The sequence below is a fragment of the Enterococcus salsurae genome (assembly GCF_054784955.1).
The window spans coordinates 115,343-173,013 of sequence record NZ_BAAHWY010000004.1; the positions used below are offsets into that span (position 1 = coordinate 115,343).

Genomic DNA, 57,671 nt, shown 5'->3' on the forward strand with positions numbered 1-57,671 from the left:
TAAATGAATTCGCTTACATATCAATATGTATTTTCGCTAAGTATGACAGGGATATATGGTTAAGATACTTGGTATAGCAACATTCTGTTTTGAAATCGCAAAAAATACACATCCCACATCCTAGAAAAAATCGAGCAATTCTTTTACGTATTGACTACTTTCAAACCAATAGCACCCACACTTGGTATGCGAATCATTGTCTTGGAAATATAGCTTCGGCCATTTTCACTGCAGACCGACAATACACGATTTGTGGCCAAATCAATGACTTGCGCTTTTTCAGCATTGATCTCATCTAAATAAATCTTCTCTTCATTCAAGTCACGCACACTGCAAAAGGCATAATGCACTTGCTGTGCTTTATGATAGGTAAACCACCACTGATTCTGTTTACTTTTTCTCTTGCTTCTTGTCTCGTAGATCCCTTCCCCGTACTGGTCTAACCAAGCACCAATGTCTGCTAGAATAGCTGTTTCTTCTTCTGTAAAAGTGCCTTCTGGTGTTGGTCCCACACCCAAGATCAAGTTCCCACCTTTGCTCACAACATCAATCAATGTTTCAATCAATACTTGACTAGACTTGAACGTATCTGAAGGTACATATCCCCAATCGTTACCAATAGGAATGTTGCTTTCCCATACTTTATCTGGAATCTCATCTTCATTAGGAATTTTTCTTTCTGGTGTCACATAATTTTCATGACGCCCACCCATCATCCGATCGACAATGATCAATTCTGGTTGGTTTTCTCTTGCTATTTCAGCTAATCGATCCATTTGCAGGTCTTCTTTTCCTTGACCACACCATCCACCATCTAGCCATAACAAGTCCACTTCTCCATACTGTGTGGTGATTTCATGTATTTGACGATGCACGAAGGCAACATACCTTGCCCAGATATCTGGCCGTTCTTCCGGATCGTAACTGGCTCTTCGGCCTTTTTTAGTACCATCATCTAACCAATAAAAAGGAGAATACCAATCTGCTTTTGAATAATAAGCGCCAATCCCTAGACCTGCTTTGCGAAAAGATGTAAAGACTTCTTGCAAAATATCTCTTTTGAATGGACTCAACTTCCCACCAATTTTAAATTCTGTCTCTAAGGTATTGAACAAATTAAACCCATCATGGTGTTTTGTTGTGAAAATACAATATTTGAATCCTGCGGCCTTACATACCTCAGCCCAATGGTCTGTATCGAGTTTTGCAGGATCAAACTGACTGATCAACTGCCAATAGTCCAATTGCAACTGTTGGAAATCATCTCGAAATGCACGACCTTCTCTCGCCCAGAGATCTTCTTCTGATAATTGCCAAGACTCTACGATTCCTGCTTGTGTATATAACCCATAATGAAAGATCACCCCAAACTTTAAATCCTGAAACCAGTCTAGACGCTCTTGCAACATCTGACTTTCTGGATACTGCTGCTGGTCTGCCCAACTATTTGTTTTGGCTTCTTCAATGTCACCACGAACTTCTTTCATGTGTTTTGCCTCCCCTCTGTCTACCAAAAAATTAACGAAGTTTGACCGATCAGACAATATGTAATTCTATTTTGTCCTTATGTAGAAAGCGTCATCATCGGAGCTGCACAAAAAATGTGACCCATCCTTTTGTTTCAAGCAAGTGCTGAGATATGTCATTTTAGTACATGCTATGTACTATTCGTTTTTACCTATCAGGACAACGTTGTAAGTGCTATCATCTTATAAGAACGGAGGGATTTTTATGGAAGAAAATAAACAATTGTATCGTTTTTCTTATCGTCTAGGGGATTGGTTGTTGTCCTTGATCAAACTACAATTTTTTTGTTTGTTTTTTATCATTCGCGGAGGTGTGCTATTTGGTATTTTCCCAGCAATCACTACAGTGATGCATTATTTTTTATTAACGTTTCAAAAAAAAGAAACTGGACCTGCGTTGTATCCATGGTTCAAGAATACGTATAAAAGTCATTTTTTAAAAACCAATCAGTTGGCCTTGATTCTCTGTGGGATGGTTGGTTTCCTTTGGGTTGATCTCAGAATTTCCAGTACTTTTGTACAAAATAGTTTGATCCATTTTGTTTTGACCGTATTTTTGATAATGGCTCTGTTAACCGGGGTGTATCTTTTTCCAGTCTATTTGCGATACTCCCTCAGCCATCTGCATTATTTCAAAGTAGCCTTTTTATTGATGATGATCAGCCTATCGCAAACAATGGCAATCATTTTGGGTATTTTTGTTGCATCGGTGATTGCCACATTCTTCCCTATCTTAGTTGTGACTGCCTTTATTCCCATGGTGATTTTCCCAATCAGTTGGTTTACATTCCAAGCGATTCAGCGGGGCGAGGAAAAAAAAGCGCTCTTTGAATAAGTCAGAAAGGAAAACAAGGATGCCTATTCATATAGAAACAAGCGACCCCACGTTGACTGATTTCTGGCAAATTGCAGCGCCAGAATTGCAGCTGCAGCTAGACGAATCTGGCGAAAAGATGGTCTTGATCCAACGTAGCGGCTCGCTAAAAATCGTCAAAACACCAACTAGTACCACCATTTTTTATCAAGAAAAGGCCCACTTATTCCGTGCATTGGTGTTATGGGTGACCCAACCTGAAGCAACCTATACCTTTGAAGAACAGCCACAATTCAAAGAAATCGGTCCTATGATCGATCTTTCCCGTAATGCTGTTCTAACGATCGCACAAGCCAAAAGATTTATTTTGCTGTGTGGAAAAATGGGTTTGAATACATGTTTGCTCTATATGGAGGATACCTATGAGATACCTGAATTTCCTTATTTTGGCTATCTGAGGGGGAGGTATACCCAAAAGCAGCTGCAAGAATTGGATCAATATGCTCAGGCAATTGGCATCGAATTGGTTCCGGCTATCCAAACATTGGCGCATTTGACCAATCCTCTCAAGTGGGGCTTTGCTAAAGACATGAAAGATACCAGCGACATTTTACTTGTAGACGCGCCTAAAACATATCAATTTATTGAGGCTGCTTTAACTTCGATTCAGCAGAGCTTCTCCACTGATAAGATCCATATTGGGATGGATGAAGCCCATCAATTGGGTAAAGGAACCTATTTTGAGGAACACGGGCCTGAAGATCGCTTCTCGATCATGACAAAGCATCTGCAAAAAGTAGTCGCCATTTGCAACAAACTATCACTCAAACCAATGATGTGGAGTGACATGTTCTTTCGACTTGGATCCAAAACGGGTGATTATTATGACCTCAATGTTGATTTTCCTGAAGATTTGCCGCAGCAAATACCAGAAGTCACAATGGTCTATTGGGACTACTACCACCATGACGAAGCCCGTTATCAACAGTTGTTTCGAGACCATCAGCAGTTGCAGCGGCCAGTGATTTTTGCTGGTGGAATTTGGACTTGGAATGGTCTTGCACCTAATTATGGCAAAACCATCGCTACCTCAAGGGCAGGGTTATCTGCAGCAAAAAAGGCCAATATCCAGACAATCTATGCCACATTATGGGGGGATGACGGCGGAGAAACCCCTTTGATCGCATCGCTGCTCGGTTTGCAATTGTTTGCAGAATATCAATTTCATCCTGATCCGACGATGACAGAGATTGCTGCAGCTTTTCGACGTTTCCATCAGTTGGCAGCAGAAGATTTCCTTTTATTGTCTCAATTTGATCAAACACCGGGCGTTCCGATGGATAATCCCAGTGGCGCAAACCCAAGCAAGCTCGTTTTCTATCAAGATTTATTATTTGGCCTGTATGATCAAACACTGGCTGCTGAGCCCCTTAAAGCACATTATCAACAGCTAGCAAAAGCGTTGCAGCACGTGCAAGTCTCTGCTGATACACAAAAGATGTTTCATTATTATCAGCAGCTTGCCGAAGTATTGTCAATCAAGGCAGATTTCGGGCATACGCTTCACCTTGCCTATCAAACAAATGATTTATCAGAAATACAAAGTCATCTTCACCAAGCAACTCAACTTAAAAAAGCTTTGCGGCAACTTTACGATACCTATCGATCGTTATGGTTTGAGTGGAATCAACCCTTTGGATTTGAAATCATGGACTTACGCTACGGTGCCCTGATGAATCGCATTGACACGACGATTTGGCGTTTAAGCCACTATCTAGACGGTTCGATTTCCGTACTACCTGAATTGATTGGCCGGCGGCTCCCTTATGACGAATTGTATCCATCTCCAGAAGGATTCGGTCGAAATCTTTTTCATGGTATCTACAGCCCAAGTAAAATTTCAGATGTCTAAACAGAAAGGAATGATTGCATGAACAACCGAAGGAAAAATTGGGGATTGATATTTGTTATCCTCCTCGCTGGATTATTGGCCACATTCTATCTTTCAGCACCAAAAGCTACATCTCACACGATTGAAGCCAATGGAATCACAGGTGCTGTCACAAATCAGCGTGATGCACAAATCTGTTTTGATTTGTTAGAAAAGAACTTGACTGCAGCTTCCAATAAAGATATTGAAACCTATATTGATACATTGGTCTCTAGTGCACATGAGGAAACAGCGCAAGAAATGACGACTTTCTTTGACACCTATACGTTAGCGCATACCTTGCTTTCTTTTGAGATAGTCAAGCAAGAGGCGTCCTCTATGCTGGTGGCCGCCCAACAACAAACAATCAATTTGGGTGAAAATAGCTATCGAAATCATATCACACAGGCCCATCATACATTTGTTAAAGAAGGCGCAGCGTGGAAAATCCAACAGACAGTTATGACAAATACATCATTCATTGATTGAATACACAAAAGGAGTACAACATGATGAGGAAATTCGCCAATTGGCCTACCACTTACCCTGCGCCAGACTGGTTTATTCATGACCGTTTTGGTCTATTTATCCATTTTGGTTTATTCAGTGTTGGTGCCCGCCATGAATGGTATATGACGACTGAGGAAATAGACCCAAAAACCTATCGAGAAACATATTTTGATGGTTTTGACCCTGATTTGTTCGATGCCAAAAGGTGGGCCAAAGCAGCCAAATCTGCCGGTATCACATATATGGTGTTCACAACCAAGCATCATGAAGGATTTGCCTTGTGGGATAGCCAATTCACCGATTATAAAATAACGAACACTCCGTTCAAAAGAGATTTACTTGCTGAATTGCTGCCTGCTTTTCGCCAAGAAGGAATCAAAGTCGGCTTATATCATTCGTTGATTGACTGGTATCATCCACACTTTTCATTAGATGGATTGCATCCCCAAAGAAACAATCAAGAGGCGCGTCTGAACAACGACCAACGAAACATGACCCTCTACCAAGATTTCATTGCCCATCAAGTAGAAGAATTGGTCACCCAGTACGGTAAAATCGACTATATGTGGTTTGACTTCCCTTATAGTCATCGTGACTGGGGCTGGTCTAAAGGGAAAGGTCCTCTTGATTGGGATAGTCTCCGATTGGAAACGATTTGCCGCACACATCAACCAGATATGCTCTTGAATGATCGTTTGGCACTCGGTCGCGGCATCACCACGCCAGAACAGTTTCAACCAGAAAAACCGTTTGAAAAAGACGGCTTACCTGTTCTATGGGAGGCCTGTCAAACGATGTATGGTACGTGGGGCTATGATCGTGATGCCCAAGAATGGAAATCTAGTGATATGCTGTTGAAAATGTTGATCGACACGGTTGCAAAGAATGGCAATTTCCTGCTGAATATCGGGCCAAATGCACGGGGGGAAATCGATACGCGTACCCGCGAACGACTACAGGCTATTGGGGAATGGATGCGGTTGAACAAACAGTCCATTATTGGCTGCGGCTCAAGCATCTATAGTCCACCCACGGATTGCCGCTATACTCAAAATGGGCTAAAATTATACCTCCATATTTTTTCCTATCCTTATAAACAACTTTATATTAGAGATATTGCAAAAAAAGTCCGCAGCATTCGTTTACTTACAGATGGATCAGAAATTTTTTATCGCGGATACGACCCTCAGGAAGTCATTACCTCTACTGAAGAAACCATTGGTCCTGATGACTTGTTGGTGGCGCTCCCTACAGTGAAACCAGACACCCTCATTCCTGTCCTAGAAATCACTTTGCACGAATCAGATGAAAAAAACGGCAGCTTTCCTCTATAAGAAAAGCTGCCGTTCTTCATGTTGTATGCCATGCCCTGTACAAAGGCTGATACATCGCCTTAGATTCTTCTAGTGCATACACTTTTTGATGGATCGCTGCCATTAGCCAAAACGCATCCTCGATCACCGCTTGTGCTGTTTTTGCTTCTGGGATATCAGCCCATATCGACAGCGCGATCGCTGGCGACTGGCGAAGCCACTTTTCGGCTACCCGTTGGTTATGGGCAAATGTGGTCAATTGGAATGACTCTTGGATTTTCTCAAACGTAGGATAGGTATATCCTGCAGCTTCGCCTAATACATAATAGAAAAAATTGTCGTTATGATTGATCAATTCATAGCCATTTTCCAAATAAAATGAAACTGGCGCCATGTTCGGATTCCAACGGGTCCAATAAGATACTTGGCATGCCTTTGATAGTACACATTGCTCTTCACGATTCAAGCGATAGAACCCATCATTCCACACGCGTACAGTAAACCCCAATTGGCGGACGTGGTCAATGATATCATTGACATATTCAATGAAAACTTCAATCCCACTCGCCTTTTCTCCGTACTTTTCCTTTGCTGTTTCGACTAGTAAAGGATAGGTTTCCAGTGCATCAAAATCAATAAATTCATCTGCACCGATATGAAAATAATGACTTCCAGAAAATAGCGCTGCGTACTCGTCATATAACGATTTGATAAACTGTTGTGCATCTGGATGTACAATATTCAGTGCACGTTCATCCATCGTTCCATCTTTCATAGGCAGTTGCCACTCTGGATAATGGTGCAATAGTTGCTTAAGGTGCCCTGGTGAATCCAAATCTGGAATCAATTCAATGAAATAGCGTTTCGCATAAGCAATCAATTGTTTGATCTCAGATTTTTTGAGATGTTGTTCTGATACGATTTCGGGAAATAGTTCTGATTCGATACGAAATCCTTCGTTCTCCGAAAAATGAAGTTGTAAATGCGTGCATTGAAACCAAGCCATACTTCGCACCAATTGTTTTAACCTCTTTAAAGAATAGAACTTTCGCCCTATGTCGATCATGACACAGCGTTCGCTGACTTTTGCAGTGACAGTCATTGGTTCGTTGACTTCTTTCGAAGAAGACAGCAATACATATTTGGTGATACCATGAAATAATTCTGCTTGATTTCGCCCAGAGATCCAGCCTTCCACAGGATTGATCACAAAATCTTCGTCTAACGCTGGATCCACGCGCACTACTATTGGCTGTTTCAGACTTACATAATCGATCGATGTTTCTTCTATAAGCTGCTCAATCGCGTCAACCACTTCTTTGTTCTCTTCTTGATAGATAAACCTATTCGCTGCGTTCATATCTTCTCTCCTATATCTGCATTGTTTTCGGTGGATGGATCGGCACTTTGATAAAATGTTCTATATTGCCCGGGTGTCATACCAACGATGGTTCTGAATTTTCTTGTATAGTTAGACACATCGTAGTAGCCATTTTCTTGGATGATCTCTTTGATCGGTCGATTTGTTTCCACTAAATCTTCTTTGATTTTATTCAAGCGCTGCATTTGAACATACTTGGAAAATGTCATTCCTGTTTCTTTTTTAATATAGCGACTGACATAAGAGACAGAGACATCGAACTTCTCTGCTAGATTTTCCAAGCAAAGCTGTGAGGAAGTATAGTGTTTCTGCATATAATCAATGATTGTTTCGCTCATATTTATCGCAGGTTTTGGTGTATTCGCCTGAACTTCTTCGCAAATCAAGTGTACCAAAGCCACCAGATTTTTTTCTAATTGATTCAAATGACTGAACTCAACCATTTCTTCCGCTTTTTGTAGAATCGCTTGACCAGCTAATTGTTCGCCCACTTGGGCTACGGCGTTCAATACATAAAAGCCGTACATTTTTTGGACAGATATTGAATAACCTTTAAGACGAACTTCTGAAATCAGTGTATGGATCATTTCAGTCGCCACTTTGCTGTTTCCCTGATTCAGTGCTTGGATCAGTTTTAGTTTCTTTCCTTCAGGATAACTAATCGTATTTTCTTTTGTCTCATAGGTGATATCTCGATAGTAAACGATCGATTGTTTGTTGGCTGAATGATAGTCTAATGCTGCCAAGCTTTCGATGTAGGATACATTTACAGAAGTTAATTGATGGACCACAGTCCCGATGCCGATTGGGGGAACGATATCTGTTTTCTTTGAGATCAATGCCAGCATTTCTTCCACGATTTTATCTGGTTTTGTTCTTTGCTCAAAACCGATCACCAGGGCAATCAATTCGCTGCTCAAGATTTCTGTTGCATACACAGCATAGTGGTTAGTCACCACTTGCTCAATCGAATCAATCAAAAAGGCAGATTCTTGATTTTTTTCTTTGGCGTTGATATTTTTTGCATCCATTACCATCACAAAATAATGATTTGCCGGGAACTGGACATGGACAGCTTTCAGCAACAGCGCCAACTCTTGACTTGATTCAAAGCGGTCACTGATCAATTTTCGAATCACTTGTTCTCTGGCATGAGGGGTCTGCAATTGAATCTCTTGATGCAGCGCTTGGTGTTTGGCAAAGAAATCCTCGAGCGTGGTATGCACATCTTCTATGCTTAGTGTCGATACTGCAGTTTCAGGTGTGTGCTTTCTCACCAATTTTTCGATCCGTTCAATCGGGCGATAACTTCTGCGTCCCATGATGACGACGACCACAAAACCAATAGCAAGCATGATCACAAACGTGGCAAAAAAACTATTCTGCACACGATTGACACTTTTTAGCGCGCTATCCATATTTGTAACAGACACGACTGAGATACCTAAATCACTATTTGGGAGAGATTGGATCAAATAGTTCTGTTGATTATACTTCACCTGTTTTTCAGCTAGCGCACTTTTCAACACGTCGGTATTTTCAAATTGTTCTGTCACTATATTTTTTTGCGTACTCGCGATGATCTGGCTTTGATCATTGACGAGAAAATTGGTTGAATTCCCATCGCTGGATGTGAGGTCCAGCATACTTTTCAAACTAGATTCTTTGATTTCATAGATAACTGACCCGTAGGCAGGCAAATCATCATTTTGTAAAGGCACCACATAAAAAAATCTTGATATGCGGGTCATTGCTTCTGCTTCACTAACGGTCAACAATGTTGGTGCATCCACATTTAATTGCTCGATGAGTTGGGTTGTGTGTTCTGTATTATTTTCTAATACATTGTGCAAAAACGTTTCAATTGTATAGATGCCTACAGAAGAATACAATCTGTCTTGATCGTCTTTATAATGAAGATATGTTTCTTCGACGAATTCGCTGGTCATTTTATATGCCTGTAAGCGTTCTTTCCCCTCTTTCGCATAATAAGGATGACGCATAGAGTTCAGAGTGAGCAAATAGTCACCACTCATTTTTTGCGTCAAATAATTCAATTGAATGAAATTGTTTTCTAAAGAATATTTTAATTGGATCAATTGGTTTTTTGCCATTAGCTCGACTTGTTGCTGAATGCTTTCAACTGAAGCAACATACCAAATACTAGAAATGATCAGAAATGGGAGTAAAAAAACAATCATATACGATAAGATTGCCTTACTTACACCACTTACTTTCTTTTGCCCTCTTCTTTTACCTGTATATTCCATATTGATCCTCCCGTGTCTATAGAATTCCGTACAATTGATTTGACGGAGGGTTCGGCCTTTTCCTTTGATAAAGATGATCAAAAATTATTTAAAAACGTTTTCATTATTATTATGATTCAACGGACAAAAAATAACAATACAAGATTATCATTTTGCTTTTCCTTTTATTTCGAATTTATTTAAAAAATAATAACAAGCGCCAATCAAGTTCGAGTCATTGCCAAATAAACAAGCTTCAACCTGTGGCACGATAATGTTACTAGGGATCGTAGCTGCCAGACGATTTATTTCCCTTTGCAATGCAGGGAGCAAAAAATCACTTTTGCTAATACCGCCACCGATGAGTATTTTCTCTGGATCAACCATATATTGTAATGAATAACAACCAACCGCTAATTTCTCAATAAATATATCGACCGATGCTTGTGTCTGCGTATCCCCTGCTTCAAAAAGTGCCGCTACTTGATGCCCATCTAGCGGTTTGCCGAACTTTTGACTGACTTCTTCTACAAGTACACGTGTAGAGCCTACCAAGCTCCATATTTCCCAAGGCTTCGGATTAGATGGATATAACATATAGCCAAATTCTCCCGCTACCAAATGTTTGCCTCGTACCAATTGATGATTGATCATCAAGGCGCCGCCCACTGATGTACCGAGGACGATTGTCGCAAAATCTTTGCATTTCTTCCCGTTACCTAACCATTTTTCTGCCAAGAGGGCACAGTTCCCATCATTTTCTGCGGATACTGGTATGTGAAAATAACGCGCCAATTCCTTAACGAGTGATTGACCAAATGCTTCATACAGTACAGAACCTATGCCAATTTCTTGGGTCTCTGGATCAACCAAACCGGTACTGCTAATTGCGATACCATCAAACATACGTCCATAGTGTTGCTCAATATGATCGATCAAGTGTGCGGTTAATTGTTCGTAAGCGGCAGGCATCGGAAAGTTTCCTCGCGAGATTATGGTGCCGTTTCGATCAATTACCCCTGACTTTATCATTGTGCCGCCAATATCAATTGTCAAAATATCCATGCTACCATCCCTTTATTTAAAGTACCTCTAGTATAAGGAGCCAATTTGACATATGACTATATGTAAATTCTTCGCCACTATGTGAAAAACGTCAAACATCGTCTCTTTCACTTGTTACGTAAGGAATTCTCTCCTTGATCGTCTATCGAGGAAATTTGGTTCCTTTTCGATGACCCTCTAAAAAAATAGTGTGTAAATAACACAGTAAAAGTCAAATCATTTGTATAACCCAATACTTTTCGGCATACTAAGGAAAGAATATAAGTCGAAATAGTTGACTTAAATAAAATTTGAGGTGACAACATGATTGAGTTTCAGCAAGTAGCCAAAATTTATAAAGGTGGAAAAGTAGCCGTCGAAGATGTCAATTTGTCTTTTGATAAAGGTGAATTCATCTGTTTTATTGGGACCAGCGGCAGTGGGAAAACCACTTGTATGCGGATGATCAACCGTATGACTGACCCATCAAAAGGAAAGATTTTGATCAATGGAAAAAGCGTGACTGAGATCAACCCAGTTGAACTGCGCCGCAAAATCGGCTATGTGATTCAAAGTATTGGTCTAATGCCCCATATGACGATTCGCGAAAATATTACCTTGGTACAAAAACTATTGAAAGTCAGCCAGGAAGAACGCAACAAAACCGCTGAAAAAATGATTGACTTAGTAGAATTGCCCCGCGAAATGCTTGACCGCTATCCAAATGAATTATCCGGTGGGCAACAACAGCGGATTGGTGTTGTTCGTGCCTTAGCTGCCGATCAAGATGTGATCTTGATGGACGAACCTTTCGGTGCATTGGATCCAATTACCCGTGATTCACTGCAAGATTTGGTCAAAGATTTGCAAGAACGTCTTGGTAAGACGGTTGTTTTCGTTACCCATGATATGGATGAAGCCCTCAAGTTAGCTAGCAGAATCGTCATCATGAGTGAAGGGAAAGTCATCCAATTTGATACTCCTGCCAACATTCTCCAACACCCTGCAACACCGTTCGTTGAAGAGTTGATTGGGGAGGATCGCTTACTGCAAGCAAAACCTGACACGACACCAGTCAAAGATGTCATGTTGAATACGCCAATCGCTATCACACCAGAAAAATCATTGCAAGAAGCCATCCGCTTGATGCGTGAAAAACGGGTAGATACTCTGTTGGTCACTGACAACAGCAATGTGCTGAAAGGCTATATCGATGTAGAATCTATCGACCGAAACCGTGGCAAAGTCACGAGTGTAGGAGATATCTTGAACAAGGATGTCTTTTTTGTGCGGGAAACAGCGTTGTTGCGTGATACATTGCAGCGTATCTTGAAACGGGGATTAAAATATGTGCCTGTAGTCGATGCTGATAAACATCTTGTAGGTATCTTGACCCGTGCTTCATTAGTTGACATCGTCTATGATGTGATCTGGGGCGACGAGCCTTCGATCTCCGACGCAATCGAATCAGTGAAACCTGCTGAAACAGAGGAGGTCTAGTTCATGCAAAGCTTCATAGATCAATATGGCGGTCAAATCGTCAGCAAAAGTATCGAACATTTATATATTTCATTTGCGGCATTGCTGCTAGGTATCCTTGTAGCTGTGCCTGTCGGCGTGATTTTGACCCGTTTTCCTAAAGCAGCCTCCATCGTGATCGGCATCACCAGTGCGTTGCAAACCGTTCCTTCTTTGGCCTTATTGGCCTTGATGATTCCGATCTTAGGTGTCGGTAAAGTACCAGCGATCGCGGCATTGTTCATCTATTCATTGCTGCCAATTTTGCGCAACACGTATATCGGGATGAAAAAAGTCGATTGGAATTACCGTGATGTCGCGAAAGGCATGGGGATGACCAACTTCCAATCCATCGTTAGTGTAGAATTGCCATTGGCGATCCCAACGATCATGGCGGGGATTCGTTTGTCTGCCGTCTATGTATTGGCATGGGCAACCTTGGCTTCATATATTGGTGCGGGCGGATTAGGCGACTTGATTTTCAGTGGTTTGAACAACTATCAACCACCATTGATTTTTGCCGGAACGATTCCTGTAACTATTTTTGCTTTATTGGCAGACTGGTTGCTTGGATTGCTAGAAAACAAATTAACACCGGCTGCTTTAAGGGGGGATGCTTAATGAAAATCAAAGCAAAACTAACCTTGCTCTTCTCATTGGGTGTAGTTTTCCTATCAGGGTGTTCATTCCCTGGATTGGCATCGACATCGACAGATGATACGATCGCCATCACTGGCGGTATCACATCAGAAGCACAGATTCTTGGCGCTATCGTGGCGGGCATGGTTGAACATTATACGGACAAAAATACAACAGTCATCAATAACCTAGCGACAACGACCATCAACCATCAAGCGATGATGAATGGCGATGCATCCATCTCGTCTGCACGTTATACAGGGACTGATTTAACGACGACATTAGGGTTAGAACCAGAATCAGATCCAGATGCTGCTTTTGAGAAAGTCAAATCCGAATTTGAGAAACGTTATGACCAAACGTGGTTTCCTTCTTATGGTTTTGACAATACCTACGTTTTCTTAGTTCGCAAAGATACGGCAGAAGAGTATGGATTGGAAAAAGTGAGCGACCTGAAAGATGTTGCCGACCAATTGGTGGCCGGTGTCGATACCGCTTGGATCACCCGTGTCGGTGATGGTTATGACGGATTCCAAGAAGCATACGGATTTTCTTTCCAAAATATTCTACCGATGCAGATCGGCTTAGTCTACGATGCTGTGGATAACGGCAAAATGGATATTGTTTTAGGCTATTCGACAGACGGACGAATCGGCAGTTACGATCTTGTCATGCTAGAAGATGACTTGCATTTCTTCCCGCCATATGACGCAGCACCAGTTGTTGACAACAAATTGCTGGAAGATACACCTGAAGTCGGCGATGCATTGAATAAATTATCTGGCACGATCGATACCGAAAAAATGCAAGAATTGAACTATCAAGTTGACAATGATCTATTAGAACCAACTGTTGTTGCAGAACGTTTCTTAGAAGAAAATAATTATTTTGAAGGAGAGTGATCCCATGGCTGATATGAATCTATTTCAACAATTTGTGTTCTATTTTCAAGAAAATGGCGGCTATGTGTTCACGCAGTTTCTCCGTCACTTTTTGATCTCGATTTACGGCGTACTTTTTGCAGCCATCGCAGGTATTCCGATTGGTATTTTGATTTCCAAAAAAATGCGTTTGGCTGACTGGGTGATTCGTTTTGCGAACATTATCCAAACGATTCCCTCTTTGGCGATGATTTCAATTTTGATGATTGGAATGGGACTGGGTGTCAATGTCGTCATTCTAACGATTTTCCTTTATTCTTTATTGCCGATCATCAAGAACACCTACACTGGCATGCGTCAAGTTGACCGCAATACATTAGATGTCGGTAAAGGGATGGGCATGACCAGTTGGCAACGGCTGTACATGATCGAATTGCCTTTATCTGTATCTGTGATCATGGCGGGTATCCGCAATGCCTTGGTCGTAGCGATTGGTATCACAGCCATTGGTGCCTTTGTGGGCGCTGGAGGTCTAGGTGACATCATCATCCGAGGAACAAACGCTACAGATGGTGCGTCGATCATTTTGGCAGGTGCATTGCCGACTGCATTGATGGCAATCATCACAGACTTAGGCTTGAGTTTCATTGAACGCCGCTTGGATCCTGCGAGTCGGACATCGAAATAAGTAAAACCGTTTTGTCAGAGTTTTGACAAAACGGTTTTTTTGCATCTGATCGTTGGTTTTGATCCAACCTATTTATTTCATCCCATACACTTGCACTTCATAGATTCTTGCTGCAGAATCGGCGCCTTGCGTTGGTTTATCGATACTCAACTTCACATATCGGACTTCTTTGGCTGCAAATGTGTGACTAGATTCCGCTGCCTCATTGGTCAAAATACGAGAAACGGCTTCAAAGTCTTTGCCGTCTTCACTCACCAAAATTGTATACGCACGACTATTCATATCCGGACTTTCTCCTCCAGCTTCGGCATGTGCGATATGCACTTCACTGACAGTTTGCGCACTGCCCAAATCAATCGTTAATTCATGTGGCCCATTCCCTGTGGCACACCATTTCGTGCTGGTATCCCCATCCACTGCAAAGGCAGGTGCTTCAGCATCATTGACAAATGAGCTGGCACTGACATCTGCGCCTTCAGATAAAAGTGTCAAATCATTCGGTGCATCCTCACGTATTGTGCTCAAGCCTGTCATTTCAATAGGCGTTTCACCAGACGCATTTTTGGCAGTTAAAGTAACAGTGTACGTGCCAGGTTGGTCATAGGTCACTTGCGGGTCGTTCGCACTACTTGAATCAATGTTTCCGCCTTCAAATGTCCAACTGACTTCTTCTGTGTTGCTAGAAGATGTGTTCGTGAAAGTGATCGTTTCACCCGGTGCTGCCAATGTTTTGGAAGCAGTGAAGGATGCTTTAGGCACTTGATTGTCTGGCCAAGTAATGTCAACTGTATCAGATAGCGCCCCACGATGACCGTACTGATCGACTGGCAAGACAGCAAAAGTTGTCGTATCCGTCTCTTGTCGATCCAATGCATTCAAGTAAAAATTTTCTGCAGGTGTTGCACCTAAGAATGACCGGCTGTCATCTGCGTTGATTTGATACAGTTCGTAATAGCTGGCACCATCAGTCGTTGCTTCCCAAGTAAAACGAACGCCTGCATAATTGCCCTCTTCTTCATCAAACAAGACATCTTCAACTTGCAAATTGTCGACTCCTAATTGACTGGCTTCATGGTCTCCGATCGCCAATTGGCCTAGATTCATTTCATAGACATCATTTGTTGCTTTGCTACTTATGGCTAAACCAATATCTGTTACAGTTTGATCCGCATAGTCCTTTACATCATAATTGACTGTCGTCCATTCCGTGCCTACTTCTTGGTCCCCCTCAAGAATTTCCTGACTGCCATCTTCAAATGTCAGTACCAAAGATAAAGCTGTTTTGTCCGTTGCTTTGGCTGTAGCACTGATTTTGGTCTCTGCTTCCAGTTTGACTTGCGTATGGTATAGCGCCATTTGACTGGTTGCACCTTCAGTCATTTGGCCTCTAAGTTTCAACGCATTTCCGCCATTGTAGGCATCCGCATAATTGACCGTGACTGCTAACTGATTACCGTCTTCATGATCGAAGACCCAGCGATAGGTCGGCAAAATATCTTGCAAACTTCGATTGTTCCAATTGCGGCTAGATACTTTTTCCCCATCAATGAAATAATTATAGCCATTTCCTAGATTGAAATTGGTCACAAAAGGTAGTGATGTGATCGCAGTTTGTTCTAATGCATAAGTGGAGATCCCTGGCCATTTGGTGTCTTCTGGCAAGGTACTTTCTCGAGGATCGCCGGATGTATTGACCCAGAAGGCATTTTCTTTGGCTTGGAAATCATCGGGATTACTGGATGACGTATAGGTCCAACTTGGCACATATAACCCCAATGATGTATAAGGAATGCCTTGATCATCCGTAAATAGATCCCACCGTACTGGGGTAGAATAGCCATTTTCCTGGACATCGATCCCTGCCAATAAGTTATATGGATCAATGCCGATCTCTAGCGCTTTTTCATTCGATGCCTTCAAGAGTTCTTGATCTGCCAGTCGATCACTGGTCCACCAGAAGTTCAGGAACATACTATCTGATAAAGGTTCCATCTCTGCATCCACTAAGTACGCTTTATTTTCATCTGTCAGGGCATTTTGCCAGTCCATCTTCCCATCTGTCGTCATGGAATCGTACCACATGATATCTAACTGCTCTGCTTTTTCCTTGAACTGTGCGATCAATTCTTGCATCGCTTTGGCATGAGATTCGTTCAAACCACCAACAGCTGTTGTATCTTGTGACGTACCATCGGAGGCTGCATCAAAGCTCGTCACGACTGTATCTGTTTCTTGATTGAAGAACCAGCCGTCAAAGCCATAAGCCTCAGCGACTTCAATCAATTTATCCACGATTGGGAAATTCCCTTGATCGTCTTTTTCTAAAAATGTATCCAACCATTCTAACTTGCCGCCATGTGCCGTTTGCGGGAAAAAGACCGTGCCTAAAACGGGCACACCATTTTTATGTGCAGCATCTGTCACATCAGGACTTGGCGGTACGATAATGCCTTCACCAGATGAGCCGCCCCAATAAACCAATTGATCGATATATTGCCAATAAGAGAACACATTGGCATCAAATGTATTGATGCCTCTAGGTGAATTGCCGCTCGTACTGCTATTCATGATCGACAATGCAACAATCTTGGTTTCTGCATATTGGCTGTCATTCATTTGCGGCAAGGTCTGCTTGTCCACCCGTGCAGCCAACGGTACAACACTGGTATTATATTGGGCATCAGGATCATCTGCATAAGACCAATCCAACAAGTCTTCTGGAAACCAATAAGAAGACTCCGGTTGATTATCCATCGCCTTCTCAATGGTACTTTTGGCTGTTTCTGTGTACACGATATCTGCTGTATCTGCCTCACTTTGGCTGCAACCGGCCAACTGTGCTGAAGCCGCCAACAGAATCATCGCCACCCCTGCTTTTCTCAATTTACTCGTCACACTTCTTCCTCCTTATATACTATATATTGATTCGCTTGTTATTGAAAACATGCGAAGTCATACCAACTTAAAATCATTTGGGGGAGTTCTCACATCAAAGATAACGATTCCAAATAAGAATATATAGGAACAAATTAAAGGAATGATGCAACAAATTTAAGAAATATCTACGAGACGTTTCAGATAATATCTGTTTTTTTATATAAAAAAAGAAAAGAACTAAGTTTAGCTCTTTTCTTTCAAAAGTCATTTTTTTATTTTTGAGTATTCTACATAAGAATAATTTATTCAAGCCAGTTTCCCACAGGACAGTCCTTGTGGGCTAAGTTTGCCCTGAATTTGTAAAAGCACCCGCACTTACTGCAGGTATGATTGATACGCAAGGGACAGTCTTCGCAGATCGCTATTCGGCGAGCCACTACTTCAGGCAATGCCAAATCTATTTCCAGCTCTAACTGCTCAGCAATCAACGCGTCAATGTTTTCACTGGCTGCCGCTGCTGTATCTTTGATATCGCACCCTTTGCAAGTCATTTTACAGGGATAATGAGATCGTGAGCACACTCATCGGCGGTACGGTCACCGACAGTTGCGCTTCATCGACCTGATACGCTTGAAATGCTTGGATCGTCACAGTATCCGGATGATCAAAATCATTATGGGCATTCATCGTATGTCCAACGATGTAACGCGCTTCTTTGACTTCTTTGATGGCTGATTCTAATGTGAAGGACAGTGCTTCAGTTGCCGTGATGTCAAAATTACAAATCGATACATGCACCGTGTTCTCTTTTTTAGAAATCGTATACGTGATGTGCTCACCATGGTTTCCATGGCTTTCGATTCTTTCAGCATCTTGGTGGACTTTATATAAATCGAACACATGATAACTCGGCGTTTTCACCATCTGTTCACCATCTGTCAGGATCATTGCTTGTAATACATTCACGGTTTGCGCGATATTCGCCATATGAACACGTTCCGCATGTTTATGAAAAATATTTAGTGTAATCGCAGCAACCATCGCATCGCGAATCGTGTTTTGCTGATATAAGAATCCAGGATTGGTTCCAGGTTCGGCACTAAACCAAGTCCCCCATTCATCCACAATGATGCCGACGCGCTTTTCAGGATCATATTGATCCATAATGGCACTATGGCGGGTGATCAACTCATCCATGTACGCTGCTTTTTCGCAGGTGACAACCCATTCCGCCTCATTGAAGTCCAACGAGCTGCCTTTTTTCTCCCAGCCTTGCGGATGGACATAATAATGCAAACTTAGACCATCCATCAGCCAATGGGCATTTTTCATTAATGTTTCTGTCCAATTGTAGTCATCCACATTGGCACCGCCAGCGACTTTATAAATTTTTTGATCACCATATTGACGGACATAGGTTTGATAACGTCGGTATAAATCCGCATAATACTCAGGACGCATATTCCCGCCGCAGCCCCAGTTTTCATTCCCAACGCCAAAAAATTTCATTGGCCAAGAAGCATCATGCCCGTTCTCTCTTCTAAGATCGGCCATTGGTGAAATCCCATCCATGGTGATGTATTCGACCCATTCAGACATTTCTTGCACAGTACCACTGCCGACATTCCCATTCACATAGGCATCACATTCAAGCTGCTTCACCAATTCAAAAAATTCATGCGTCCCAAAGTGGTTGTTCTCCGTCACGCCGCCCCAATGGGTATTGACCATCGTTTTGCGTGCTTCTTTTGGGCCAATCCCATCTTTCCAGTGGTACTCGTCAGCAAAACACCCGCCTGGCCAGCGCAATACAGGGATTTGAATATTTTTTAAAGCCTCCACTACATCTATTCGCATGCCATTTTTATTTGGGATTGATGAATCTTCCCCTACATAGAGTCCTTCATAGATACATCTGCCTAGATGCTCAGAAAAGTGGCCGTAGATGTATTTACTGATGGTGGTTCCTGATTTAGTGTTTAAGATTTTGATTGTCATGTTATACCCCTATTCTTCTTTAACTCCCCATATTGACTCATTATTGTCACCAAAGGTAGAAAAAGCTATTTTTTGATTATCAAAAGTAGATACTTCTTGCCTCAATACAGTGCCTTTAAATGTAGTATTTTCTACTGTTATACTGATAAACCCTTCATCATATGCCCAATTGCCAGTTATATCTCCACTAATACTCCCGTCTTTATGAAAATCAATCATTTGAGACTTGATCATTGTCTTCCCATTATCTGTTCCATGATTAATGATTTCATAGCGACCAGTGATATCTGCTTCTACTAAATCATCTGCAACATGCTCGTTGCCTAAGTATTCAAAAGGGGCTGGAACTGGCCAATCCTCTTCATTCATATACATTCTGTTCACACGAACCTCGTGCGCTTCAGTTCCATTGTTGAATCGGGTGTGATAAATCAAGTACCAATCACCATTTTCATCGATAACCGCGGAATTATGACCTGCAGCACGAAAGCCTGTTTGCTGAAACGAAAATTGATAATTACCGATCAATTTAATCCCATAGTCAGCATTTTGATCACTCTGCTCTAAGATAGGACTATTGCCTTTTGCATCCAAATAAGGTCCATCCGGTTCTTCTGACCTAAACAAACGCATATTATATCCACCTTTTGCAGATAATCCTCCATACGTAACAAAAAGATAATAAAATCCTGTTTCTTGATCATATACAATATAGGGACCTTCACCGGATTGATGATATCCCCCAGAAAGTTTTGTACCAAAATAACGATCAATTATCCGACCGTCTGAGGTTTCACTATCTTCTCCTGGGTAAATTGGCAGGCCTGAGGACTTGTCCATTTCAAGCAAAAAGATACCACCTGACCACGAACCATAAGTCATCCAGAGTTTTCCTTCCTCATCATAAAATAAAGCAGGATCAATCGCATTTGGTGCGTAATCAGTGTTATACGTAAGACCATTTTCGATTGTCCATTTTTCACTGAAACCGCTAATGCTTTTGTTTTTGATTAAATTTTCTAGGTGTGTGTTCTGATAATTTGTATTTCGCTCACTGCCATCCGTTGAGTCATTTTCTGTAAAACCAGAATAGATCACTGTGTCTGAATAACTGTACGGGCCTTCAATTGTCTTTGCTACCGCTAGTCCAATAGCTGAGCGACGCCATGTTGAACTAGCCGAGTAATAGAGCATATACGCCCCTTTATCTCCATCTGACCATATATAATCTTGATTCCAAATAACATCAGGTGCCCAAAGATTGTAGCCTCCTTCTGAGTCTGCATCGTCATAACCAGCCCATTTGAAGGTTTCAGCCAAATTTTCCTGGGTATTTCCGAAGATAATATTGTCATCCATGGATTCGTACTCTTGAGAAAATGGTACATCCCAAGTCTGAAAATCTATTGTTTTCGCTTCGGCTAAATGCGAGCCGAATACATAGAAATGTTCTTTCCCGTCTATTTGAACAGAAGTAATCGATGGATCATGAATAGATACACGATTATTTTGTATCGTTCCCCAATTTTTTTGAGAAATTGGCTGAGCGTTTCTATTTCTTTGACAACCTGCAAGTAATAAACTAAGTAAAAAAACTGAGATAATAAAACAACGCTTCGTTTTTTTTGTATAATTCATTTTTCTCCTCTTTTTTAACGTTTAACTACACCTGGTTCACCAAATTCAGGCAATCCTTCTTGGCTCCATGTAAATGGTTGATAATAAGCATGTCTATTTGGGTTTTCCAATGGGTCACTATAATCATTTTTTTCTGGTCTTGCATGATATACAATAATTTCTTGTGTTCTGTCTTCACACTCCGTAAAAGAATTATGGCCCGGACCATAAAGGGAATTATTTTCTGAGCTTGAAAATACCGGCTTCTCAAGTTTGTTCCATGAGTACCCATTGAGTAAATCACTATCTGCATCCGCCCATAGTAGTCCCATCGCGTAATTCTCATCTGTAGCACTTGCTGAATAAGTAATGATCACCTTACCATTTTTAATTAAAACTGCTGGAGCTTCATTGACTTTGAAGCCGATCTTTTCCCAATCGTAATAAGGAATACTCAAGAGTATTTGCTTGCCAGTGAGTGTCCATGGGTTTTCCATCTCTGATAAATACAGATTGGAATTCCCGGGTATATTAGGATCCGCTTGTGCCCATACATAATACAAACGATTTTTATGCTCAAAAACGGTCGCGTCCAAGCTAAAACTTTCAAATTGTGTTTTAATTTGGTCTTTCTCTTGCCATTCTCCTTCGAAAGGATCGGCGCAAGCATTCTCAATTGCAAACATACGATGGTGATGTGTATCGTCTCTAATGACAGAGTGGTCTGAAGCAGCAAAATAGATATACCATTTACCACGAATAAAATGGACTTCGGGCGCCCAAATAAGTTGGCTCAATGGTCCTTCTTCATGTGCGTGCCATACGACTTTTGTTTCACAATGAGCCAAGCCCCTCAATGTCTTCGCTCTCCTCAACTCAATTTCTTGATAGCCAGGTTTTGACCCTGTAAAGTAATAATAACCATCTGTATGTTTATAAACCCACGGATCTGCTCTTTCTAATACAATCGGTTCCAAGTAATTTTCTGTCATAAAGTCCACACCTTCTTAAAAATATCCATTTTCAGTTTTCAGCATTCTTATTGCTTTGTTTTTAGACATGTAAAGTATTGTTGCCAGTAAGTAGAATATGACACCAACAACATCATAAATCACTAAATGAATAATGATACAGGCAATCATCCACCTCATAGTGCCTTTATTTATTTGCTTATCTTTCATATTTTTGGCATTTATCCAACTGATCACACCCATTAGGATGGTCGCTAACGCTACAATCATGACCACTTTAGAAATCATCCCTACAAGACTTGACTGTAAATAATCATATTGGTTCTGCTGTTGAAAAGCTGCTATGCCTTGCTCTTCAAACCACGGATAATAACCGAACATCGTCACAAGGCCGATACAAACATCCCATCCAGCACCTATACGTAATAGATTTTTTTCTAATTTTCTATTCATTGATTTCACTATCCTTTTACCCCTGCATTTAAGTTCATCGATTCAATGAAATACTTCTGCGCAAATAGGAATAACATAACAGTTGGTATGATGGCAATCAAAGCAGAACCCATTAATTGACCAATCATACGATAGTTTCCATATATGTCTTGTAATAGAAGTAATCCTGCTGTAATTGGCATTTTACTCACATCTGTATAGACAATAACTGGCCATAAAAAATCGTTCCAAGAGCCTGTAAATGAGAATAACCCGGCCACGATTAGTACTGGCTTAATCAGTGGAACTATAATTTCTGAGAATATCGTAAATTCATCTGCCCCATCCATTCGTGCAGATTCATCAAATTCAAGCGGGATTCCTTTCATGAACTGTCTGACTAGAAAAATATTGCCCATTCCAGCCAAACCCGGGATAATCATTGCAAGAGAAGAATTTACCCAACCAAAGCTTTCAATAATCTTATAGGAGGGAATTAAATTAACCACACCAGGAAACATGGAAATTCCCATTAAAGTATAAAAAATACGATCTCGATATTTGAACCTCATTCTGCCGTACCCATAAGCTGTTACGGAAACAACTATTACAACCAATACTGTATGCGTAACTGCAATAAAAAGTGAATTCCATAACCATTGCATGATTGGTGCAGTTGATGTATTTGTCAAAATCGCAACATAGTTATCTAGTATCCAGTTCACAGGCAACAACCTAAAACCAGATGATACAATTTCTGTTTGCGACCGAAATGAAGTAGTAAAACTAAAAATCAATGGAATTACCCAGATAATACACAACGCTATTAGAAATACGTATGCGATAACCATACTAGGTAAACGTTTTTTCTGTGTATTCATTTTTTACCTCCTTATGTATTACTTCTATCTAATAGAAAATACTGAAATACAGATACGCACATAATAATCAACCCTAAAATAACAGCCATTGCCGATGCCATTCCCGCAATAGACTCTCCTTGACTAAACGCTAATGAACGAATATACATCATTAATACTGTCGTGCTTTGATTAGGACCTCCACCTGTCATCATTAATGGTTGTGCAAATACATTAAATGCACCAGCAGTCGTCATGACAATCGTGTATAACAGAGGAAAACGAATAGAAGGTAAGGTTACATTAAAGAATTTTTGGACGGATCCAGCCCCATCGATTTCGGCTGCCTCATATAAATCTTCATTGACCCCTGCTAAAGCAGATCGATAAATAATCATATTCCCACCAATTGCACCCCAAATGCTTACAACAAAAATCAAAATCCAAGCATAAGGCTGTCTGGACGCCCATGAAAAGTCAAAGCCAAAAATATTATTTATAGCACCTAAACGAGAATGAAATATAAGTGACCATATCAACGATCCAGCAGATACCGAAATAAGCCCGGGAATATATAAAATCGCTTGAAAAAAACCTTTCAATTTTACTTTCTTATGTTGTAATGCTGCTGCAATCAATAAAGGCAGGATGATTTGCAACGGCACCATAATCAGTACAAATATAAAGGTATTTTTTAGCCCATTCCAAAACTGAGTGTAAAATGTTGAAGAACTGTCGAATAATAATGTTTTATAGTTATTAAAACCTACCCATACCGGATCAGAGATCAAATTCCACTGTGTAAATGAAGCGTAGATACCATAGAGTGTTGGTATACAAACGAAAATAATAAACAATACCATATGAGGTCCAATAAACGCAAAGGATGCCCAATTGATTTTCTTCTTTTCCATTCCTTTCATTCCCTTCAAAAAATGAGTAAGGGGATTAAAAATCCCCTTACATTACTTGGCAACTTCTGCAATTTTGTCCTCAACATATTGTTGCATAGTAGCCAAACCTTCATCCATATCTAATTCTCCATAAGCAATATCAGTACAGTAAACATCTAGAGCTTCTAGTACATAAGAGAAGTAGACATAGTCAAAGATGTATAACGTTTCTTCTTCCTCAGGCGTAGATGTAAAGAATGATTGGGGATATTGTTTGTACTCTTCACTTTCCAAAATATCATTACTAGCGACAATTTGACCTGCTTTTGCCCATTCAATTGAATTGGTACGTACAAACTCCAGAAATTGTGCGATTACTTCTTCTTTTTCGTCCGTTCTCGTTTCGCTATTTAACATGCCAAACATGTGAGAAGCAGCTCGATTCGTTGCAATATCAGATGAAGTAGAGTAAATATTCGTCACACCCCAATTTAATCCTTCAACTGCATCATGGGCTGTGGAAGTCCACGTGCCATCAGTAGATAACAAAACGTTTCCTCCTTGGAACATTAGGTATCCATCTTCGCCATAAGGTGTCATCAGACCTGCGTCCGTTAATGCTTTGATCTTTTCAAGTGCTTCCTTCATTTCAGGTGTATTCACCGTTGGATTCCCAGCTTCGTCTGAGATGTCGCCGCCTAGATTGCGAATCTGAGCTAGTAATACCCATGATAATAACGCATTATTAACAATATAATCTCCTTCATCTAGCTTCCCTGATAAAGACATCATCTCATCAAAAGTCACGATATTGTCATCTAACCATGAAGTAACACCATATTTTTCTAACAAATCAGAATTGTAATACATCGCGCTTGCATGGATATCCAACGGAATAGTATATTGTGTGCCATTCACATTTCCTGCATTCCATGCTGTATCTAAATAATTGCTTTCTTGTAGCTCTGGCTGATAAGAAATCAACGAATCAACGGTATCGATAATGCCAGAATTTACAAATTCTTCTACTTTATAAGAATGCATCAAAGTTAAATCTGGTATACCGCTTTTTGAACTGACAACAGTACTTAATTTGGTATACATATCAGAGGTAATAACATGATTGATCGTATATTCTGAATCAGACTGCTCATTAAATTCTTTCACTATTTGATCCATATATGCACCATCATCACCGGTTAACGGAGACCAAAAATTAATCGTGAACTTCTCCTTTTCAGCAGTTTGGTATCTATTAAATCCAACAAGTGCAATTGCAGCGACGGCTAAAACAGCAGCAACAATAAGAATTTTCTTTTTCATTTTCTTCCCTCTTTCATTCCTGATTTTTGATTTGAAGAGCTCGATGATTTTGAAAAAAATGTTTCACTTAAATTTATAAAACCTTCATTTCTTTAACAGCGTTTGCAAACACTTTCAACTTACAAATAAATAATACTTTACTATGTAATCGCTGTCAACAATATTTTGATTAATTATATCAACTTAATCTATATATTAATTAATATAATCATTAACTAAAAGAAATAAAATCAAGCCTATTTACACATATTAGCAAATATGTTAACATTCAGGTAAATATGAGTGTTAGATTCCTAGGAGGTGGGAAAATGCAATTAGAAATCAATCAGGAGGCATTGCCAGTATACGAAGCTTTAGCGAGCAGTGTGCGCATTAAAATTATCCAGATGTTAGCCAAAAACAAAATGAATGTGAAAGAGATTGCTCAAGCTCTAGGCTTAAGCAGTGCCATTATCACTATGCATATCAAAAAATTGGAAGAAGCAAACATTATCAAGACAGAACGAATTGGGCAAAAAAAGATTTCCAGTTTAAGAGTCGATCATATCGATATCAACTTCCCTGAAAAAATCTTTAACGCTTTTGATACGAAGGAAACCGTGATTCCTATTGGACACTATACAAATTATGCGGTGGAACCGACATGTGGGCTGGCAACTTTAGCAGGCTTTGTTGGACCGGTAGACGAACCTAAATACTTCATGGATCCAAATAGAATGGATGCAAGAATTTTGTGGTTTACAAAAGGGTTCGTGGAATATCAGTCCCCTAACTTTCTAGCAAATGAAGAAAAACTAGAAATGATGGAGATTTCGATGGAAATCTCATCCGAGTTTCCATTTTCTAATAACAATTGGCCATCAGATATTACTTTTAGTTTGAATGGTGTGGAGTTAGGTACTTGGACGAGTCCCGGGGATTTTGCCGATATTCGCGGTAAGTTTACCCCAGATTGGTATCCCGATAACTTGAATCAATATGGTCTGCTCAAAACGATTCGTATCATGGATCACGGAACCTATATGGAAGGAGAGCCGCTATCCAACATCACCATCAAAGATATTCCGGCATATGAAGATACTTGGCATCTCAAATTAGAAGTCAAAGAAACAGCCACCCATATTGGCGGCTGTACCCTTTTTGGCAAAGGATTTGGCAATTACGACCAAGATATCAAACTAAAAATGTTTTATAGTTGAGGCATCAAAAGAGCCGCGAATGACAAGCAATATGTGCTGATCATTCGCGGCTTTGTTTCATCTTGTTATTTCTTCAAATGATAACTATACGTACTTACAATAATATTTTCCCGCCATGACAATCTAAACCGTAATCGCAGACTCGTCTGGTTATGCAAAATATTTTGCCAGCGGTGTTTCGGTACAAACTGAGGAATGATGACCGTTGTCGTATAATTGTGCTTGGTCGCATTCCGGCTGACCAAATCTACATAGCGAATGATTGGATTTTCAATCGAGCGATACGAAGAATGGACGATCGATAGACGCACATCAGGAAAGTTTTGTTTGAATTCTTGTTGGATTTCTTTTTCTTTCTTGACATCTTCATCCAAAGAGACGTGCATCGCGACAACATAATCCCCAATAGATTGCGCATAGTTTAGGGCGCCAACATTCACGCGTGTCACATTCCCAACCAGTACGATTACCGTGTTGCCTTCATAGACATGCAATTTCCCTTGTTTTTCCAAGCGCAATTGTTCTGCTACATTCTTGTAATGGTCATGGATTTTGTAGAAGACAAACAACAAAATCGGCATGATGATGAAGAATGGCCAAATATCATTCAGACGATACACGAACAAGATCACGATGATTGCATAGGAAATCAAGGCGCCAACGATATTCGCCAAAGACTTGAAGAACCAGCCTTTGCCGTCTTTTTTCCATTTCACGACCATCCCTGTTTGTGACAATGCGAAAGGAATAAAGACCCCAATAGAATACAGAGGAATCAAACGCTCTGTTGATCCTTGGAAGATAAATAGCAAGACAATCGAACCAGCTGCTAAAGTGATGATGCCGTTAGAATACCCTAGTCTGTCCCCACGGTCTTGGTACATATGCGGCATATATTTATCTTTTGCCAAATTGAATGCTAGTACTGGAAAAGCAGAGAAACCAGTATTGGCAGCGACTGCCAAAATCAATGCCGTGGCAAATTGTAAAACATAATACATGATGCCATGTCCGAAAACAGCGGCACCGATTTGCGATAGGACGGTCACTTCAGTTTGCGGCACAATACCGTACCAGTAGTTGATAAATGTGATACCGACAAAGAAGAAACCTAAAATGGCAGCCATGATCGTTAAAGTTGCTGCGGCATTTTTGGCCCGTGGTTTCTTAAAGAACGGGACTGCATTACTGATGGCCTCTACACCAGTCAGTGAAGACGAACCAGAAGAAAAGGCTCTTAAAATCAAGGCGACTGAAACGCCTGGTACTACAGCACCCGGCAACGCTGTAGCGTTTAAAGGCTGCGCGCCTGTGATGATATTGAAGAGGCCAACAACAATCAATATCGTGATCACGGCAATGAATGTATATACAGGTATCATCAAGAACGAAGCGGATTCCCTCAATCCCCGCAGATTCATCATCATGATCAATAAAACGATCACGATCGAAATCCCTACTTGATGACCATACAATGCTGGAACCGCCGAGGTGATGGCTTCTGCCCCAGCTGAGACGGATACAGCCACTGTCAACATGTAGTCGATCAGCAAAGAGCCCCCTGCGATCAAGCCGGCATTTTTGCCCAGGTTTTCACTACTAACGACATAGGCGCCGCCCCCGTGAGGATACGCATGGATGATTTGGCGGTACGATAAAGTCAATGAAATCAATAAAATAATCACAAATGCAGCGATTGGTAAGGAATACCAGATGGCAGCTGCTGATAAAGCGACCAGCACGACCACGATCTGCTCGGTCCCGTATGCGATCGAAGATAACGCATCGGAAGATAACAACGCAAGGGCAGCTGTTCTCGTCAATTTCTGATCATCATTTTCAGCAGATTTCAAAGGACGTCCGACCAACAAACGTTTTAAATAGTCCACTTCATTTTACACTCCTTTTTCATGAAAAATATACGATGATAATACCATAAAAACTATAATAAATATTGAACGATCAAGATTGTATGCTACGCCTGAAAACAGGAAAAGTCAATGAAAATCAAATGAAAAATACAACGTAAAATGCTCTTCTTTTTTTTAGAATCCAGCTTAAGATTGAAGAAAAAGCAGATAGAACAAACGGCTCTATCTGCTTTATTGTTAATGGAAGAAATGACTCTCTTTTGATATGTCACTCAATTTTTTCGACTTCTCACTTACGTAAGGTGAAACGAGTGTACCGACTATCCCGAAGAATAAGAAGATACAAATCAATATGATGACTGGTGCCCATACATTTGGCCAGTAGATACCCCCGGCTGATTCTCGCAATAGATTGACAGCATGGGTGAATGGCAACAAAGGATTGATAAATTGGAAGAACTTCCCAGACACTTGGATGGGGTAATTCCCACCACCTCCGGAAATCGATAATACCAGGATGATAATGGCAATTCCTTTCCCAAGGTTACCGAAGAGTCCGGCTAAGACATAGACGATCATCATAAATGCCAATCCGACAAGCAGGGCAAAGAGCACGCTATAGACAGGATTCCGCACATCAACACCTAAGAGAAACATATTTCCTAACGTAACGATCAAACTTTGCGCTACCGCCATCGTTAAGAAAGTCATCATTCTCGCAACAAAGGTTTCTCGTTTGGTAAACCGTTGTTTGTCTTTCTTATCTAAATGATACTCTGTTGTAGCAACACTTGACAACAATAATGCCCCTACCCATAAACACAATGCGGTGTAAAACGGTGTGCTGGCTGAGCCATTGTTGGCGATTGGATAGATTTCATTGGTTTCCAAATCAACCGGTTGTTTGAAGAATTCAGCTTCTTCTGTAGCATCTAGTTTCAACAGCTTGATGATATCCCCTAAATCCACTTCGCTTTCGCCTTTGCGGATCGCATCAGCAGCTTTATGAATTCCAGATTTGATATTTGGCCAGTCGTTGTTGATGAGGTCCACCGCAGCATCTAAGGCTTTTTCAACTTCTGGCAATTTTTCATCGACCATATCCATCGTAGAGGTGATTTCCGCCTTTACGGTAGGCCAATCATTTTGCAAGAAGTCCGCTGCGATACCTAATTTATCTTCAATGATCGGTAATTCATTGTTATACAAATCAGCACCTTTATTGATGGCTGCAACGATCTCGTCCATATGTCCATTCAACATTGTATTGGCGTCATGCAATTCTTGCTTGATCGCTGGCAATTCTTTTTGGTATTTCTCCAAAATCGATACAGCATTGCTGACAACTGTTTTGGTAGATGACAACAAAGAATCGAAATCAATATCTTGGGCTTTTTGCAAGACATCTTCGGCGGTGGTGATCGTAGTGATCAATTTGGTGAGGACATCATTGATCGTGTTTGTAATAGAAGATACATCAATACGATTCAGTAAATTACTGATGTCTTGTGCAGCTGCAGTTATTTGGCTAAGGTAGTTCTGAATACCGTCAATTGACCCATTTTGTACCAAATTGTCTAGCGAACTCAAGCGCGTAGACAATACACCTAACAAGTCTTTGGCATTGCTCAATTGATCAATGATTGTTTGTAAATCACTATTGTTTCCAGCCTCTTGGATTTTGGTCATGAACGCAATCAAAGAATCTAAAGCTGTTTGCTGTTGTTGGATATTTTGCTGGAAATCAGCAATCACATTACGTATGGCTGTCCGTTCCTCATCTGTCAGCTCATTATCCGCCAACGCTTGATTGATGGTGTCCGTCAGACTAGCAGTGGTCGTTGCGACTTGGCTGATTGCATCAATCGTCACCTGCACACTGCTGGAGATACTTGGCAACGCATCTTGCAGCTGTTGGGCACCTTCTTTTGTCGCAGAAACAAAATCGGCTGCTTGATCACCTAAGTCTTCGATCTCCGGCAACGCAGCTTGCACTTGTTCGATGATTTGCAGGCCTTGTTTGGCTGTATCGATCCCGTCGGTCATCGTACTAGCAATATCATCAAAATCTTCATCGATCATTTTTAGTTGTTTGCCGGCATTTTGGATCTCTGGAATTTTTTCTTTCAATGTCAAAATAATACTGGCTTCTTTTTTCAAAGTAGGCATTTTGTCATTTAATGCAATCAGTTTATCGCCCATCGCATCGACTTCTGGGATATAATCCGTAAATTCTTCCGCTTTGGCAATCTTGTCTTTGATTTCTGGAAATTTGTCATGCAGTGTGACGATCTCTTGCGTATAGCCATCGATCGTATCCAGATTTTCATCGGTATCCAAAATCATATTTTTCACTTTATTGATGCTGATCAGATTAGAATCAATATCATACCCAATCTCGTTAAAAACCTTTAGCAGGGTGGAACTCGCGGTTTCAATGAAGTTCTGTGAAATCTCCTCTTGCAAACTGCTGGCGCCCTTAGACGTGATTTTAGGTGCGATGGCATTGATTTTTTCATTGCTGTAATATTCGATCGTTGGTTTTTCGATCGTTCCGTTGGTAAAACTGATCAGGTCTTCTGAAAAGTCTTCTGGCAAGTAGATACCCGCGTAATATTCACCTGATTTGACCCCTTCAACAAGGTCATCTTTTGAATCAACGAAACGCCAACCTAGTTGCGTATTGTCATGTAATGTATCTATGACTTCATCACCAATCTTGATTTGCGTCCCTTCAAATTCTGCCCCACTATCGGCACTATAGACTGCGATCGGCAGTTCACTTGTATTGCCGTAAGGATCCCACAAGGCTTTGATATTGAACCACGCATACAGCGAGGGCAAAATCATTAATGCAATAATCAAAAAAGCTGCGATTGGATTGGAAAAAATTCGTTTCCAATCTAGTTTATATAAATAAAAGACATTTTTTATCTTCTTCATTTCTCTTCCCCCACTATTCGTCATCGAAGGATAATTTACCATGTTTTTGGCTTCACGCCAATGACTATGGTCGGCTATCGAATTGCATTTTGACAAAAGACCCTTTTTGTCAAAATGAAACCCCTTTACTTTTTGACCTTATTCTGATAACCATTCTCTTTTCTTTAACTTTACCATGAAGCATGAGCCCACACCGAATGATATGACTTTATGTCGAAAGTAAATAAAAAAATGCCTTCTCCCTATCAAGAAGGCATTACGATTAAGAATCAAAGTTGATCGGCTTGCAGCAGATCATAAACAAACTGCAGTGAGTCTGTTTCTGCATACAGATTTAACCCTGCTTTCTGTGCTTCTGTATACGTTGTCTGGAAACTTTGGTCCGGGATCAATACAACTTCGATCCCAGCCCGTGTGGCGGCCAATGCCCCTAATAAAGAGTCTTCCATGACCAATGCTTGCGCGGCCGTCTTATCCGCAAGTGCCAACGTCCGCACATAAGGTGCTGGATCTGGCTTATGGGCGGCTACATCATCGCCGAAAGTCAGATAGTCAAAGCACGCCACCAACTCAAAATGCGCCAGTAATTTTGCGCCTCGGTCTTTCATCGTCGAAGTTGCCAGTGCTGTGATAAAGCCCTTTTCTCTTCCCAACATCAGTGTCTCTTTGGCATAGGGTTTCATCTGCAACGTGCCATTTAGCAGCTGTGCTTCGATGAAGCCTTCCCGCTCAGCACGGAGTGCCATGACCCGTTCATGTCCACCAACAACCTGTGCCAGTTGATCCGCCGTCTGCTGCCAACTTTGTCCCCGCCAACTGCTGATGTCTTCTGCAGATAAAGGAATGTTGTGTTCTTTAAATAGCGCCAGCCAACCATCAAAATAAATTTTTTCGGTATCTAGCAATAACCCATCTAAATCAAAAATCAGTAATTCTTTCATAAGCACCCCTTTGATTGATTGTGTCTTACGACATATCGCGATTTTTTTCTGCTGCTGTATGGACTGCTTGGATCACCGCTGCGCGCAGCCCGTTTTCTTCCAACGATTTGACCGCTTGAATCGTCGTCCCGCCAGGAGAAGTGACTTGATCTTTCAAGACCCCTGGATGTTCTTTGGTTTCTAAGACCATTTTAGCGGCACCCAGCACAGCTTGAGAAGCAAATGCATAGGCCATCTCCCGAGGCATTCCTTCAGCAACTGCCCCGTCTGCCAAAGCTTCAATAAACATGTACGTATAGGCTGGAGAAGAACCGCTCACACCTATCACAGCATCAATCATGCTTTCTGGTACAACAGCAGCTTTTCCCACACTTTCAAACAACCGCAGAACAAATTGGGTATCTTCTTCAGTGGACATATCATTGGGGCTGATCGAAGACATTCCTTCACCTACAAGAGCAGGTGTATTCGGCATGACCCGGATAATTTTTTGGCTGCCTAGTGCTGTGGTCATTTGGTCGATCGTTACACCAGCGGCAATCGATACGATCACATGGTTTCTTGTCAACAGCGGTTGCAATTGTGGCAATAAATGGGCAAAAACAAAAGGCTTGACCGCTAAAATCAACACTTCTCCATACGCTGTGGCCTCAGACAATGTGGTGGTCCCTTGAATCGCTGTTTCAGCCTCCAATTGCTGCAATGTCGGTTCATAGCGATGGTTATAGACCAGAATTTCATTTGCGGCATACAATTCTGATTTGATCAACCCTTTGATAATGGCTTTTGCCATATTTCCAGCACCGATAAAGGCGATTTTTTTCATTTCAACACGCTCCATTTCAATTTGATTGTACCTTTGTTTTGCGAAAAAAGCCCAATCAGAGATTAGGCTTCAAATTCAATCATGTAAGGATGTAAGGCAGTATTATAGATTCCCTCTGTGTATTCTACTACCTCACCTTGCATATCATAGGATTTCCGAATACGCTTCAATGCGGATATTTCTGGTGTGAACATGAATTTTTGTTGCTCCGTTGTCAAGGTAACACCAACGAAGGCGTCTTCGAAGCGATCAATGATCATCCGATGCTCGTCTAATAACCGATAGAGGGATTTTTCTTCCAATTCATCGATCGACGATCCTTTAAGCTGGATCGGCAAGTGGTATTCATAATAAATAAATGGCTGGTGATCAAAGTAATACAGACGTTTTAAACGCATCACATCTTTGCCCATCAATGGATAAGCCGGATGATCAGGGGATAAGCTTACTTGGGTAAATTCAATATTTCTTTTTGTATATTCTTTGCCGGTTCTTTCTAACAGCTGACTGAAAGTCGTCCCTTTTGACAACCGATTGTAGGGGCGATTGCTTAATACTGTTGTTCCTCGCCCACTACGTTTTTCGACATACTCATCAGCAGCCAATAGTTCGATTGCTTTACGAACCGTGATTTTACTTACATTGAAGACAGCCTCCAACTCGGTTTCTGTCGGCAAAAATGAGCCGATTGGATACTTGCCCGAAAAAATATCTTCTTTGATTTTATCGGCAACATCGCGGTACAAAATATGCTTGCGCTTCATGATTCCTCTTGCCTTTCTTTACAGGTATTTGGATACAGCATTTATTCCTCAAATGGAGGGATTTCTTCGGGTTGTGGTTCGATCAAGACTTTTCTAGGTTTGCTTCCTTCAGATGGTCCAACCACACCTTGGGCTTCTAATTCATCCACTAGACGCGCAGCGCGATTATATCCTACCCGAAACCGTCGTTGCAATAAGGACACGCTTGCTGTTTGCATATCGATCACCAACGCTTTGGCTTCTTCAAACAACTCATCTTGCGGTTGACCGCTAGTACTGGTACTCGTTTCTTCTTCAGTGACCATCATTTTCTCTTCATAATTGGCTTCTTGCTGATCCGTCACAAAGGTAACGATTCGTTCGACTTCATGATCGGAAATAAAGGCACCTTGGACACGGATTGGCTTGTTCTCACCCATCGGCAAATACAGCATATCTCCGCGACCCAGCAATTTCTCTGCACCGTTGCTGTCAATGATCGTCCGAGAGTCGACCCCGCTGGAAACGGCGAAAGCCATCCTTGAAGGAACATTGGCTTTGATGATTCCGGTGATGACATCGACACTAGGCCGTTGTGTGGCCAAAATCATATGGATACCGGCGGCCCGCGCCATTTGCGCTAAGCGAATGATTGCATCTTCCACTTCATTGCTGGCCACCATCATCAAGTCCGCCAATTCATCAACGATCACGACAATGAAAGGCAAGATTGGCCGATTTTCACCATCTTCTAGATTCTTGTTAATGACCAATTCATTGTAGCCGGTAATATTTCTTACGCCTGTCGCTGCAAATTTTTCGTAGCGTTCTTCCATTTCTTTGACGACTTTTTGCAAAGCTTGCGCGGCTTTTCGCGGATTGGTCACGACAGGTGTCAACAGGTGAGGGATGCCATTATAGACATTCAGTTCAACCATTTTTGGATCAATCATCATCAATTTGACTTCATGGGGTTTGGCCCGCATCAAAATACTAGTAATGATTCCGTTGATTGCAACAGATTTCCCGCTCCCAGTTGAGCCTGCAATCAATAAATGCGGCATTTTCGTCAAATCTGCGGTTTGGACACGCCCTGAGATATCCCGTCCTAAGGGCACTTCTAATAGTTGATCTGGATGATCTGGCTGGGCATCGATCACTTCTCTGAAAGAAACCATGCTTATAGCGCTGTTTGGCACTTCGATCCCAATCAATGATTTACCCGGGATCGGTGCTTCCATTCGCACATCTTTTGCGGCAAGTGCCAGAGCGATATCATCTGTCAAGCCAACGATTTTGCTGACCTTGACGCCGACTGCTGGTTGAACTTCAAATTTCGTGACTGCCGGCCCAAGACTGGCTTTGACGACTTTGGCATCGACACCGAAACTTTGGAACGTTGTTTCAAGAACACCAATATTTTTTTCGATTTTTTTGTACTCACTGCTTTGATCAGTTGCCGGAATCGAATCCAATAATTCCGCAGAAGGCAACTCGTAATCTCGATTCTCCGCTTCTTCTGAGATTTCGAATTCCAATACTTCGCCATCGTCATCTAAAATTTCGCCATCCTCATTGACCCGTTTACTCGGTTTTGACGTGCCTGCAGGATGTGGTGCATCTGCCATCTCTGATGCCGCTGCGGATGTGCCAGTTGCTTTAGGGACTTCTTGAAAATGATCGATCGGCACAAAACTCAATTGTTCCGGTTCGAAGGTGTCCGTTGATTGGGCTTGTTCTGCCTTGGCTAACTTTTCCCCTTCAGTCATTGGACGCACTTGATTCTTTTCTTTGATTTCTGCCAAAACAGCCGCGCGTTCCGCTTCTTTCTTGGCTTGTCTTTCAGCCGCTTTTTCGGCTTTGCGGGCTTCTTTCTGCGCTTGTTTTTCCGGAGAACCTTCTAGGAAACGTTGTAAGCTGTCCCCTGCCGTTTGCAAATGATCCAATAATTCATGGCTGCGCATGTTGCTGAACAAAAAGCCGCCAACCAGCATCAAAAGAACAGCTATGATATAACTGCCAATTTGAGAGACAAGGAAATAACTGCCATTATAAAGCAACGCACCGGTCATTCCACCCCCAACATTCTGACTCACTTGACTGCGGCGAATATCCCCCAGCAAAGTCATCCATGTGGTTTGCAGTACATTTGTTTGTTCACTGATCACATTCCCAAAAAGATGGGCATGCAAAATAATCAATAGACCAAAATATATCAGTAGACAACCGATAATCCGCCGAAATTGCTGGAATTTTGCTTCAGTGGTTTTGATAGCTAACCAACCGCCATAAGCCGCTAATGCGATACAAAGAACCCGGTAGGTATTGCCGCCAACGATTCTAAAGCCATTGGCAATCAGCATCCCCAAAAAGCCTAAATGGAAAAAGCCAAATATCGAAAACAAGATAAACAATAAGCCGACGCCGACCAATACTAATTTTTCTTGTTGTTGCTGCTGTTTTTTTGTTTTGCGTTTCTTTGCGCGTTTCTTTTGCGCCATGTCTATCCCTCTTTTCATCTTTATCTATTATAACGAAAAAAGAAGGCGAACAAAAGTTTTCCTGTGAGAATTTTTTAAGTCCCGCAAAATATTGAAGAAAACTGCCTATTCAGCGGTACACCAACCGTGTACATACTGAATAGGCAGAAATATTTCCATTATGCTTTTGGAGAAAATATTTGTGGAACTGTCCGATATAAAAATACGAGAACGATTGCAGTTACAAGTGCTGTCGCTAATCCACTGGCACTATTCATAACTAATGAAAATAGCCATGGATTTAGATTCCATAATGCATAGGCACCCCAAAATATCCAACCAGCTACAAAATGCCAGAAATAACGAGCAGTTGCCCCAAGTAACGACGCGTTTATTAGTAATGCAATCACACGTTTTCCAGCATTTGTTTTTATTGCTGCCTGAATCTTTTTAGAATAAAGCCCCGCAAATCCAACAAAAGTAAAAGCAAAAGGATATTCAATCAGCACTTGAAGTACACTCAAATACCACACTTGGCCTAATGGAAAATGCAATAATCCCCACACCAAACCGGCCATCAACCCAGGACGCCAGCCTCTGCGAATCGCAAATACAGTCAAAGGAATTTGACCTAGAGAAACTGAGAAACTGCTCCCAATATTGGTAGGTATGAAAGAAAGAATCATCGCCAATGCTGCAATAATCGTTCCTTCTACCCAGATTTTTGTGTTGCTATTCATATAAAAAACTCCTCCTCCAGAATCGTCACAATTCACAAAGGAGAAGTATTCCATACTTCAACTCGTCACAATTCCTACGCTCGAATGATCGAAACAGGTACGAAGGGTTTAGAGTAAACTCATTCTCAGCCATTTGGCTCCCCTTTGTGATCAGATTCTATTTTTTTGTTTTTTTTGCACGTTTCAAGAATAGCATATATACAAGAAATGAGAAACCTTTTTCTCTCATTGAGTCGACAAAGTAAGTAAACCAATAAGCGTGATCATCTTCCTAAAGCAGAATTGCATAATTCATTTGCTGAAGGGTAATTGAGATCTCCATCAATTCCACAGTCTATTTCAATCAATACTTGCGATACAGACTTAGTCTTCCTATTTTCCGAAATGATTTTTTTCTTCTTGACGATCTGATACGCTTGATCAAAATCCTGTAATGTCATATAAGCATCCTTAAGTAATATATAGTAAAGCAGAACAAATTTTTCTCTTTCTTTAGGGAACAACTCAATCAGTAAACGCGTGACTTTTCTCTGCTGTGATTCCCCATAAGGAAAAATAAAGTCGGAAAATTCATTGAAGGCTTTTTCTCTGGCTTTATAGGATTTAGATTGTTGGCGCATTTTCAATAGAAATTCATGCATAGACGCACTTCCTCCATAGGTTTCATGGGTTGATAATATCTGCAATTTCTGGGTCATCAATATTGTCTTTGGTAATCACCATTGTCCCCGTATCAACGACTTTTTGATCAGGTTCTATGCCGCGAGCGAGCTCTACAGCTTGTTTGACACCTTCATAGCCCATTAGATATTGTTTCTGTAGAATAGTGGCAACATCATACGCTTCTGTACGAATCATATCCTCGATTTCACTTGAGAAATCGAAACCTACCAATGTGATATCCGTCCGATTTGCTTCCATCAAACCTGTGACAAAACCAACTGTGGAACCATTGTTCGGTCCAAATACTGCTTTTAGCGTTGGATAAGCAGTCAGCATATCTTGTGTAAAACCAACCGCTTTTGTGATATCGCCATCATTGACCTTGATATCTTCATTCAATACTTGCCACGTATCTGGTGCGTGCAAATCCCAATATTCATTGAACCCTGACAAGCGATCAATGATTGTTTGTGATCCCGATGCACCAATCTGTACGCCAACTTTCATTTCTTCACTTTCCGAGATGCCTCGATGTTTCAAAAGTTCTAGCATTGTTTCAGCCGCTTCTCTACCGGCTTCTACATTATCTGTCATCAAAGCCACTGAATAATCATCGGTATTGATCATTGTATCAACGATGACGATTGGAATCCCAGATTGAAACGCTTCTGATACCGGGTTAGCCATCGCTGTCGAATCTGTCGGACCAACAACGATCCCACTCGCGCCAGCTGATACTGCATCTTGTAGTTGCTGGACTTGTTTTTCAACTTCAGCTTCATTGGCTAAACCAGTTACGACTAAATCCACACCCAATTCTTTGGCTGCTGCATTTGCACCTTCCTCTACTACAGACCAATACTGATTGCCTAAGACTTTAGTCAAAAAATAGATTGTTTCATTGCCATCGCTGCTTCCCTCTCCATTCTCTGTGCTTGCGCAAGCGGTTAGGAAAAGCAGACTGCAGACAATCAAGATACAAGTATGCATAAACTTTTTCATTTGTATTCCCCCTACTTTTTTTTATTTCTACGCACATCCAGTGCGATCACACCAACTAGAATAAAACCGATGATCACTTGTTGCCAAAATGAACTGATTCCCATAATGTTTAAGCCATTCCGCAGAACGCCTAATATCAAAGCCCCGATAATCGTATTGACGATGGCACCTTGTCCACCACTATTGGATACACCGCCAATTACCGCTGCCGCAATTGCTTCTAGCTCCATGCCTTGTCCTGCCATAGGTTGCGCAGAAGATATTCTTGATGTGACGATGATGCCTGCAACACATGCAGAAAATCCGCTGACACAGTATGCAAACATCCTTGTACCTACAGCATTGATCCCAGAGAGTTTTGCAGCCTCTAAATTGCTTCCGCAAGCATATATTTGTCTGCCGATTTTTGTCTTAGATAAAATGAACGCTAGCATCAGTCCATATATCAAAGTAATCAATACACTATACGGAATACCGCCAGGCAGACGCCCACCACCAATCTGATAGAATACTTGTTGCGCATCTTGGCTGGGGATCGTATTGGTATAAATTGGTTTTCCATCAACAAGCACATTGGCTAGCCCTCGAAAAACCCATTGCGTACCTAAGGTAGCAATAAACGGAACAACCCCTAAAACCTCAATTGAAAATCCATTGAGAACACCCATTAAAATGCCAAATATCAGCGCAATCAAAATAGCTAAAGGCAGCGGAACACCTGCTATTAATAACGTTGTGACAATAATCCCTGATAAGCCCATAGATGCACCTGCAGAAAGGTCAGTCCCTCCACCCACTAAAACAAAGGTTAGCCCATACCCCACGATGGCATAGGTCACAACTTGTTGTAGAATATTGATCAAATTATTTTTCGCCATAAAATTTGGATTTAAAATCGCAAATATGATAAAAAGGATAACCAATGCAATGCCTGAAAATATGGCTTTTCTCGTACTCAAGCTAAAGCGATGAGCAAAAATCTCTTTTTCTTTTTTCAATGTAGTCACTTGTTTCATTCAATCGATTCTCCTTTGATTAACTTATGTTTTCCATATTTTTATTGTATCCAGCTGCAAGATACAGGATTTCTTCTTGGGTTGTATCTTTAGCTGGTAATTCACCGTTGACAGTCCCTTCATGAATGACGAATATGCGGTCGCTCATGCCTAAAACTTCTGGCAAATCGGAACTGATCATAATGATCGCCACCCCTAAATCACTCAATTCATTAAATAATTCATAGACTTCGTACTTGGCACCCACATCGATTCCTCTAGTAGGTTCATCTACGATCAACACGTTAACGTCATTACATAACCACTTTGCCAGAACAATCTTTTGTTGATTTCCTCCTGACAAATTAGCTACGGTTTGTCCTAAACTTGGTGTGCGTATAGAAAGTTTTTCTTTATATTTACGCGCAGTTTCTTCCCCCGCTTGATCGTCCACTATTCCCTTGCGTGTGATTCTGCTTAAGCTAGCCATATTCACATTGAAACGAACATCTAATTGCAATGCCAGTCCATCATATTTCCGGTCTTCAGTCGCATAGCCTATCCCATATTTGATCGCATCACTGACCTTAGTGATCTTGACTGGTTTGCCGTCCATTCGTACATCTAGTTTCAATGCCTTATCTGCACCAAAAAGACACCGGGCAATCTCCGTCCGTCCAGCACCCATTAAACCTGCGATGCCGACAATTTCTCCAGAACGGACTGAAATCCCCGCTACATTGATACCGCTCTCATTTTCTAAATGGTTGATTTCTAATACCGTATCACCAATCTTTCGTTGATGTTTAGGGTAGACGTTATGCAACTCTCTGCCAACGATCATATTCACCAATTTTTCGGTCGTAATATCTGCATAGCGCTCAGTTCCTATATACGCACCATCTCGAAGAACAGTCACCCGCGCACAGATTTGCGCCAATTCTTCCATTCGGTGAGAAATATAGACCATCCCAACATTTTTTTCTTGCAGCTTTCGTATGATTTTAAATAGCTGCTCAATTTCTTTTTCAGTTAATGCAGCAGAAGGTTCATCTAAAACAAGTATTTTCGAATCCATTGATATCGCTTTTGCAATTTCGACCATCTGTTGTTGCGCAACGCTCAAACGGCTGACGATTTCATAGCTATTCAAGTTGATACCCAATTCATCCAAAATGATTTGCGTGTCACTATGCATTTTTTTGTCATGGATGAACCCTTTCATTGTCGGTTGACGCCCGATAAAAATATTGTCTGCCACTGTTAAATGGGGCAATAAATTTAACTCTTGAAAAATGATCGCCACGCCTTGTTCCTGTGCTTTTTTAATATTCGTCATTTTGACTTTGACGCCTTCAATGAATATTTCTCCTGAATCAGGTTGGTATACCCCCGACATCACTTTCATCAAAGTTGACTTTCCAGCACCATTTTCACCAACTAATCCATGCACCTCTCCTTTATTCACAGAAAAGGAAACATCACTTAGCGCCTTTACGCCAGGAAACGTCTTCGTGATATGTTCCATTCGAAACAACTCGTTTTCTTCTTTGTTCATTCCTATCCTCCTTGTTTTATTGAACATATTCATCAAATAATAAAAAAATACCACATAAAATAGACGAATATCTTCTCAAATCATTATACTTACCCATTACGAGTAAATCAATATATTTTTTACACATAAAGTGTAAAAACCCTCCTTCAAGATGTCCTTCGAGTAAAATAAAAATGAGAGGTGATCCTATTGAAAACGATCGCAAGCCGATTGACTGATCTAAGAGAAAAGAATGACTGGACAAAAACTGAAGTTGCAAAAAAATTGGGTTTAACGGCAGTGAGTACTTACGCAAATTGGGAATACGGATCAAGAGAACCTCACGCAGAAATGATTGCTGAGATTGCGGACGTGTATGGCGTAACCACAGATTACATTATTAAAGGTACAAATATGTCCGAAAATACTGATGCGCCTACCGACATAGCATTAAAAATTTCCCAATTGATTCAGTACATTCAGACACAAGATCCGGAAGACTTGCTCTTTCATGGCAAATCGTTAAGTGAATCTCAAATCAATTTATTGGTCCCTGCATTAAAAGTTGCCTTAGCCCTTACTGAGAATGAGGCTTGACCACCCATATTTGTAAAATCGCACTGTCTCCTCTAAGTAAGACATGATGTAGTGCTAAACAAAAAACCAGCCTGAAGGCCTTAAGTTTAAGGCGGCAGACTGGTTTTTCAAATATAGATATAGGACAGCAAAAAAGGAAAGCTTGGCTTTCCTTTTTTGCTGTCTGTAACTGTCGACATCACGTTTTAAGCAATGTTTATTTTGGCGTTACATCCTCACCAAACCATTTCTCGGAGATTTCAGCGAATGTCCCGTTTTCTTGCAATGTCTTCAAGCCGTCGTTGATTTTATCCGCTAATCCTTGATCATCTTTACGGACACCCACAGCGAAATCTTCCGCTTCAAATGGGCTTTCAATTTCATTATAATCGTCGGTCTTTCCTGTTTGGGTCAAATAGTATTCTGCATACACACGATCGATCAGCAGCCCATCGATCCGGCCATTTTCTAAATCAATGAATGCCTCGTTGAAACTAGCATATAACGTTGCATCATTATCTGCCACAATGTCTTTGAGTACTTCTGGTTGATTATTGAATGTATCATAGCCGGAAGACCCTTCTTGGGCACCTAAAACTTTGTCTTTCATATCATCAAATGAGGTGATATTGCTTGTTTTCGCAGTGACTAACACTTGTTTGTTTTCCATATACGTATCAGAAAACAATACCTTTTTGACCCGGGCATCTGTTTTCGTGTAGCCGTTCCAAATCATGTCGATGGTGCCATTATCCAATTCTGTTTCTTTCATGGACCAGTCAATTGCTTGGAAGGTCACTTTGGTTCCTGTTAAATCAAATACAGCTTTGGCTAAATCGACATCAAATCCAACAATCTCCCCTTGGTCATCTTGGAAGCCCATCGGTACGAACGTATCATCCAGCCCAACAATGACTTCATCCTTATCGGCGGCACTTTCAGTCGTCTCGTTGCTATTTCCGCATGCCGCAAATACCAAGATGCTGGCAGCTGCTATCAAAGATAATACATATTTTTTCATTTTTTCTCCCCCTTATTTTCCTGATACTTCTAACAATTGATCGCCAATGTTTTTGGCAAAAACCAAATCATGGGTCACCACGATTTGTGTTACACCTTGTTTTTTCAAATCCAAGATCAACGCCTCTACTTGTTGCCGCAAGCCAGGATCTAGCGCACTTGTCGGCTCATCGTATGCCAAAACTTTTGGATTCATCGCCATCGCTCGGGCAATGGCTACCCGTTGGCGTTGACCACCTGATAATTGAAATGGATATTGCTTCAATAAGTCATCCAATCCTAGCTGTTTGGCCAAAGCTTCTGCTTTTGCCGTATAAGTCGCTCTGTCCTGCTTCAACACCATCTTTGGCGCCAAAGTGATATTGTCAAACACCGATAAATGCGGGAACAGTTGGAAATCTTGGAAAACTACCCCCACCACTTGTTCTTGTTCTTTGGTATCCGTTGGATCAAAGGCTTTGCCATCTAACAAAAAGGTCCCCGAATCCACCGTTTCTAAACCAGCAAGCGTTCGTAGAAGTGTTGTTTTTCCCCCACCGGAAGGACCAACCACTGCCAAAATGCTGCCATCTTCAATTGTTAAGTCTAATCCATCAATGACTTTTTTGTTGCCAAAAGATTTTGATATTTGATTCAGTTTTAACATGTTGTACCTCCTAGCGATAATAATCAAGCTTACTTTCAAGTTGTTTCAACAATATCGTGAATATCCCAGTCAGCAATAGGTAGATCAATGCGACGCCTAACAGTGGCAATAATGTACTGTCTCGCTCCATTGCGATTTTTCCGATCCGCATCACATCTGACAAGCCTAAGATATACACCAAAGATGTGTCTTTGACCAAATTGATCACTTCATTCCCGACAGAAGGCAACGTAATTTTGACGACTTGCGGAATAATGATTTTCCGGATCGTTTGGATCGGATTCAACCGCAAGACTTTCGCTGCTTCATATTGACCTGCCGGGATCGACTGGATGCCGCCACGGAATATTTCTGCGAAGTAAGCCGCATAATTGATAACGAAAGCGATCAACGCAGCGTCAAACCGATCGAAGACAATGTTCAGGATCGGTAGTCCATAAAAAACAAAAATCAGTTGCAGCAACAGGGGGGTGCCCCGCATCAGCCAAACATAGACTTGTACAATGAATTTCAACACTTTCAATCGACTAGCCAATACAAAGGCCAATAAAATACCTAATGGAATCGATCCGAGTAAAGTCAGTGCAAACAACTTGATGGTAATGCCAGCACCTGAAAGCAATTGGGGCATTACATTGATTAAATAATCAAACATACAATTATTCCTCCTTGGTCAAATAAATAAATAAAAAACGCGTACTCCGGCTTATGCCAGAGGACGCGCTACACGTGGTTCCACCTCAATTTGTTTTTTCCTCTCAGAAAAAACCTCAAGCAGTCTATGGCTTCCCAATAGTAAAAAGGCATCCGGTCGGAAAATAAAAAAACGTCCTCTAGCCATTACAGCTAAAGGACGTTATCAACGCGGTTCCACCTTTGTTTATCAGTGCCTCACGGCAAAACTGATCTTAGAAAGTCATCAATCAATGACTGCAGCGCTAACGGGCATACCCGGTCTTTCCTACTTCTTCTTCGGAAAAACGACTCCAAGATGTGTTTCACAACCCTGTGCTATCTCTTTGCACCAACCAGAGATTCTCTTTGAACAACAAGTCTTGCTACTCTTCTTTTCGATGTCTGTTTCATTAAGTTGAGTCTTACTTTACTCGCTCTTAAGGAAATTGTCAAACATTTTTTCTGAAAATTTTAAAAAAGATGGATGTTTATACAATTTTCAATAAATCTGATTAACCAAAATACGCTGCTGCCAACTTTTGACCTTGTTCAATTTTGGCCCATTGCTGATCCACTGACAATTCATTTCCACAGTCACAAGAAGCAAATCCGCATTGATGGGATAGGTACAAACGGTCTTTTGGCAAGATTTCGCTGGCTTTATCTAACAATGCCACAACTCTTTCTTCGTCGTCTAATGTTGATGTTTTACTAGACAGCAAGCCCAGAACAACTTCGACATTCGGCCGATCTTTTAAGGCTTCTAATGCGGAAATATCTCCGGCGCGATCATCATCCCATTCTAAGAAGAAACGATCATAGTGTTGATCTTTCAAAAATTTCTCCGCGATGGCTTTATAGGTGCCGCTTGCCGCTGAACGACTTTGATAATTGCCGCGACAGTTATGGGTCCACACTTTTAAGCCTAAATCATGGGCAAAATCGGCAACTTCATTATTGATCGCCACAAACTCATCCGCCAAAGCTTCTAATCCCGCATTGCCTTCTGCAAAGAAGCTCTTGTCATTATCATCCGCAAATAATTCCCATAAACAGTCATCGAATTGAACGATTTCGCCACCGGCTTCTTTGTATTCTTGCAAGAATTCTTTATACGCGTTTATCAATCCTGTACGCAAGTCTTCTTTGGTTGCATATACTTGACCTTCACCAACTAGATCATTGAAGAATGTCAACTCAGTAAAAGCATGCGCGGCACCCCAAACGGTGATTTTGACTGTATCCGCTCCAGCTTGGGCTTTGGTTTCTTTGAACAAAGTCAAATAATGATGGTTTTTGCCTGACAAAGGTTTCGTGATCCGAATGCCAATATCTTTACGGGTCTCAAAATCACCACCATCTAAATCTTCAAAAGCATATCCCCGGTCAGCAATATACCGTTCTACGCCATCTAGCCCCCATAGGAAATCGAGATGCCACATAGAGCGACCATGTTCGCCATCTGTGATCACAGTAAGTCCATGTGCTTTTTGCGCTGCAATAATGTTTTCGATTGCTTTGCTTTCTGTTTCTTGATAACCAGGGAAAGCGTCATAGAATGGATAGTGAATGTCATCACGGTGTTCGATTTTGTTTTTGTAGTCTAATAAATCTTGTGGACGTAATAAAGAGCCTACAAGTTGAAATTTGTCAGTTGCCATATTCATTTTCCTCCAATTCAAAATTGTTAGACTTATTCTAGCAAACATCCTATACTATAGATAATACTTATAAACTTATATATTCTATAGGTAATACCTATAACCAAAGGAGCGTCATATGCGAATTCAACAACTAGAATATTTAGAAAAAATCGTTGAAACGGGCTCTTTCAACGAAGCAGCCAAACAATTGTTCATCAGTCAACCCTCTTTATCGCAAGCCATGAAAGAATTAGAAAAAGAATATGATCTGCAGCTCTTTTATCGCAGCAAATTAGGCGTCACACTGACTGATGAGGGTCGAGCGTTTATCAACTATGCCCGCAATATCTTAGATCAAGTCAATCTATTGGACGAGCGCTTCCGTAAAGATACTGCTAGGAAACACGTATTTAGTGTATCCGCTCAACACTATGCCTTTGTGGTCCATGCCTTTGTGGAATTGGTCAAGCGGATTGGTGAAGATGAATTTCAATTTACCCTAAGAGAAACCCAAACTCAGAATGTCTTGGACGATATTCAAACCTTCAGAAGTGAATTAGGCGTTATCTATCTGAACGATTTCAATAAAACCGTCCTGCAGCGCTTGATCAGTGAAAAAGATCTGCAATTCATTCCTTTATTTGAGGCAAAACCCCACGTCTTTATCGGACGGAACAACCCACTGACACAAAAGGACCGTATCACTTTGGAGGACTTAGAAAACTATACCTATTTGTCCTATGAGCAAGGAGAAACCAACTCCTTTTATTTTTCAGAAGAAATCCTAAGTACTTTGCAACGCAAAAAACATATCCGTATCAGTGATAGAGCAACGATTTTCAATTTGATGGTCGGCTTGAACGGTTACACCATCAGTTCAGGTATCATCAGCAGCGAACTCAACGATGAGAAAATCGTGGCGATTCCACTAGCTGTCGAGGATTCGATGACACTAGGGTATTTGACACATAAGAAAATGGAACTTAGCGAGATGGCACAAGAATATTTAACTTTACTTAAACAGCATATCCAGAACTATGGCTTCGAGATTTTTGATTGAGTAAAAAGTTTTCGAGAAAAATTTTAGACATACCAGATTCACTCTCAATCTGATCTTTTGTTTTTTCTATTTGGCTGATGAGAATTGGTGATGCTATAATGTTTATATTCACTTATAAGTAAATGGATGCCGAAAGGTTTAAGCATTGTTAACGGTCCTATCTATTAGCAATAAACATCATCGATTGAAAGTATTGTAACGCTTGAACTTTATATGAGGAGTGATTGAAAATGACAATTCAAGAAGAACTGAAGAACATCTATATATCAGTTTCGAAAATGGATTTACTAGATTTAAAAAAAGCTTATGAACAAGCTGAAACACCAGAAGAACTCGAATTTTACAAAGAGCTATTTACCTTTCAACTGCAACAAAAGCAAAAAATAGTGATTAATCAAAAGGATTTTGTGATTTAAATATGAATACAAAATTACAATACATCATTGTTGCTGGAGTAAATGGTGCTGGAAAATCTACGCTGTATCAAACTATACCGGAAATTTTTGAACATACTCAAAGAATAAATGCCGATGAAATTTTGAACAAAAATCAGGGTGATTGGCAAAAAAACGCGGATAATATGAAAGCGATGCGTGAAGTTATTCAGCAGATGAATCAAGCGATTGATGCGAAGAAGTCATTTCACCAAGAAACAACACTGTCTGGACAGGGTCAAATTAAATGGATAGAAAAAGCCAGGAATAGCGGCTTTCAGGTGAATTTACTTTATGTTGGATTAGATAGTGCTGACTTAGCTATAAAACGCGTACAACAAAGGGTGGAAAAAGGCGGTCATGGTATACCAAAAGAACGCATACGTAAAAGATATTTTCAGTCTTTGAAAAACTTAGCGCTGATTGCACCGCTTTGTGATAACATCATGATATATGACAACACAACCAATTTTATTCCTATTTTTGAGCAGCACAACGATAAAGTGTTATTTAATAATACTGAACTAATACCTTGGATACCTCATTGTTTCAGATGACTAAATTTCAAAAGATGAATGATTACAAATAGAGCACGGCCTTTCCTTCTCTGGAAAGGCCGTGCTCATTTTCATTAATTAGACTCTGGCAATGGTTGCCATGTCCATTCTTCCACTTCCGCAATATCATATCCGTTTTCTCGAATAAAGTCATGATGATCCTGCACAGTATCATCCATTTTTTGTGCAAAATCAGCAGCGTCTGCGCCATAGACCCATTCCGCCGCATCTTTGGCTAAATGGAATCGATCCAATTCAGACAAGATCCGCATGTCAAAAGGCGTCGTGATGTCTCCATTTTCACGATAGCCATGGATATGGATCTGCTGATTTTGCCGACCAAAGAAAATATCTCTGATCAATCCTTCATACCCATGGAAAGCGAATAGAATCGGTTTGTCCTTTGTAAAGTATGCCTCAAATACGGCATCACTCAACCCGCGTTCATCCACTTCAGGACGACGCAATTTCAGTAGATCGACCACATTGATAAACCGGATTTTCAAATCTGGAAATGCCTTGATCAGTATGGATACAGCAGCCAATGCTTCTAAATTAGGCTCTGTTCCTGCCGCCGCGATCACGATATCTGGTTCTTGACCGCGATCGGTTGAAGCCCAATCAATGATTTTCAACCCATCGTTGGCCAAAACTTCCGCTTCTTCCGCTGAATAAAATTGCGGACGCGGATGTTTGGACGACACCACCAAATTGATTTGGTTTTGCGATTGCAATGTTTTGTCCATGACTGCCATCAAACTATTGGCATCAGCTGGCAAGTACACACGGACAAAGGCCGCTTTCTTCTCAGCGATATGGGTCATGATGCCTGGATCTTGATGGGTGTAGCCATTGTGGTCTTGCTGGAATACTGTTGATGAAGCAATCAAATTTAAAGACGGATATGGCTTGCGCCAGGCCAAATCATTGGCTTTGCGCAACCATTTGAAATGCTGGGTGATCATCGAGTCCACCACCCGCAAGAACGATTCGTAACTCGCAAAGAACCCGTGTCTGCCAGTCAGTACATAGCCCTCAAGGAAGCCTTCAGCTTGATGTTCAGACAATTGAGAATCAATGACCCGTCCCACAGAAGACAGCCATTCATCGTAATCAGGATGTTTGGCTTCTAACCATTGGCGATTCGTCACATCAAATACATGATTCAACCGATTAGATTTGGCTTCATCTGGGCCGAAAATACGGAAATTAGTTGGATTTTCAGTGATGATATCTCTGGCAAATTTCCCAAAAACCATCATATCTTGTGCGGTGACTGCCCCTGGTATATCTACGTCAATCGCGTGTGCTTGCCACTTTGGCAAGTGTAACGGCTGCGGATCAATGCCGCCATTGGTGATTGGATGAAGTGCCATGCGCTGGGTGTCTTGAGGCGCCAACGCCTGGATCTCTGCTTTGAGCCTGCCATGTGCGTCAAACAGGTCATCCGGCCCATAAGATTGCAGCCAATCAGTTAAGGCATCGACATGTGCCATATGGTGCGCATCTACAGGGATCGGCACTTGATGGGCGCGGAAACCGCCTTCGATAGGCTCGCCATCCCACACTTTCGGTCCGGTCCACCCTTTAGGCGTCCGCAGGATCAATACCGGCCACTTCGGCATTTCAGCTTGATCAGCAGGGTGTTGTCGTGCTTTTCGTTGAATGTCTTTGATGGACTCGATGGCTTTGTCCATTTGTTGTGCCATTTGCGGATGAATGATCTCAGGATCATCGCCTTCCACAAAGTAGGGCGTCCAACCCATACCTTCAAAATATTGTGTTAACTCTGCATCGCTCTTGCGGGCTAAGATCGTTGGATTAGAGATTTTCGCCCCATTCAAATGTAAGATCGGCAACACGGCGCCATCATTGACTGGGTTGATAAAGGTGTTTGAGAACCAGCTGCCCGCTAACGGACCGGTTTCAGCTTCTCCATCACCGACCACGACTGCAGCGATTACTTCTGGATTGTCTAATATCGCACCAACGCCATGAGAAATCGAGTATCCTAATTCGCCACCTTCATGGATCGAGCCAGGTGTTTCTGGTGCTGCATGGGAAGCAATCCCGCCAGGAAAAGAAAAGATCTTGAATAAATGCTGCATCCCTGCTTCATCTTGGGTCGCCTGCGGATAAATTTCCGTATAGCTGCCATCAAGATAGGCATTGGACACCATTACTTGTCCACCATGCCCAGGACCTTCGATATAAAACATATTCAAATCATATTTGTTGATGACCCGGTTCAAATGCGTGTAAATGAAGTTTTGACCAGCAATCGTGCCCCAGTGACCGATTGGATGGACTTTTAAGTCCTTTTCTTCGATTGGTCTACGTAATAATGGATTGTCTTTCAGATAAATTTGACCCACAGACAGATAATTCGCCGCACGCCACCACGCATTCATTTTAGAAAAATACTCTTTTGTTTCATATTGATTCGTCATGTTGCTCCTCCTTCATCCTACCTGTACTTGATATATAAAAGTCTATGCGCGGGGAAAATAAAAGTCAATTTTGCTGATTGCGATGGCCATTGTTCGCACGACAAAAAACTGACAAGAAAATCCTGTCAGTGTAAAAGTGGCTCTATAATTTATTGGACTGATGAATCAGAATTGATTCTTCAGTCCAATTTTCATTTTAGGTATTAAAAAACATATCGTTCTCTAGTATGATTAAATCACGACAAAATAAACAACTGAGAGGACGATATGCTATATGAATGATTCTATCAAAAAATTGTTGAGAATTACAGATAAAAATTTGGAGATTGCAGCTGTCTCTTACGCGACAGTGAATAAAAAGTAGCGCTTAGTGATCAACGCAACACTATCTCCTTGCCCGCAAGCTTGTAAATCATGTGGATCCACAGTGAAAGACAGTGATGGTAAAACGATAATTGTAAGAAATGGGAAGAAGAAAACTACCATACGTAAAGTGGGCAGTTGATTGATATTTTGCCAACACGTAAGCTATCGCGACTAACTACCTATTTTCAGAGTTGCTCTAACAATGATCAAGTAAAATATTTAGTCACTGATATGAACGCAGCTTATTTTCAATTAACCAAAACGGTATTTCCAAATGCCAATCTCGTTATTGATCGATTTCATATCGTTAAACATATAAATCAAGCATTTCAAGACTTTCGTGTAAGAACAATGAAATCTTTACAAATAAAAGGGTTCAAAAATGAAGCACAGAAACTGAAAGTAAATTGGCGATGAAGCGACCCCAAAATGAGTAGGCAATGCTTCTTTTTCATCATTATTTTTGTTACATGTTAAGCTAGAATTTTTATTTATAGCTCTGGGCCGTGGTCTTTTTCCGTTGATCGAAGTTCAGATTTGATTCGATAAGTAGAAAGCTCTTTGCCATCGTTTCGCTCTTCAATCGGTTGACGTAAATACAATTCACGATCTTTTTTCGAGGGTAAAGTGCGATACAATCCCTCAAATGCATTCTCTTCCTCTAAATGATCATTTGCCCGATAGAATGCCATCAGATTATAGGTAAACTCTAAGCGTTTTATATCGTGAAATGGAACCATTAGGTAGTTTTCGCTATCCAAAGTACCGTATGCAGCATTGGCTGAAATCAACGCTGTGCGCTTGTTTCCATCCTGAAAAGCCTGTAATTTAGCAAGTCGAGCGAAAACCCACCAGGCATCTTTTTCTGTCCGTTCTGATTGTTCAAATTGATCCACGATTTCTTGTAAATCATCTCTGGTAATGATCTCTTTAGGAAAATAATGTTCTTGACTCGCTTGATCAAGAACATTGGCTATTCGATCATCTTCGTTGTAATATGAATTTCTCAAATGACCTGGTAATTTGGGCTGTTCTTCAGATGGAGAATCAAATTGCTTGTTTACATCGATAATACCATCTACAGAAAACCCTTTTTCTTTTATCGCATTGATTCCTTTTAGACTATCCACAAAAATAGCTATATCATCTCTATTTTGCCGGAGCGGTTTCGTGGATTTCATGTCCAAAGCTTTTTTCGTTTGGTAAACAGAGCTTCCGTAGTTATTCAAACTACCCAATGACTGAATAAATTTTGCGAGTGCCGTCGTGTTCATAAATTGCCCCCTTCATCGTCAAATATTTAGTTTTTGAGCCAAGGCTTCAGCCATCGTTTTGGAAAAATTAATTCCTTCATTCATTGCACGCACGTTCATCCAATGTGGAATTTTAATTGTTTTTTTATCAAGTTGGACATCCTTTAAATAGTCATTTAAATCGACAGATACCAATGTCGCAAATTCTGTTTCAGTGTTTACAGAAAGAGAATTGATATCTGTAGGTGCAGGCAAAGGCAAATTTTTTTCAACTAAGTCTCCAAGCATGATCCCTAACGCATCCGCAGCAAGCTCTAAACCTTGACCAATATCTTCCGATTGCGTCACCGCCCCTTCAATATCAGGAAAATAAATTCCGTATCCAACAGGATCTTTTTCAAATATAGCTGGATAAACTTTTTTCATTCATATCCCTCTCTTTCTTATAGACACAGTGGGCTTACAGGCTCACTGCTTTTCGAACAGTATCCTCTACTCTTTTAGATAACTCTTTTGAATAACTGGTAAGAATAACTGGTCTAGGAAAATTTTTCTTTGTAAATTTTCTGTGCGACCCCTTTCCACCCTGCACTTCTACAATGCCAGCATCCTTGAGTAACTTCTCTGCTTCTCTAATTGTCATGGGCATTTCAAGTTACCTCCTGACAATATTATTATAGCACGTACTGGGCGTACTTCAAATATTTTCCTATCTATTTTTTAAGATCCTTTTTCTCCGCATACAATGCTTTGTTATCGGCTATGTGTGTTTTCCGTTACTAGGACACACTTGGGACTTGAACCCATTAGAGTTTGCCCATGCTGAGCAAACAAAACGGGTGTGTGACAAGACTTTTGTCACACGCCCGTTTTGTTATAGATAGTGTTCATTTACAACTATATTTTAGCATATACATAGATCAATGACGGCATTGATGCCAAAATAACAACTGCTGTTTTCCTATTTATTTAATCGTCACATATTCCAACCCTACAAGTTTCGCCCATGTTTCGATTTGGTCAGCTGTCAAAGCAAGAGATACGACAGTATGATGTCCACCACCTGTTTCGATCCATTGTTTGACGCCTTCATGGAAGTTTGGACGCGGTGTCCACATGATCCGGGCTACCGGTAATTTTGGTGCCTCTTCTGTGGGTTCGAAGGCATCGACTTCATTGATCAATAATTTATAATGGGTACCAAAGTCAGCCATCGATACCACCACCCCTGCACCGCCTTGGCCATCGAAGACCAATCGAGCTGGGTCTTCACGATCACCCATCGATAACGGGGAAACAACGATTTTAGGCTTATTAGCAGCCAAAACTGGGTCGACTTCCATCATATGGGATTGCAGGATTGCTTCTTTGCCTTCTGCTAATTCATACGTATAATCTTCCATAAATCCAGTTGCTTGATTATGGGCCATGATTTTCATTAAGCGATCAATCGCGGCCGTTTTCCAGTCACCTTCTCCTGCGAAGCCATAGCCTTCTGCCATCAACCGTTGGACAGCTAATCCTGGCAACTGCTGCATGCCATAAAGGTCTTCAAAGTTGGTTGTGAACGCTGTATAGCCCCCAGCTTCTAAAAACCGCCGTAAGCCGATTTCTTGTTTGGCTTGGACTTTGACATGGTCTTCCCATTTTTGATGGTCATATTCACCATAGTCGAAGTCATATAAGTCACGATACTCCGTGAATAGTGCAGCGACTTCTTTCTCTGTTACTGCATCAATATATTGGACCAAATCTCCTATGCCAAAATAATCGACAGTCCAACCAAATTGGATTTGTGCTTCTACTTTGTCTCCTTCTGTCACACCAACATTACGCATATTGTCACCGAAACGTGCGACTTTGATTTGGAAACTTTCGTTATAGGCAACCGCAGTATCCATCCAAGCAGCGATTTCTTTTTGGATTTTCTCATTTTTCCAATAGCCAACAACGATCTTATTTTGCTTATTCAATCGAGCGTTGATGAAGCCATATTCTCGGTCACCATGGGCTGCTTGATTCAAGTTCATAAAGTCCATGTCGATGGTTGCCCATGGAATACTTTCATTGTACTGTGTTGCTAAATGGAGCAAGGGTTTTTGCAATAATTTGGTCCCGCGAATCCACATTTTCGCAGGCGAAAAAGTATGCATCCAAGTGATCACTCCCGCAACTTCGTCCCGATAGTTGACTTCTTTCATGATCTTCGTGATGGTATCTGGTGTTACGGCCAGTTCTTGCAATACGACTGGATACGGTAAGGTACCGCTATCATTTAAGTGTTGAACCATTTCATCGGCGTGGGCTTTGACCTCATTTAACGCTTCTTCTCCATATAAATGCTGCGAGCCTACGACAAACCAAAATTCTTTTTTTCCGATTTCTAACATTGTGAGTTGCTCCTTTTTAATTATTTTGCCCATAATAGGCATCTTTTCCGTGTTTTCTTAAAAAATGTTTATCCAAGATCCGTTGCGGCAGCTCAGTGGCGTAGCTGTTCAGCTGTCTGGTTATGACATTCATTTTGGCTACTTCTTCCAAGACGACAGCATGCATCACAGCGGAGTCAGCATCTTTGCCCCAAGTAAAAGGGCCATGCCCATGCAATAAGACACCCGGGATCTCTAATGGTTGGATGCCTCGTTCTTTAAAGGTTTCCACAATCACATGACCGGTTTTAGCCTCGTAGCCATCCTCAATTTCTTTTTGTGTCAAAAATCGCGCACATGGCACTGCGCCATAAAACGTATCTGCATGGGTCGTGCCCATGGCCGGCAAATCGATCCCGGCTTGCGCCCAACTGGTTGCCCATGTGGAATGGGTGTGGACAATACCGCCGATCTCTGGAAATGCTTTGTATAAAACAGCATGGGTCGGTGTATCAGAAGAGGGATTCATCTGACCTTCCACAATCTTTCCTTCAAAGTCACAAACGACCATGTCACTTGCTTGCATGGTTTCATAGTCGACACCACTGGGCTTGATCACAAAGAGTTCCCGTTCGCGATCCACAGCTGACACATTGCCCCACGTGTATTTGATCAATCCGTGTTTTGGCAGATCTAAATTGGCTTGAAACACTTCTTCTTTGAGCTGTTCTAACACATATCTCGCCTTCTTTCTCTTATTTCAAATAATCGATCGCTGCTTGTTCGATTGGCAATCCAGCTTGATAGCGCGCCACAAATGTGTCAAATCCTTCAATATCAGCTGGCAATGGCGCCAATGTTGTGCCTGTATCTCCTTGGAAAACGATTTCATTCAGAAATGCATCAAGGGTCTGGTTTTCGGACTGGCGTCTGAGGTATTCTGCAAGGATCGCAATTCCCCACGCGCCCCCTTCGCCTGCTGTTTCCATGACAGTGACTGGTGCTTCCATGGCTGCAGCCAGGATACGTTGTGCGACTTCAGGCGTTTTGAAAATGCCCCCATGCCCCACGATTCGTTCAATCGTTACCGCTTCAGCCTCAAGGATCTTCATGCCAATTTTCATGGCACCAAAAGCACTGTAAAGATGCATCCGCATAAAGTTCGGCAACGTGAAGGCGCTCTCAGGTGTACGGACAAAAAGTGGACGCCCTGCTGCGACCCTAGTAATGTTTTCTCCGGAATAATACCCATAAGAGAGTAAGCCGCCACAAGAGGGATCCCCTTTGATTGCTTCATTGAATAAGAGAGAAAAAATGTCTTCAACTGACTGATCCATACCAGCCGCTGTCGTAAATTCTTTGAATAGTTTGACCCAGGCATTGATTTCAGAGGTACAGTTGTTGGTGTGGACCATCGCCACTAAATCACCCGCTGGCGTAGTGACCATATCGATTTCTGGATGGACCTGCTTCAATGGTTCTTCTAACACGATCATTGCAAATGCTGATGTGCCTGCGGATACATTTCCTGTTTTGGGTGCCACACTATTTGTTGCGACCATACCAGTACCTGCATCTCCTTCTGGAGGGCATAGGGGAATGCCAGCTGCCAAATTACCGGAAGGATCCAATCGTAAAGCCCCCGCAGCCGTTAAGCTGCCGGCTGGACTGCCGGCCACAAGAACTTGCGGCAAAATCTCTTTTAGGTGCCATGGATACGCCTGTCCGTCAATTTGGGCATCAAATTGGGCGATTTTTGAGGCATCAAAATCTTTCGTCTGACTATCGATTGGAAACATCCCCGAAGCATCCCCGATACCAATGACCTTCTCACCGGTCAATTGCCAATGCACATACCCTGCCAAGGTGGTGAAAAAAGCCACATCTGCAACATGGTCCTCATGGTTCAGCACGGCTTGATAGAGATGCGCAATACTCCATCGTTGCGGAATATTGTATTGAAATAATGCCGTTAGCTGCTGTTCTGCTTCTTCCGTGATTGCATTGCGCCATGTCCGAAAAGGTACCAATAGTTGATCTTGTGTATCAAAAGCCAAATAACCATGCATCATTGCTGAAAAACCGATCGTACCGATTTTGGTCAATGTAAGATCGTATTTGTCTTGAACAGCTTGACGCAACGCCTGATAACTTGCTTGAATCCCTTGCCATACAGCATCCATGCTGTAAGTCCAGATTCCCTCTGCCAATTGGTTCTCCCACTCAAAACTACCAGAAGCAATCGTTTGAAACTGATCATCGATCAACACTGCTTTGATACGTGTCGACCCTAACTCGATCCCTAACGATGTCCGGCTCTCTTTGATGGCTTGCTGCATATGATCCGTCATCAAAATTACACTCCTTTATGATTGATTGCTGAATCACGGACGATCAAGTCCGGTTCAAAATAAAACGCGTCTGTCTCCGCGGTTTTGCCAGTAATGACCCATTGGGCAGCCAATTGTCCCATCGCTTCTTTCGGATGCGTCAACGTGGTGATCGTTGGGACGGCAAGTGTACTTAAAGGAGAATCGTCATTGCCAATGATCGATATATCTTCTGGCACAGACTTTCCAGCTGCTGTCAGTGCTTTGATCATCTGTTGCGCGATCTCATCGTTATAGCAGACGATCCCTGTGATTTGATTCTCTTCATGGATCAATTGATCGACTGCTTGCTTGATCACGGCTTCTTTCGTTTCTGTTGTATACGTCAAGACATCCTCAGATGAAAAGGAACATTTGGCATTGGTCAATGCTTTAACGAAACCTTTCAAGCGATATTTCCCTTGTAGATCATCAATTTTCGTGACCATCATCAATCGTGTGTGACCACCTTGCAACAAATGATTTGCGGCCAAAAAACCAGACTTTGTATCATTGACACAAATATGCGGTAAGTCTAATTCTTCATAGTAGGCATTGATCATCACCACAGGTATCCCTTTTTCTTTCAAAGCTGCGTAATAGGCCAAATTAGGATTGTATTGGTTACTTTTTGTTGGTTCTATAATCAAGCCATCCACGCCTTGATCGATCATTTGCTGCAAACATGCACGCTCTTGTGCATGGTCATTATTGGTCGATCCCAGCAACAAGGAATATCCTTGTTCTCTCAATGTTTGTTCCACACCACGCATGATTGACGGAAAAATGTAATCCGACAAATACGTCATTATGATGCCAATCGTTTTGCGACTGGACTGATTCTGAGTC

The 57,671-nt window shown here is 41.4% G+C and carries 49 protein-coding genes, 1 pseudogene, 1 riboswitch and 1 other annotated feature (1 of these 52 cut by a window edge); of the genes and pseudogenes, 14 read left to right on the forward strand and 36 right to left on the reverse strand.

The annotated features are described in order from the left end of the window. Positions 1–143 precede the first annotated feature (143 nt). A complete protein-coding gene (locus ACYVRS_RS10705) occupies positions 144–1,487 on the reverse strand; it encodes an alpha-L-fucosidase (RefSeq protein WP_461203353.1) in 1,344 nt (447 codons plus the stop codon). Between the two features lie 244 nt (positions 1,488–1,731). On the opposite strand from ACYVRS_RS10705, the gene ACYVRS_RS10710 reads away from it, so the two are divergent. From ACYVRS_RS10710 to ACYVRS_RS10725, 4 genes are read left to right on the forward strand one after another with little or no spacing between them, the layout of a single operon-like run. Beyond that, positions 1,732–2,361, forward strand: coding sequence for a YesL family protein (locus ACYVRS_RS10710; protein WP_313537712.1), 630 nt, complete (start codon positions 1,732–1,734; stop codon positions 2,359–2,361). Positions 2,362–2,380: 19 nt separating this feature from the next. Further along, positions 2,381–4,252: a beta-N-acetylhexosaminidase gene (locus tag ACYVRS_RS10715; RefSeq protein WP_461203354.1), complete on the forward strand. Its 1,872-nt coding sequence runs from the start codon at positions 2,381–2,383 to the stop codon at positions 4,250–4,252. 18 nt (positions 4,253–4,270) lie between these two features. Further along, positions 4,271–4,759 carry a hypothetical protein gene (locus tag ACYVRS_RS10720; RefSeq protein WP_461198807.1) on the forward strand — a complete coding sequence of 163 codons (489 nt, stop codon included), beginning with the start codon at positions 4,271–4,273 and terminating at the stop codon, positions 4,757–4,759. 23 nt (positions 4,760–4,782) lie between these two features. Next, on the forward strand, positions 4,783–6,114 hold the full coding sequence (locus ACYVRS_RS10725) for an alpha-L-fucosidase (protein WP_461203430.1): 1,332 nt from the start codon (positions 4,783–4,785) through the stop codon (positions 6,112–6,114). Between the two features lie 16 nt (positions 6,115–6,130). Here ACYVRS_RS10725 and ACYVRS_RS10730 read toward each other — a convergent pair whose 3' ends face one another. The 3 genes from ACYVRS_RS10730 to ACYVRS_RS10740 form a co-directional block, all read right to left on the reverse strand. Continuing rightward, on the reverse strand, positions 6,131–7,453 hold the full coding sequence (locus ACYVRS_RS10730; protein ID WP_312542138.1) for a family 20 glycosylhydrolase: 1,323 nt from the start codon (positions 7,451–7,453) through the stop codon (positions 6,131–6,133). Further along, complete coding sequence (locus ACYVRS_RS10735) at positions 7,450–9,744, reverse strand: helix-turn-helix domain-containing protein (RefSeq protein WP_312542136.1); 2,295 nt, start codon at positions 9,742–9,744, stop codon at positions 7,450–7,452. The genes ACYVRS_RS10730 and ACYVRS_RS10735 overlap by 4 nt, the downstream gene beginning before the upstream one ends. Positions 9,745–9,891: 147 nt before the next feature. Beyond that, positions 9,892–10,788, reverse strand: a complete 897-nt coding sequence (locus ACYVRS_RS10740) for an ROK family protein (protein WP_461203355.1) — start codon at positions 10,786–10,788, stop codon at positions 9,892–9,894. Between the two features lie 303 nt (positions 10,789–11,091). Here ACYVRS_RS10740 and ACYVRS_RS10745 point away from each other — a divergent pair, with 303 nt between their 5' ends. From ACYVRS_RS10745 to ACYVRS_RS10760, 4 genes are read left to right on the forward strand one after another with little or no spacing between them, the layout of a single operon-like run. Beyond that, positions 11,092–12,267, forward strand: a complete 1,176-nt coding sequence (locus tag ACYVRS_RS10745; protein WP_054115873.1) for a betaine/proline/choline family ABC transporter ATP-binding protein — start codon at positions 11,092–11,094, stop codon at positions 12,265–12,267. 3 nt (positions 12,268–12,270) lie between these two features. Next, a complete protein-coding gene (locus ACYVRS_RS10750; RefSeq protein WP_312542133.1) occupies positions 12,271–12,906 on the forward strand; it encodes an ABC transporter permease in 636 nt (211 codons plus the stop codon). Continuing rightward, positions 12,906–13,826, forward strand: a complete 921-nt coding sequence (locus tag ACYVRS_RS10755) for an osmoprotectant ABC transporter substrate-binding protein (protein ID WP_461203356.1) — start codon at positions 12,906–12,908, stop codon at positions 13,824–13,826. The genes ACYVRS_RS10750 and ACYVRS_RS10755 overlap by 1 nt, the downstream gene beginning before the upstream one ends. Before the next feature lie 4 nt (positions 13,827–13,830). After that, on the forward strand, positions 13,831–14,493 hold the full coding sequence (locus ACYVRS_RS10760) for an ABC transporter permease (protein ID WP_054115870.1): 663 nt from the start codon (positions 13,831–13,833) through the stop codon (positions 14,491–14,493). Positions 14,494–14,565: 72 nt separating this feature from the next. On the opposite strand, the gene ACYVRS_RS10765 is transcribed toward ACYVRS_RS10760, so the two are convergent. The 9 genes from ACYVRS_RS10765 to ACYVRS_RS10805 all read right to left on the reverse strand — a co-directional run bounded on the left by ACYVRS_RS10765 (position 14,566) and on the right by ACYVRS_RS10805 (position 25,464). Then, positions 14,566–17,388, reverse strand: coding sequence for an endo-beta-N-acetylglucosaminidase (locus tag ACYVRS_RS10765; protein WP_461203357.1), 2,823 nt, complete (start codon positions 17,386–17,388; stop codon positions 14,566–14,568). A gap of 284 nt (positions 17,389–17,672) precedes the next feature. Next, positions 17,673–17,921, reverse strand: coding sequence for a DUF6171 family protein (locus ACYVRS_RS10770; protein ID WP_461203358.1), 249 nt, complete (start codon positions 17,919–17,921; stop codon positions 17,673–17,675). A 1-nt stretch (position 17,922) separates the two neighbouring features. After that, a complete protein-coding gene (locus tag ACYVRS_RS10775; protein WP_461203359.1) occupies positions 17,923–19,368 on the reverse strand; it encodes an alpha-N-arabinofuranosidase in 1,446 nt (481 codons plus the stop codon). A 9-nt stretch (positions 19,369–19,377) separates the two neighbouring features. Beyond that, the gene (locus tag ACYVRS_RS10780) at positions 19,378–21,006 is read right to left on the reverse strand and encodes a glycoside hydrolase family 43 protein (protein ID WP_312542128.1); all 1,629 of its coding nucleotides are present in this window, start codon (positions 21,004–21,006) and stop codon (positions 19,378–19,380) included. A gap of 14 nt (positions 21,007–21,020) precedes the next feature. Continuing rightward, the gene (locus tag ACYVRS_RS10785) at positions 21,021–21,977 is read right to left on the reverse strand and encodes a glycoside hydrolase family 43 protein (protein ID WP_461203360.1); all 957 of its coding nucleotides are present in this window, start codon (positions 21,975–21,977) and stop codon (positions 21,021–21,023) included. Between the two features lie 15 nt (positions 21,978–21,992). After that, entirely contained in the window at positions 21,993–22,409 is a 417-nt protein-coding gene (locus ACYVRS_RS10790) for a hypothetical protein (protein ID WP_312498745.1), read from the reverse strand. 8 nt (positions 22,410–22,417) lie between these two features. After that, positions 22,418–23,269, reverse strand: a complete 852-nt coding sequence (locus ACYVRS_RS10795; RefSeq protein ID WP_312498744.1) for a carbohydrate ABC transporter permease — start codon at positions 23,267–23,269, stop codon at positions 22,418–22,420. Positions 23,270–23,280: 11 nt separating this feature from the next. Then, complete coding sequence (locus tag ACYVRS_RS10800; RefSeq protein WP_312498743.1) at positions 23,281–24,171, reverse strand: carbohydrate ABC transporter permease; 891 nt, start codon at positions 24,169–24,171, stop codon at positions 23,281–23,283. Positions 24,172–24,213: 42 nt separating this feature from the next. After that, positions 24,214–25,464 (reverse strand): extracellular solute-binding protein, encoded by a 1,251-nt coding sequence (locus tag ACYVRS_RS10805; protein WP_312542122.1) that lies wholly within the window; start codon positions 25,462–25,464, stop codon positions 24,214–24,216. A gap of 308 nt (positions 25,465–25,772) precedes the next feature. On the opposite strand from ACYVRS_RS10805, the gene ACYVRS_RS10810 reads away from it, so the two are divergent. Then, the gene (locus ACYVRS_RS10810; RefSeq protein ID WP_054115858.1) at positions 25,773–26,663 is read left to right on the forward strand and encodes an ArsR/SmtB family transcription factor; all 891 of its coding nucleotides are present in this window, start codon (positions 25,773–25,775) and stop codon (positions 26,661–26,663) included. A gap of 65 nt (positions 26,664–26,728) precedes the next feature. On the opposite strand, the gene ACYVRS_RS10815 is transcribed toward ACYVRS_RS10810, so the two are convergent. The 11 genes from ACYVRS_RS10815 to ACYVRS_RS10865 all read right to left on the reverse strand — a co-directional run bounded on the left by ACYVRS_RS10815 (position 26,729) and on the right by ACYVRS_RS10865 (position 41,425). Then, the gene (locus ACYVRS_RS10815) at positions 26,729–28,552 is read right to left on the reverse strand and encodes an APC family permease (RefSeq protein WP_312542113.1); all 1,824 of its coding nucleotides are present in this window, start codon (positions 28,550–28,552) and stop codon (positions 26,729–26,731) included. Between the two features lie 219 nt (positions 28,553–28,771). Further along, entirely contained in the window at positions 28,772–31,477 is a 2,706-nt protein-coding gene (locus tag ACYVRS_RS10820; RefSeq protein ID WP_461203361.1) for a YhgE/Pip family protein, read from the reverse strand. A gap of 269 nt (positions 31,478–31,746) precedes the next feature. Next, the gene (locus ACYVRS_RS10825) at positions 31,747–32,418 is read right to left on the reverse strand and encodes an HAD family hydrolase (protein ID WP_313537409.1); all 672 of its coding nucleotides are present in this window, start codon (positions 32,416–32,418) and stop codon (positions 31,747–31,749) included. Positions 32,419–32,443: 25 nt separating this feature from the next. Next, entirely contained in the window at positions 32,444–33,244 is an 801-nt protein-coding gene (gene proC, locus ACYVRS_RS10830) for a pyrroline-5-carboxylate reductase (RefSeq protein WP_313537407.1), read from the reverse strand. Between the two features lie 62 nt (positions 33,245–33,306). Further along, the gene (locus ACYVRS_RS10835) at positions 33,307–34,008 is read right to left on the reverse strand and encodes a GntR family transcriptional regulator (protein ID WP_312498732.1); all 702 of its coding nucleotides are present in this window, start codon (positions 34,006–34,008) and stop codon (positions 33,307–33,309) included. Positions 34,009–34,049: 41 nt separating this feature from the next. Continuing rightward, a complete protein-coding gene (locus ACYVRS_RS10840) occupies positions 34,050–36,488 on the reverse strand; it encodes a DNA translocase FtsK (RefSeq protein ID WP_313537403.1) in 2,439 nt (812 codons plus the stop codon). 158 nt (positions 36,489–36,646) lie between these two features. Beyond that, a complete protein-coding gene (thiT, locus tag ACYVRS_RS10845) occupies positions 36,647–37,207 on the reverse strand; it encodes an energy-coupled thiamine transporter ThiT (protein ID WP_312498729.1) in 561 nt (186 codons plus the stop codon). A gap of 54 nt (positions 37,208–37,261) precedes the next feature. Next, a riboswitch (TPP riboswitch) is annotated at positions 37,262–37,361 on the reverse strand. A gap of 109 nt (positions 37,362–37,470) precedes the next feature. Next, positions 37,471–37,848, reverse strand: a complete 378-nt coding sequence (locus ACYVRS_RS10850; RefSeq protein WP_313537399.1) for a hypothetical protein — start codon at positions 37,846–37,848, stop codon at positions 37,471–37,473. Between the two features lie 22 nt (positions 37,849–37,870). Further along, positions 37,871–38,872: an ABC transporter substrate-binding protein gene (locus tag ACYVRS_RS10855; protein WP_461203362.1), complete on the reverse strand. Its 1,002-nt coding sequence runs from the start codon at positions 38,870–38,872 to the stop codon at positions 37,871–37,873. Between the two features lie 11 nt (positions 38,873–38,883). Continuing rightward, complete coding sequence (locus tag ACYVRS_RS10860) at positions 38,884–39,888, reverse strand: ABC transporter permease (protein ID WP_313537393.1); 1,005 nt, start codon at positions 39,886–39,888, stop codon at positions 38,884–38,886. 19 nt (positions 39,889–39,907) lie between these two features. After that, the gene (locus ACYVRS_RS10865) at positions 39,908–41,425 is read right to left on the reverse strand and encodes a sugar ABC transporter ATP-binding protein (RefSeq protein ID WP_313537391.1); all 1,518 of its coding nucleotides are present in this window, start codon (positions 41,423–41,425) and stop codon (positions 39,908–39,910) included. A gap of 189 nt (positions 41,426–41,614) precedes the next feature. Here ACYVRS_RS10865 and ACYVRS_RS10870 point away from each other — a divergent pair, with 189 nt between their 5' ends. After that, positions 41,615–42,001 carry a helix-turn-helix domain-containing protein gene (locus tag ACYVRS_RS10870; protein WP_313510599.1) on the forward strand — a complete coding sequence of 129 codons (387 nt, stop codon included), beginning with the start codon at positions 41,615–41,617 and terminating at the stop codon, positions 41,999–42,001. A 196-nt stretch (positions 42,002–42,197) separates the two neighbouring features. On the opposite strand, the gene ACYVRS_RS10875 is transcribed toward ACYVRS_RS10870, so the two are convergent. The 4 genes from ACYVRS_RS10875 to ACYVRS_RS10890 form a co-directional block, all read right to left on the reverse strand. Then, positions 42,198–43,001 (reverse strand): amino acid ABC transporter substrate-binding protein, encoded by an 804-nt coding sequence (locus tag ACYVRS_RS10875; RefSeq protein WP_461203363.1) that lies wholly within the window; start codon positions 42,999–43,001, stop codon positions 42,198–42,200. Positions 43,002–43,013: 12 nt separating this feature from the next. Continuing rightward, complete coding sequence (locus tag ACYVRS_RS10880; protein ID WP_313537384.1) at positions 43,014–43,646, reverse strand: amino acid ABC transporter ATP-binding protein; 633 nt, start codon at positions 43,644–43,646, stop codon at positions 43,014–43,016. Between the two features lie 10 nt (positions 43,647–43,656). Next, positions 43,657–44,301 carry an amino acid ABC transporter permease gene (locus tag ACYVRS_RS10885; protein WP_054115843.1) on the reverse strand — a complete coding sequence of 215 codons (645 nt, stop codon included), beginning with the start codon at positions 44,299–44,301 and terminating at the stop codon, positions 43,657–43,659. 191 nt (positions 44,302–44,492) lie between these two features. Continuing rightward, positions 44,493–44,729 (reverse strand) — a binding site (T-box leader). 104 nt (positions 44,730–44,833) lie between these two features. After that, complete coding sequence (locus ACYVRS_RS10890) at positions 44,834–45,988, reverse strand: cobalamin-independent methionine synthase II family protein (protein ID WP_313537381.1); 1,155 nt, start codon at positions 45,986–45,988, stop codon at positions 44,834–44,836. A 112-nt stretch (positions 45,989–46,100) separates the two neighbouring features. Here ACYVRS_RS10890 and ACYVRS_RS10895 point away from each other — a divergent pair, with 112 nt between their 5' ends. The 3 genes from ACYVRS_RS10895 (at position 46,101) to ACYVRS_RS10905 (ending at position 48,015) form a co-directional block, all read left to right on the forward strand. Further along, positions 46,101–47,024 carry a LysR family transcriptional regulator gene (locus tag ACYVRS_RS10895; RefSeq protein WP_313537378.1) on the forward strand — a complete coding sequence of 308 codons (924 nt, stop codon included), beginning with the start codon at positions 46,101–46,103 and terminating at the stop codon, positions 47,022–47,024. Between the two features lie 230 nt (positions 47,025–47,254). Continuing rightward, positions 47,255–47,440 carry a hypothetical protein gene (locus tag ACYVRS_RS10900; RefSeq protein WP_313537375.1) on the forward strand — a complete coding sequence of 62 codons (186 nt, stop codon included), beginning with the start codon at positions 47,255–47,257 and terminating at the stop codon, positions 47,438–47,440. A gap of 2 nt (positions 47,441–47,442) precedes the next feature. Further along, positions 47,443–48,015: an ATPase gene (locus ACYVRS_RS10905; protein WP_313537372.1), complete on the forward strand. Its 573-nt coding sequence runs from the start codon at positions 47,443–47,445 to the stop codon at positions 48,013–48,015. A 74-nt stretch (positions 48,016–48,089) separates the two neighbouring features. Here ACYVRS_RS10905 and ACYVRS_RS10910 read toward each other — a convergent pair whose 3' ends face one another. Further along, a complete protein-coding gene (locus tag ACYVRS_RS10910) occupies positions 48,090–50,465 on the reverse strand; it encodes a phosphoketolase family protein (protein ID WP_461203364.1) in 2,376 nt (791 codons plus the stop codon). Positions 50,466–50,739: 274 nt separating this feature from the next. On the opposite strand from ACYVRS_RS10910, the pseudogene ACYVRS_RS10915 reads away from it, so the two are divergent. Further along, positions 50,740–51,245: pseudogene (locus tag ACYVRS_RS10915) on the forward strand (transposase); the annotation flags it as partial. 77 nt (positions 51,246–51,322) lie between these two features. Here ACYVRS_RS10915 and ACYVRS_RS10920 read toward each other — a convergent pair. The 7 genes from ACYVRS_RS10920 to ACYVRS_RS10950 all read right to left on the reverse strand — a co-directional run. Further along, positions 51,323–52,105, reverse strand: a complete 783-nt coding sequence (locus ACYVRS_RS10920) for a Fic family protein (protein WP_313537367.1) — start codon at positions 52,103–52,105, stop codon at positions 51,323–51,325. An 18-nt stretch (positions 52,106–52,123) separates the two neighbouring features. Beyond that, entirely contained in the window at positions 52,124–52,510 is a 387-nt protein-coding gene (locus ACYVRS_RS10925; protein ID WP_313537364.1) for a type II toxin-antitoxin system HicB family antitoxin, read from the reverse strand. A gap of 34 nt (positions 52,511–52,544) precedes the next feature. Further along, positions 52,545–52,733 carry a type II toxin-antitoxin system HicA family toxin gene (locus tag ACYVRS_RS10930; protein ID WP_313537361.1) on the reverse strand — a complete coding sequence of 63 codons (189 nt, stop codon included), beginning with the start codon at positions 52,731–52,733 and terminating at the stop codon, positions 52,545–52,547. A 316-nt stretch (positions 52,734–53,049) separates the two neighbouring features. Beyond that, positions 53,050–54,474 carry an L-arabinose isomerase gene (gene araA / locus ACYVRS_RS10935; protein WP_313537359.1) on the reverse strand — a complete coding sequence of 475 codons (1,425 nt, stop codon included), beginning with the start codon at positions 54,472–54,474 and terminating at the stop codon, positions 53,050–53,052. 16 nt (positions 54,475–54,490) lie between these two features. After that, a complete protein-coding gene (locus tag ACYVRS_RS10940) occupies positions 54,491–55,189 on the reverse strand; it encodes an L-ribulose-5-phosphate 4-epimerase (RefSeq protein ID WP_461203365.1) in 699 nt (232 codons plus the stop codon). 19 nt (positions 55,190–55,208) lie between these two features. Next, entirely contained in the window at positions 55,209–56,804 is a 1,596-nt protein-coding gene (locus ACYVRS_RS10945; protein ID WP_461203366.1) for a xylulokinase, read from the reverse strand. Positions 56,805–56,809: 5 nt separating this feature from the next. Further along, on the reverse strand, positions 56,810–57,671 hold the 3' portion of the coding sequence (locus tag ACYVRS_RS10950; protein ID WP_461198881.1) for a GntR family transcriptional regulator. 245 nt of this gene lie beyond the right edge of the window; the window shows 862 of its 1,107 coding nt (coding positions 246–1,107); its start codon lies beyond the right edge, outside the window; its stop codon occupies positions 56,810–56,812.

Bases quoted from the DNA above. Each gene is read 5' to 3' on its own strand.
- ACYVRS_RS10750 (WP_312542133.1), top strand. From the start codon at position 12,271: ATGCAAAGCTTCATAGATCAATATGGCGGTCAAATCGTCAGCAAAAGT.
- ACYVRS_RS10835 (WP_312498732.1), bottom strand. From the start codon at position 34,008: ATGAAGCGCAAGCATATTTTGTACCGCGATGTTGCCGATAAAATCAAA.
- ACYVRS_RS10775 (WP_461203359.1), bottom strand. From the start codon at position 19,368: ATGACAATCAAAATCTTAAACACTAAATCAGGAACCACCATCAGTAAA.
- ACYVRS_RS10725 (WP_461203430.1), top strand. From the start codon at position 4,783: ATGAGGAAATTCGCCAATTGGCCTACCACTTACCCTGCGCCAGACTGG.
- araA (WP_313537359.1), bottom strand. From the start codon at position 54,474: ATGTTAGAAATCGGAAAAAAAGAATTTTGGTTTGTCGTAGGCTCGCAG.
- ACYVRS_RS10795 (WP_312498744.1), bottom strand. From the start codon at position 23,269: ATGAATACACAGAAAAAACGTTTACCTAGTATGGTTATCGCATACGTA.
- ACYVRS_RS10730 (WP_312542138.1), bottom strand. From the start codon at position 7,453: ATGAACGCAGCGAATAGGTTTATCTATCAAGAAGAGAACAAAGAAGTG.
- ACYVRS_RS10910 (WP_461203364.1), bottom strand. From the start codon at position 50,465: ATGACGAATCAATATGAAACAAAAGAGTATTTTTCTAAAATGAATGCG.
- ACYVRS_RS10945 (WP_461203366.1), bottom strand. From the start codon at position 56,804: ATGACGGATCATATGCAGCAAGCCATCAAAGAGAGCCGGACATCGTTA.
- ACYVRS_RS10755 (WP_461203356.1), top strand. From the start codon at position 12,906: ATGAAAATCAAAGCAAAACTAACCTTGCTCTTCTCATTGGGTGTAGTT.
- ACYVRS_RS10740 (WP_461203355.1), bottom strand. From the start codon at position 10,788: ATGGATATTTTGACAATTGATATTGGCGGCACAATGATAAAGTCAGGG.
- ACYVRS_RS10780 (WP_312542128.1), bottom strand. From the start codon at position 21,006: ATGAATTATACAAAAAAAACGAAGCGTTGTTTTATTATCTCAGTTTTT.
- ACYVRS_RS10760 (WP_054115870.1), top strand. From the start codon at position 13,831: ATGGCTGATATGAATCTATTTCAACAATTTGTGTTCTATTTTCAAGAA.
- ACYVRS_RS10805 (WP_312542122.1), bottom strand. From the start codon at position 25,464: ATGAAAAAGAAAATTCTTATTGTTGCTGCTGTTTTAGCCGTCGCTGCA.
- thiT (WP_312498729.1), bottom strand. From the start codon at position 37,207: ATGAATAGCAACACAAAAATCTGGGTAGAAGGAACGATTATTGCAGCA.
- ACYVRS_RS10920 (WP_313537367.1), bottom strand. From the start codon at position 52,105: ATGAACACGACGGCACTCGCAAAATTTATTCAGTCATTGGGTAGTTTG.
- ACYVRS_RS10880 (WP_313537384.1), bottom strand. From the start codon at position 43,646: ATGTTAAAACTGAATCAAATATCAAAATCTTTTGGCAACAAAAAAGTC.
- ACYVRS_RS10905 (WP_313537372.1), top strand. From the start codon at position 47,443: ATGAATACAAAATTACAATACATCATTGTTGCTGGAGTAAATGGTGCT.
- ACYVRS_RS10770 (WP_461203358.1), bottom strand. From the start codon at position 17,921: ATGACTTGCAAAGGGTGCGATATCAAAGATACAGCAGCGGCAGCCAGT.
- ACYVRS_RS10860 (WP_313537393.1), bottom strand. From the start codon at position 39,888: ATGAAACAAGTGACTACATTGAAAAAAGAAAAAGAGATTTTTGCTCAT.
- ACYVRS_RS10705 (WP_461203353.1), bottom strand. From the start codon at position 1,487: ATGAAAGAAGTTCGTGGTGACATTGAAGAAGCCAAAACAAATAGTTGG.
- ACYVRS_RS10855 (WP_461203362.1), bottom strand. From the start codon at position 38,872: ATGAAAAAGTTTATGCATACTTGTATCTTGATTGTCTGCAGTCTGCTT.
- ACYVRS_RS10825 (WP_313537409.1), bottom strand. From the start codon at position 32,418: ATGAAAGAATTACTGATTTTTGATTTAGATGGGTTATTGCTAGATACC.
- ACYVRS_RS10720 (WP_461198807.1), top strand. From the start codon at position 4,271: ATGAACAACCGAAGGAAAAATTGGGGATTGATATTTGTTATCCTCCTC.
- ACYVRS_RS10820 (WP_461203361.1), bottom strand. From the start codon at position 31,477: ATGAAGAAGATAAAAAATGTCTTTTATTTATATAAACTAGATTGGAAA.
- ACYVRS_RS10850 (WP_313537399.1), bottom strand. From the start codon at position 37,848: ATGCATGAATTTCTATTGAAAATGCGCCAACAATCTAAATCCTATAAA.
- ACYVRS_RS10925 (WP_313537364.1), bottom strand. From the start codon at position 52,510: ATGAAAAAAGTTTATCCAGCTATATTTGAAAAAGATCCTGTTGGATAC.
- ACYVRS_RS10865 (WP_313537391.1), bottom strand. From the start codon at position 41,425: ATGAACAAAGAAGAAAACGAGTTGTTTCGAATGGAACATATCACGAAG.
- ACYVRS_RS10745 (WP_054115873.1), top strand. From the start codon at position 11,092: ATGATTGAGTTTCAGCAAGTAGCCAAAATTTATAAAGGTGGAAAAGTA.
- ACYVRS_RS10800 (WP_312498743.1), bottom strand. From the start codon at position 24,171: ATGAAAGGAATGGAAAAGAAGAAAATCAATTGGGCATCCTTTGCGTTT.
- ACYVRS_RS10875 (WP_461203363.1), bottom strand. From the start codon at position 43,001: ATGAAAAAATATGTATTATCTTTGATAGCAGCTGCCAGCATCTTGGTA.
- ACYVRS_RS10930 (WP_313537361.1), bottom strand. From the start codon at position 52,733: ATGCCCATGACAATTAGAGAAGCAGAGAAGTTACTCAAGGATGCTGGC.
- ACYVRS_RS10735 (WP_312542136.1), bottom strand. From the start codon at position 9,744: ATGGAATATACAGGTAAAAGAAGAGGGCAAAAGAAAGTAAGTGGTGTA.
- ACYVRS_RS10785 (WP_461203360.1), bottom strand. From the start codon at position 21,977: ATGACAGAAAATTACTTGGAACCGATTGTATTAGAAAGAGCAGATCCG.
- ACYVRS_RS10790 (WP_312498745.1), bottom strand. From the start codon at position 22,409: ATGAATAGAAAATTAGAAAAAAATCTATTACGTATAGGTGCTGGATGG.
- ACYVRS_RS10885 (WP_054115843.1), bottom strand. From the start codon at position 44,301: ATGTTTGATTATTTAATCAATGTAATGCCCCAATTGCTTTCAGGTGCT.
- ACYVRS_RS10715 (WP_461203354.1), top strand. From the start codon at position 2,381: ATGCCTATTCATATAGAAACAAGCGACCCCACGTTGACTGATTTCTGG.
- proC (WP_313537407.1), bottom strand. From the start codon at position 33,244: ATGAAAAAAATCGCCTTTATCGGTGCTGGAAATATGGCAAAAGCCATT.
- ACYVRS_RS10890 (WP_313537381.1), bottom strand. From the start codon at position 45,988: ATGAATATGGCAACTGACAAATTTCAACTTGTAGGCTCTTTATTACGT.
- ACYVRS_RS10895 (WP_313537378.1), top strand. From the start codon at position 46,101: ATGCGAATTCAACAACTAGAATATTTAGAAAAAATCGTTGAAACGGGC.
- ACYVRS_RS10840 (WP_313537403.1), bottom strand. From the start codon at position 36,488: ATGGCGCAAAAGAAACGCGCAAAGAAACGCAAAACAAAAAAACAGCAG.
- ACYVRS_RS10810 (WP_054115858.1), top strand. From the start codon at position 25,773: ATGCAATTAGAAATCAATCAGGAGGCATTGCCAGTATACGAAGCTTTA.
- ACYVRS_RS10900 (WP_313537375.1), top strand. From the start codon at position 47,255: ATGACAATTCAAGAAGAACTGAAGAACATCTATATATCAGTTTCGAAA.
- ACYVRS_RS10710 (WP_313537712.1), top strand. From the start codon at position 1,732: ATGGAAGAAAATAAACAATTGTATCGTTTTTCTTATCGTCTAGGGGAT.